The 56,871-nt window shown below is 71.3% G+C and carries 51 protein-coding genes, 1 tRNA gene and 3 pseudogenes (1 of these 55 only partly in view); 28 read left to right on the top strand and 27 right to left on the bottom strand.

The window, feature by feature from the left end:
* Positions 1 to 426, bottom strand: partial view of a flavin reductase family protein gene (locus tag ACFYY6_RS24580; RefSeq protein WP_351525997.1) — the 5' portion only. Its footprint begins 240 nt before the window's first position; 426 of the gene's 666 nt are visible here — the first part of the coding sequence; the start codon lies at positions 424 to 426; its stop codon lies off the left edge, out of view.
* A gap of 190 nt (positions 427 to 616) precedes the next feature.
* Positions 617 to 1,069 carry a VOC family protein gene (locus ACFYY6_RS24575; RefSeq protein WP_351624015.1) on the bottom strand — a complete coding sequence of 151 codons (453 nt, stop codon included), beginning with the start codon at positions 1,067 to 1,069 and terminating at the stop codon, positions 617 to 619.
* 96 nt (positions 1,070 to 1,165) lie between these two features.
* On the opposite strand from ACFYY6_RS24575, the pseudogene ACFYY6_RS24570 reads away from it, so the two are divergent.
* A pseudogene (locus ACFYY6_RS24570) lies at positions 1,166 to 1,320 on the top strand (VOC family protein); the annotation flags it as partial.
* A 446-nt stretch (positions 1,321 to 1,766) separates the two neighbouring features.
* Here the strand turns inward: ACFYY6_RS24570 and ACFYY6_RS24565 are convergent.
* On the bottom strand, positions 1,767 to 2,711 hold the full coding sequence (locus ACFYY6_RS24565) for an N-acetyltransferase (RefSeq protein WP_389195151.1): 945 nt from the start codon (positions 2,709 to 2,711) through the stop codon (positions 1,767 to 1,769).
* 348 nt (positions 2,712 to 3,059) lie between these two features.
* Entirely contained in the window at positions 3,060 to 3,464 is a 405-nt protein-coding gene (locus ACFYY6_RS24560; protein WP_351520661.1) for a prealbumin-like fold domain-containing protein, read from the bottom strand.
* Between the two features lie 279 nt (positions 3,465 to 3,743).
* Between ACFYY6_RS24560 and ACFYY6_RS24555 the strand changes: the two genes are divergently transcribed.
* From ACFYY6_RS24555 to ACFYY6_RS24545, 3 genes are all read left to right on the top strand, one after another.
* Positions 3,744 to 5,114 (top strand): alkaline phosphatase, encoded by a 1,371-nt coding sequence (locus ACFYY6_RS24555; RefSeq protein WP_351520660.1) that lies wholly within the window; start codon positions 3,744 to 3,746, stop codon positions 5,112 to 5,114.
* Between the two features lie 366 nt (positions 5,115 to 5,480).
* Entirely contained in the window at positions 5,481 to 5,981 is a 501-nt protein-coding gene (locus ACFYY6_RS24550) for a BlaI/MecI/CopY family transcriptional regulator (protein ID WP_351520659.1), read from the top strand.
* A 4-nt stretch (positions 5,982 to 5,985) separates the two neighbouring features.
* Positions 5,986 to 6,921, top strand: coding sequence for a M56 family metallopeptidase (locus ACFYY6_RS24545; protein ID WP_351520658.1), 936 nt, complete (start codon positions 5,986 to 5,988; stop codon positions 6,919 to 6,921).
* A gap of 90 nt (positions 6,922 to 7,011) precedes the next feature.
* Here ACFYY6_RS24545 and ACFYY6_RS24540 read toward each other — a convergent pair whose 3' ends face one another.
* Positions 7,012 to 7,278 carry a GlsB/YeaQ/YmgE family stress response membrane protein gene (locus tag ACFYY6_RS24540; protein WP_073787256.1) on the bottom strand — a complete coding sequence of 89 codons (267 nt, stop codon included), beginning with the start codon at positions 7,276 to 7,278 and terminating at the stop codon, positions 7,012 to 7,014.
* A gap of 239 nt (positions 7,279 to 7,517) precedes the next feature.
* Between ACFYY6_RS24540 and ACFYY6_RS24535 the strand changes: the two genes are divergently transcribed.
* From ACFYY6_RS24535 to ACFYY6_RS24525, 3 genes are all read left to right on the top strand, one after another.
* The gene (locus ACFYY6_RS24535; RefSeq protein ID WP_073787052.1) at positions 7,518 to 7,880 is read left to right on the top strand and encodes a metalloregulator ArsR/SmtB family transcription factor; all 363 of its coding nucleotides are present in this window, start codon (positions 7,518 to 7,520) and stop codon (positions 7,878 to 7,880) included.
* On the top strand, positions 7,873 to 10,938 hold the full coding sequence (locus ACFYY6_RS24530; protein WP_389195148.1) for an HAD-IC family P-type ATPase: 3,066 nt from the start codon (positions 7,873 to 7,875) through the stop codon (positions 10,936 to 10,938). Before ACFYY6_RS24535 ends, ACFYY6_RS24530 begins: the two co-directional genes overlap by 8 nt.
* Before the next feature lie 295 nt (positions 10,939 to 11,233).
* Positions 11,234 to 11,971, top strand: coding sequence for a transglycosylase SLT domain-containing protein (locus ACFYY6_RS24525; RefSeq protein WP_351624023.1), 738 nt, complete (start codon positions 11,234 to 11,236; stop codon positions 11,969 to 11,971).
* A 56-nt stretch (positions 11,972 to 12,027) separates the two neighbouring features.
* Here ACFYY6_RS24525 and ACFYY6_RS24520 read toward each other — a convergent pair whose 3' ends face one another.
* Together ACFYY6_RS24520 and ACFYY6_RS24515 are read right to left on the bottom strand one after the other, a co-directional pair.
* Positions 12,028 to 12,264 (bottom strand): hypothetical protein, encoded by a 237-nt coding sequence (locus tag ACFYY6_RS24520; RefSeq protein ID WP_351520655.1) that lies wholly within the window; start codon positions 12,262 to 12,264, stop codon positions 12,028 to 12,030.
* A gap of 48 nt (positions 12,265 to 12,312) precedes the next feature.
* Positions 12,313 to 13,869: a hypothetical protein gene (locus tag ACFYY6_RS24515; protein WP_389195144.1), complete on the bottom strand. Its 1,557-nt coding sequence runs from the start codon at positions 13,867 to 13,869 to the stop codon at positions 12,313 to 12,315.
* Positions 13,870 to 14,276: 407 nt separating this feature from the next.
* Here ACFYY6_RS24515 and ACFYY6_RS24510 point away from each other — a divergent pair, with 407 nt between their 5' ends.
* Complete coding sequence (locus ACFYY6_RS24510; protein WP_389195141.1) at positions 14,277 to 15,008, top strand: hypothetical protein; 732 nt, start codon at positions 14,277 to 14,279, stop codon at positions 15,006 to 15,008.
* Between the two features lie 168 nt (positions 15,009 to 15,176).
* A complete protein-coding gene (locus ACFYY6_RS24505; protein WP_351520650.1) occupies positions 15,177 to 16,106 on the top strand; it encodes a M23 family metallopeptidase in 930 nt (309 codons plus the stop codon).
* Positions 16,107 to 16,289: 183 nt separating this feature from the next.
* Here the strand turns inward: ACFYY6_RS24505 and ACFYY6_RS24500 are convergent, their stop codons facing one another.
* Positions 16,290 to 17,567, bottom strand: coding sequence for a M6 family metalloprotease domain-containing protein (locus ACFYY6_RS24500; protein WP_389195138.1), 1,278 nt, complete (start codon positions 17,565 to 17,567; stop codon positions 16,290 to 16,292).
* 381 nt (positions 17,568 to 17,948) lie between these two features.
* On the opposite strand from ACFYY6_RS24500, the gene ACFYY6_RS24495 reads away from it, so the two are divergent.
* A complete protein-coding gene (locus ACFYY6_RS24495) occupies positions 17,949 to 18,611 on the top strand; it encodes a TetR/AcrR family transcriptional regulator (protein WP_389195135.1) in 663 nt (220 codons plus the stop codon).
* 540 nt (positions 18,612 to 19,151) lie between these two features.
* Positions 19,152 to 20,606: an MFS transporter gene (locus tag ACFYY6_RS24490; RefSeq protein WP_386606977.1), complete on the top strand. Its 1,455-nt coding sequence runs from the start codon at positions 19,152 to 19,154 to the stop codon at positions 20,604 to 20,606.
* 139 nt (positions 20,607 to 20,745) lie between these two features.
* On the opposite strand, the gene ACFYY6_RS24485 is transcribed toward ACFYY6_RS24490, so the two are convergent.
* On the bottom strand, positions 20,746 to 21,258 hold the full coding sequence (locus ACFYY6_RS24485; protein WP_351624037.1) for a MarR family transcriptional regulator: 513 nt from the start codon (positions 21,256 to 21,258) through the stop codon (positions 20,746 to 20,748).
* Between the two features lie 135 nt (positions 21,259 to 21,393).
* Here ACFYY6_RS24485 and ACFYY6_RS24480 point away from each other — a divergent pair, with 135 nt between their 5' ends.
* Positions 21,394 to 22,173 (top strand): dioxygenase, encoded by a 780-nt coding sequence (locus ACFYY6_RS24480; protein WP_389195132.1) that lies wholly within the window; start codon positions 21,394 to 21,396, stop codon positions 22,171 to 22,173.
* A 760-nt stretch (positions 22,174 to 22,933) separates the two neighbouring features.
* Complete coding sequence (locus ACFYY6_RS24475) at positions 22,934 to 23,932, top strand: sigma-70 family RNA polymerase sigma factor (protein ID WP_351520644.1); 999 nt, start codon at positions 22,934 to 22,936, stop codon at positions 23,930 to 23,932.
* A 166-nt stretch (positions 23,933 to 24,098) separates the two neighbouring features.
* Here the strand turns inward: ACFYY6_RS24475 and ACFYY6_RS24470 are convergent, their stop codons facing one another.
* Entirely contained in the window at positions 24,099 to 25,100 is a 1,002-nt protein-coding gene (locus ACFYY6_RS24470; protein WP_351520642.1) for a YafY family protein, read from the bottom strand.
* 104 nt (positions 25,101 to 25,204) lie between these two features.
* On the opposite strand from ACFYY6_RS24470, the gene ACFYY6_RS24465 reads away from it, so the two are divergent.
* Positions 25,205 to 26,935, top strand: coding sequence for an MFS transporter (locus tag ACFYY6_RS24465; protein WP_389195129.1), 1,731 nt, complete (start codon positions 25,205 to 25,207; stop codon positions 26,933 to 26,935).
* Between the two features lie 146 nt (positions 26,936 to 27,081).
* On the opposite strand, the gene ACFYY6_RS24460 is transcribed toward ACFYY6_RS24465, so the two are convergent.
* From ACFYY6_RS24460 to ACFYY6_RS24450, 3 genes are all read right to left on the bottom strand, one after another.
* The gene (locus tag ACFYY6_RS24460; protein ID WP_351520640.1) at positions 27,082 to 27,852 is read right to left on the bottom strand and encodes a DUF6227 family protein; all 771 of its coding nucleotides are present in this window, start codon (positions 27,850 to 27,852) and stop codon (positions 27,082 to 27,084) included.
* 343 nt (positions 27,853 to 28,195) lie between these two features.
* Positions 28,196 to 29,242: a P1 family peptidase gene (locus ACFYY6_RS24455; protein ID WP_386606980.1), complete on the bottom strand. Its 1,047-nt coding sequence runs from the start codon at positions 29,240 to 29,242 to the stop codon at positions 28,196 to 28,198.
* A gap of 303 nt (positions 29,243 to 29,545) precedes the next feature.
* A complete protein-coding gene (locus tag ACFYY6_RS24450; RefSeq protein ID WP_389195126.1) occupies positions 29,546 to 30,748 on the bottom strand; it encodes a low temperature requirement protein A in 1,203 nt (400 codons plus the stop codon).
* A 339-nt stretch (positions 30,749 to 31,087) separates the two neighbouring features.
* On the opposite strand from ACFYY6_RS24450, the gene ACFYY6_RS24445 reads away from it, so the two are divergent.
* From ACFYY6_RS24445 to ACFYY6_RS24435, 3 genes and pseudogenes are all read left to right on the top strand, one after another.
* A complete protein-coding gene (locus ACFYY6_RS24445) occupies positions 31,088 to 31,648 on the top strand; it encodes a hypothetical protein (RefSeq protein ID WP_389195123.1) in 561 nt (186 codons plus the stop codon).
* Positions 31,645 to 32,036: pseudogene (locus ACFYY6_RS24440) on the top strand (hypothetical protein). Before ACFYY6_RS24445 ends, ACFYY6_RS24440 begins: the two are co-directional and overlap by 4 nt.
* Positions 32,037 to 32,057: 21 nt before the next feature.
* On the top strand, positions 32,058 to 32,267 hold the full coding sequence (locus tag ACFYY6_RS24435; RefSeq protein WP_351624041.1) for a hypothetical protein: 210 nt from the start codon (positions 32,058 to 32,060) through the stop codon (positions 32,265 to 32,267).
* A gap of 59 nt (positions 32,268 to 32,326) precedes the next feature.
* Here the strand turns inward: ACFYY6_RS24435 and ACFYY6_RS24430 are convergent, their stop codons facing one another.
* Positions 32,327 to 32,836, bottom strand: a complete 510-nt coding sequence (locus ACFYY6_RS24430; protein WP_389195120.1) for an MscL family protein — start codon at positions 32,834 to 32,836, stop codon at positions 32,327 to 32,329.
* Between the two features lie 123 nt (positions 32,837 to 32,959).
* Positions 32,960 to 33,493, bottom strand: a complete 534-nt coding sequence (locus ACFYY6_RS24425; RefSeq protein ID WP_386606781.1) for an RcpC/CpaB family pilus assembly protein — start codon at positions 33,491 to 33,493, stop codon at positions 32,960 to 32,962.
* 85 nt (positions 33,494 to 33,578) lie between these two features.
* Here ACFYY6_RS24425 and ACFYY6_RS24420 point away from each other — a divergent pair, with 85 nt between their 5' ends.
* Positions 33,579 to 33,875, top strand: a complete 297-nt coding sequence (locus ACFYY6_RS24420) for a hypothetical protein (protein WP_351520632.1) — start codon at positions 33,579 to 33,581, stop codon at positions 33,873 to 33,875.
* A 182-nt stretch (positions 33,876 to 34,057) separates the two neighbouring features.
* Here the strand turns inward: ACFYY6_RS24420 and ACFYY6_RS24415 are convergent, their stop codons facing one another.
* The 4 genes from ACFYY6_RS24415 to ACFYY6_RS24400 all read right to left on the bottom strand — a co-directional run bounded on the left by ACFYY6_RS24415 (position 34,058) and on the right by ACFYY6_RS24400 (position 38,982).
* Positions 34,058 to 34,891 carry an S-methyl-5'-thioadenosine phosphorylase gene (locus ACFYY6_RS24415; RefSeq protein WP_351520630.1) on the bottom strand — a complete coding sequence of 278 codons (834 nt, stop codon included), beginning with the start codon at positions 34,889 to 34,891 and terminating at the stop codon, positions 34,058 to 34,060.
* Between the two features lie 395 nt (positions 34,892 to 35,286).
* Positions 35,287 to 35,640, bottom strand: coding sequence for an FmdB family zinc ribbon protein (locus tag ACFYY6_RS24410; RefSeq protein WP_351520629.1), 354 nt, complete (start codon positions 35,638 to 35,640; stop codon positions 35,287 to 35,289).
* 66 nt (positions 35,641 to 35,706) lie between these two features.
* A complete protein-coding gene (locus ACFYY6_RS24405) occupies positions 35,707 to 36,990 on the bottom strand; it encodes an MFS transporter (RefSeq protein WP_351520628.1) in 1,284 nt (427 codons plus the stop codon).
* Positions 36,991 to 37,446: 456 nt separating this feature from the next.
* On the bottom strand, positions 37,447 to 38,982 hold the full coding sequence (locus ACFYY6_RS24400) for a potassium/proton antiporter (RefSeq protein WP_351520667.1): 1,536 nt from the start codon (positions 38,980 to 38,982) through the stop codon (positions 37,447 to 37,449).
* Between the two features lie 334 nt (positions 38,983 to 39,316).
* Here ACFYY6_RS24400 and ACFYY6_RS24395 point away from each other — a divergent pair, with 334 nt between their 5' ends.
* A complete protein-coding gene (locus ACFYY6_RS24395) occupies positions 39,317 to 42,193 on the top strand; it encodes a penicillin acylase family protein (RefSeq protein WP_389195117.1) in 2,877 nt (958 codons plus the stop codon).
* 223 nt (positions 42,194 to 42,416) lie between these two features.
* Here ACFYY6_RS24395 and ACFYY6_RS24390 read toward each other — a convergent pair whose 3' ends face one another.
* Positions 42,417 to 43,061: a 5-formyltetrahydrofolate cyclo-ligase gene (locus ACFYY6_RS24390; protein WP_388650445.1), complete on the bottom strand. Its 645-nt coding sequence runs from the start codon at positions 43,059 to 43,061 to the stop codon at positions 42,417 to 42,419.
* Between the two features lie 105 nt (positions 43,062 to 43,166).
* Here ACFYY6_RS24390 and galU point away from each other — a divergent pair, with 105 nt between their 5' ends.
* From galU to ACFYY6_RS24350, 8 genes and pseudogenes are all read left to right on the top strand, one after another.
* On the top strand, positions 43,167 to 44,069 hold the full coding sequence (galU, locus tag ACFYY6_RS24385) for a UTP--glucose-1-phosphate uridylyltransferase GalU (protein ID WP_073787005.1): 903 nt from the start codon (positions 43,167 to 43,169) through the stop codon (positions 44,067 to 44,069).
* Positions 44,070 to 44,073: 4 nt separating this feature from the next.
* Complete coding sequence (gene glp / locus ACFYY6_RS24380; RefSeq protein WP_351520625.1) at positions 44,074 to 45,381, top strand: gephyrin-like molybdotransferase Glp; 1,308 nt, start codon at positions 44,074 to 44,076, stop codon at positions 45,379 to 45,381.
* 123 nt (positions 45,382 to 45,504) lie between these two features.
* Positions 45,505 to 46,032 (top strand): cyclic pyranopterin monophosphate synthase MoaC, encoded by a 528-nt coding sequence (moaC, locus tag ACFYY6_RS24375; RefSeq protein WP_351520623.1) that lies wholly within the window; start codon positions 45,505 to 45,507, stop codon positions 46,030 to 46,032.
* On the top strand, positions 46,029 to 46,706 hold the full coding sequence (locus ACFYY6_RS24370; RefSeq protein WP_389195113.1) for a molybdenum cofactor biosynthesis protein B: 678 nt from the start codon (positions 46,029 to 46,031) through the stop codon (positions 46,704 to 46,706). The genes moaC and ACFYY6_RS24370 overlap by 4 nt, the downstream gene beginning before the upstream one ends.
* A 17-nt stretch (positions 46,707 to 46,723) precedes the next feature.
* Positions 46,724 to 47,311: pseudogene (locus ACFYY6_RS24365) on the top strand (GNAT family N-acetyltransferase); the annotation flags it as partial.
* A 318-nt stretch (positions 47,312 to 47,629) separates the two neighbouring features.
* Positions 47,630 to 48,748, top strand: a complete 1,119-nt coding sequence (gene glpR / locus ACFYY6_RS24360; protein WP_351520619.1) for a gephyrin-like molybdotransferase receptor GlpR — start codon at positions 47,630 to 47,632, stop codon at positions 48,746 to 48,748.
* Positions 48,749 to 48,844: 96 nt separating this feature from the next.
* Positions 48,845 to 48,918 (top strand) — tRNA-Ala (locus ACFYY6_RS24355).
* Between the two features lie 633 nt (positions 48,919 to 49,551).
* Positions 49,552 to 50,073 carry a hypothetical protein gene (locus ACFYY6_RS24350; protein ID WP_351520618.1) on the top strand — a complete coding sequence of 174 codons (522 nt, stop codon included), beginning with the start codon at positions 49,552 to 49,554 and terminating at the stop codon, positions 50,071 to 50,073.
* 196 nt (positions 50,074 to 50,269) lie between these two features.
* Here the strand turns inward: ACFYY6_RS24350 and ACFYY6_RS24345 are convergent, their stop codons facing one another.
* The 7 genes from ACFYY6_RS24345 to ACFYY6_RS24315 all read right to left on the bottom strand — a co-directional run bounded on the left by ACFYY6_RS24345 (position 50,270) and on the right by ACFYY6_RS24315 (position 55,937).
* A complete protein-coding gene (locus tag ACFYY6_RS24345; RefSeq protein WP_389195110.1) occupies positions 50,270 to 51,904 on the bottom strand; it encodes a peptide-N4-asparagine amidase in 1,635 nt (544 codons plus the stop codon).
* A 149-nt stretch (positions 51,905 to 52,053) separates the two neighbouring features.
* Complete coding sequence (locus ACFYY6_RS24340) at positions 52,054 to 52,536, bottom strand: GNAT family N-acetyltransferase (RefSeq protein ID WP_351518890.1); 483 nt, start codon at positions 52,534 to 52,536, stop codon at positions 52,054 to 52,056.
* Positions 52,537 to 52,972: 436 nt separating this feature from the next.
* The gene (locus ACFYY6_RS24335; RefSeq protein ID WP_389195107.1) at positions 52,973 to 53,455 is read right to left on the bottom strand and encodes a hypothetical protein; all 483 of its coding nucleotides are present in this window, start codon (positions 53,453 to 53,455) and stop codon (positions 52,973 to 52,975) included.
* A 402-nt stretch (positions 53,456 to 53,857) separates the two neighbouring features.
* On the bottom strand, positions 53,858 to 54,067 hold the full coding sequence (locus tag ACFYY6_RS24330; RefSeq protein ID WP_389195104.1) for a hypothetical protein: 210 nt from the start codon (positions 54,065 to 54,067) through the stop codon (positions 53,858 to 53,860).
* A complete protein-coding gene (locus ACFYY6_RS24325) occupies positions 54,064 to 54,258 on the bottom strand; it encodes a hypothetical protein (RefSeq protein ID WP_389195101.1) in 195 nt (64 codons plus the stop codon). Before ACFYY6_RS24325 ends, ACFYY6_RS24330 begins: the two co-directional genes overlap by 4 nt.
* Positions 54,259 to 54,394: 136 nt before the next feature.
* Positions 54,395 to 54,604, bottom strand: coding sequence for a hypothetical protein (locus ACFYY6_RS24320; protein ID WP_389195098.1), 210 nt, complete (start codon positions 54,602 to 54,604; stop codon positions 54,395 to 54,397).
* 100 nt (positions 54,605 to 54,704) lie between these two features.
* Entirely contained in the window at positions 54,705 to 55,937 is a 1,233-nt protein-coding gene (locus ACFYY6_RS24315; protein ID WP_389195095.1) for a helix-turn-helix domain-containing protein, read from the bottom strand.
* A 113-nt stretch (positions 55,938 to 56,050) separates the two neighbouring features.
* Here ACFYY6_RS24315 and ACFYY6_RS24310 point away from each other — a divergent pair, with 113 nt between their 5' ends.
* Complete coding sequence (locus ACFYY6_RS24310) at positions 56,051 to 56,257, top strand: hypothetical protein (protein WP_389195092.1); 207 nt, start codon at positions 56,051 to 56,053, stop codon at positions 56,255 to 56,257.
* Positions 56,258 to 56,871 lie beyond the last annotated feature (614 nt).

The raw sequence follows: 56,871 nt of genomic DNA, 5'->3' as shown, positions 1-56,871 counted from the left end.
GAGTTCGACGCTGCGCGTGTAGGTACATTCCAACGCGACCGGACTACGAGCGATGCGCGGCGGGCCGACGGCATGCGACGGGATCGTCGCGAGGCCGGCCTCTGCGAGTTCGTCGATGTCCTCGGTGAACTCGATGGCGGTGACGTTCATCGCCTCAAGCAGCTCTTCGCTGACCAGGTTGATCACGAAATCGCCGGTTTCGATGATGTTGCGGGCGGAGTCCTTCGGGCGTCCGGCGCGGTTGCCTATTCCGAGCACCACAACGGGTGGAGTCCCCGACATCATGTTGAAGAGGGAGAAGGGTGCTGCGTTGAGCCGGCCGCGCGCGTCGCTGCTGGTAACCCATGCGATCGGCCGAGGAACGATCAACGAAGCCAACAAGTTGTAGCGAGGTTTGGCGGCCATGGCGGCGATATCGAAGAGCATGGTGATTCTCCTGGTGTATCTGGCTCAGGTAGGGGCTTTCTCCCGACACCTCGGCGCTGACCGTGTCGGGAGACAGCCGACGGATGTGTCACGCGACGCAGCAGTAGTCACCACCGAAGTACAGCAACGGATCTCCGGTATCGGGCTGTTGCACGGTCGATTGCTTGAGCCATGTCCGTCGAGTGATAAGTCAGTTGGAGGAATCGGCCGACGCGGGCCGCTGACTCTTGCGGCACCGGCACAACCCGAGTTGGTGAATTTCCACAAGGTTGTTCGCGGGGTCGCGCAAGAAGAGTTGCTTGAGGTTTGGTGAAGCGACGTTGTCGAGCGTGAAGTACTCCACGCCAAGGCGTTTGAGCTCTTCTTCGGCCTCGATGATGTCGTCGACCGCTAGTGCGATGTGATTTTCCACGGGGTCTTTGCCCGGCCCCTTGCTGTACGGCGACGGTCCGTCGCTGCCCAGCAGGTGAATCTGCACATCGCTGGGTATGTCCAGGAAGTAGCCGTGGATGCCGGGAATGTGCCATCGTCCGGCGTCCTGAGTCAAGTTGAGCACGTCGCGGTAGTAGTCACGCGCTTCATCGGCGGTCGCGGTGCCCATCCCCAGGCCGACATGGTGAAGCTCACGAATTTGAACAGCCATCCTCACTACCTCCGAAGACTATTTAGTACGGTACACGTATCATCTGGCACACGTACCATCCCGTGTGTCGAACGGCGCTGTCAAGGTCACGCCGACGCCGGGTGTGCGGTCGACCAAGCCGCCGAAGTCGAGCGGCCGGTGTCCCTGGGGGTCGACGCATCGACCGGGATCTTTATCCGGACGACGCCGACTTCGTCGTGTTCGCCGATCCTGAAGGCAACCGCTTCTGTGTCATCGACACCGGTCGGTGACGGAGCGGAGCCGCTGTTGCGGATCGTCTGCCGAACGCCTGTGCGACGTAGTCAACGGAGCGAACGTTGCCTGAGGCGGCACAGAGGGCAGCAGGCCAGCGGCTGCATGAGAGCCCTGAATGACGACAGGCCGTGTCATCGATCACGACGACCACCGTGTCGTCGAACTGAAGGAGGGATCGCCACCCGTGTGGTTCCTCCGGTCCACGACGCCGGAGGAACCGCACGCGCGGCAGCCACGTCAGCGGGTGTGCGACCCGTCAGCAGGACGCCCTCGGCCGCGTACGGGCCGGAGGCCGCCACCGGCGCCACCGGCGCCGCCGGGTGCTTCCGCGCTCCGGGGCATGGCGTGGGGCGCTCCGTGGTCGGACATCACCGCACCGGCAGTTGTGGGCGGGCGATCCGACACGGCCGCATCACCCACCCACGTCCCGGTCCTCGCTCGGTCAGGACTTCCGTCGCGGCGCGTCACCGGCCCGGTGCTCCCACCCCCGCGTCATACGGGACAGCACCTGGAAGCCGTACCGGCTCAGCCGCTCGATCTCCTCGGTGTCGTCCGCGCAGGCGCATGCCGTCAGCCGGTCCACCCCGGCCAGCCGCAGCCACTGTGCGACGTGCGCGAGGAGACGTTCCTCCAGTCCCGAATCCTGGTACGGCTCGGGGACATGGAGTTCGGTCAGGTCCGCCAGTCCACCGTTGCGCGCGTGCCGCTCGGGCCGGTCCACGGACGTGTCCACCTCGGCGAACCCGACGACGTCCGCGCTCAGCGCGGCGGAGAACCGGGTCCCGCACTCGCCGAGGGTGCGCTGGACGGCCAGGCCCGGGGCGGCGGCCCCGACAAGCTGCCGCAGGTCGGCCACCGTGGCCATCAGCAGCACTTCCGTGTGTCCGGTCAGTGTGAAGCCGGCCCGTTCGTAGGAGGCACGGACGTGCTGCCACTGTTCCGGGAGACCACAGATGCCGGGTGCGGGGAGCTGCCCGTCGGCGTAGCACCGCGAGACCTCCCAGCGCTTCAACTGCGCGAGACAGGCCGCCATCAGGAGGTCGGCCGCCTGTTCGGAGTCCGGCCAGAAAGAGGCCGGGGGCCGGAAGACGAACCACTCGATCACGCCCGCGTTCCGGTAATCCGCTCCGGTCGCGGCATCGGCGCGGTAGCGCAGCAGGTGAGCGGCGGCGACGACGTACTGCCTCTGCTCGGCCACGAGCGTGACGCGCTCGGCCACCCACGGATCGGTGATGAACTCGTCGGGACGGCGTTGCAACTGGTTGAGGACCGTGTTCACGGACACCGAGAGACCGGGGACGACCGCTGAGACGTGGGCGTTGACCAGCTCCGTCAGCTGGTCGCGGTCGTCGCGGTGAAAGGAGCGCACCTTCAGAGAGGACGGCATGACAAACCTCCGAGTCGAGGGATTCAGGAGGCCGCCAAGAGGTGCGGTATGCCACGAATGTAGCAGAGCGGCGCCCGATACCCGGATCGGATGGTCGCGGGGCTGCCGAGTCGGCACGGTCGGTCTCGACCGCGGTTCCGACGGCGCCGGTCGCCTCGGCCCGGGGTGCCTGTCCGCCCGTGCGGCCCGGGGGCGCCCACGGCCGGTTCACGGGACAGGGGTGCGCCCCGGTCCCGGGTGGGGCCGGGGCGCGGGTGGGTCAGACGTTCTCGCAGGTCTCGCCCCTGCACGGCTCGCCGCGCTGGTTGGGGAGCTCGACGGCCACTCCGGTGGTGCTGTTCTCCTCGGTCACCGCGTAGGGCCGAAGACCGGGTTCGTGGGCAGGACATGGCCCTCGGGGACGGCCGTCTCGCGCAGGCAGTACTCGCCGAGGGGAAGGTCGTCGAAGGTGCAGAGCCCGGCGGGGTCGGTGGCGCAGGCCGGTCCGACCCGGATGTCGGGGTTGATGCCGATGGTCTGCAGGCCGGCGATGCCGTTGGTCTCGCGCCACAGCTCGAACCGGGCGCCCCGCAGCGCCCGTCCGGTCTCGGCGTCGGTCTTCAGGACGCGTACCTCACCGGTGACCGGCGTCGGCCCCGAGCAGTCGGGCAGGTCGCCGTCGAACGGGTAGCCACCGGACCCCGCTTGCTTGTTCTGGTCGAAGTCGTCGAGCACGACCACGCGGCCCTCGGCCTCCGCCGCACGGCCGCGCACCAGGAAGTCGTCACCGACGGAGATGTTGGACGGAGATGTTGATGGCGTTGTCTCGGCCCGCGATCGATCCGCTGTCGATACCGGGGAACGGGCGTGTGTCCGTACTCCGTGTGTTCGCGCGTTGAAATTGGTGCGCATGGGCGGTCGGTGTGACTTGTTCCGGCCGAACAGCGGGCACCTCGATGTCGTCCGCGGTTAACGTCGCGCTGATGGACTCCTCGCTGTCGGGCCGCGTTCCGACCGGTTCCACCCCGTACCGACCTGTGCAAGGAGTCACGCATGCCCGGACCGAGACTGTCCCGCAGCCGTCTGGTGGCCGCGAGTGCCGTCGTGGCGGCCACTGCCGCCGTCGTCGCCGTCACCACGACGGCGGGCGCGTTCGGCCCCAACGAGCAGGCCCAGCGGGCCGTCAAGGGCGGGAAGGCGAAGAATGTCATCCTGCTGATCGGTGACGGCATGGGGGACTCGGAGATCACCCTCGCCCGTGACTACACCGTGGGCGCGGCGGGTCGTCTGAACATGGACAAGTTCCCGCTGACCGGCGCCTACACGACGTACGCCGTGCACGCCGACGGCACCCCGGACTACGTCACCGACTCCGCGGCGAGCGGCACGGGCTGGGCGACCGGTGTGAAGACCGTCAACGGGCGGATCTCCAAGACCCCGGGCAGCAACAAGGCCGTCCCGACCATTCTGGAGCTGGCCCAGAAGGGCGGGTACGCCACCGGTTCGGTGACCACCGCCGAGCTCACCGACGCCACCCCGGCCGTCCTCGCCGCGCACGCTGCCGACCGCTCCTGCCAGGGCCCCGCCGACATGGCCAAGTGCCCCACCGACACCATCGCCAAGGGCGGCCCCGGCTCGATCGCCGAGCAGAGCGTCGATCACAAGGTCGACGTCCTTCTCGGCGGCGGCAAGCAGCGCTTCGACCAGAAGGTGACCGACGGCAGGTACAAGGGCCTGACCGTCACCGAGCAGGCCCGGAAGCTGGGCTACCAGGTCGTCACCGACGACCGGTCCCTGAAGGCGGTCAAGGGCGACAAGCCCGTGCTCGGCCTCTTCGCGCCGGGCAACGTGCCCACCGAGTGGACCGGCAAGGCCGCGGCGGTCGGTGGCACCGACCCGCAGCGCTGCGTCACCAGCAACCCGAACCGGCCCGCCGGCACCCCGAACCTCGCCGACCAGACCACCAAGGCCATCCAGCTCCTGGAGGCGAAGCAGAAGCGGAAGCACAGCCAGAAGGGCTTCTTCCTCCAGGTCGAGGGCGCCTCGATCGACAAGCAGGACCACGCGGCCGACCCGTGCGGCCAGATCGGTGAGACGGCCGCGTTCGACCGTGCCGTGAAGGTGGCCCGCGCCTACGCCGCCAAGCACCCCGACACCCTGGTCGTCACCACCGCCGACCACGGCCACAGCAGCCAGATCGTGCCGCTGGAGGCCCAGCCGCCCGGCCTGTCCTCCACGCTGATCACCGACGAGGGCCAGCAGCTGAAGGTCAACTACTCGACCAACCCGCCCGGTCAGTCGCAGGAGCACACCGGCACCCAGGTCCGGATCGCGGCGCAGGGCCCGCAGGCGTACCGGGTCCTCGGCGTCACCGACCAGACCGAGCTGTTCACGACGCTGCGCGAGGCGCTCCGGCTGCGCTGACCGGCCGCCAGGAGGTGTCACGCGAATCAGCCGTGTCGCAAGAATCAGCCGTGATTCGTGCATCAGCCGTGACCCCTGCATCAGAAATGACGCGTGCGTCACGCAGGGCGCGTGTGCCTCGGGGGCCGCGCGTGTGCCACGTACGCGGCGAGGGCCGTCCGGAACACCGGGCGGCCCCTCGCCGCTGTCGTCGCTGTCGCCGCGTCGGCCGTCCTCGAGCCGGCTGCCTCCGCGCCGACGCAAGCAGCTGTCCCGCCGTCGGCCCGGGCGACGGCGATGCCACGGATCCGGTGGGGCCGCGGATTCGTCTCACTACGATGGGGTGCCCACCCGACGGGGAGGGCGCACGGGCAGGGAGACGACGGCATGACGGATCAGGATCAGGATCGGGACCACGACCTGGGCGGGTCCCGGGACGGGGACCGGGGGCGCGACGAGGACGGCGGCGGGGAGTGGGGTGCGCGCGGTCGCCGTCGTGGGCAGGGCGAACTGGAGGCGCAGGTGCTGTCCGCGCTGCGGGCCGCGCCCGGTCCGGAGACGGCGGCCTGGGTACGGGCGTACCTCGGGGGCACGCTCGCCTACACGACGGTGATGACGATCCTGACCCGGCTGCACGCGAAGCGCGTCGTCACCCGGGAACGGGTGGGCCGCTCGTTCCTGTGGACGGCGGCCGCGGACGAGGCCGGGCTCGCCGCACACCGCATGCGGCGGGTGCTGGACGGTGAGACCGACCGCGAGGCCGTGCTGATGAGCTTCGTGTCGGGCCTGTCCGCACGGGACGAGGAACTGCTCCGCGCGCTCCTCAACGATGCCCACGACGGGGAACCGGGAAGCCGTACCGAGGACCGGGACGGCCGGGAGAACTGAAACCATGGGAGTCTTCGTCTTCCTGCCGCTCGTCCTGCCCCTGACCGCCTGGCCGATCGCCCGCCTGGCGGAACTCCACCTCCACCCCCGGGCCGCCACCAGGCTCCTGTCCGCGGCGAGCGCCGTCCTGGGGCTGTGCAGCACCCTCTGCCTGGTCCTGCTCGCGATCGTCGGCACCGCCCAGCTCCCGGGCAACCCGCTGCCCGACGGCTGGTCCGACCCCGAGGTACGGGCGGCCGTGCCGCGCCACGAACTGGTAGGGAAGGCGGCCATCGGCGCCCTCGCGGTCGTGGCCGCGGCCTGTACGGGGCTCCTGCTGCGCCACTACCGGGTGCGGCGCCATGCCGAACGGGCCCTGCGGGGGCTGCCCGCCACCCGGGTCGCCGTGCTGCCGGACGCCACGCCGTACGCCCACACGCTGCCCGGAAGCGGGGGCGCGGGCCGGATCCTGGTCTCCAGGGGGATGCTGGCCGGCCTGGGCTCGCGGGAGCGCCGCGCCCTGTTCGCTCACGAGCGCGCCCACCTCGACGGGCGTCACCACCGCTTTCTCCTGGTGGCCGGGCTGGCGGCGCGTGCCAACCCGTTCCTGCGGCCGCTCCGTACGTCCGTGGCGTACACCGTGGAGCGCTGGGCGGACGAGGAGGCCGCCCGTGTGGTCGGCGACCGGCGGGTGACGGCCCGCGCGGTGGGCAAGGCCGCGCTGATCTCGCCCCCGCCGCCCGCCTCGACGCTGGCGGCCTTCGCTGCTCCGGGCCCGGTACCGCGCAGGGTGGCGGCGCTGCTCGGCCCGGCGCCGGCGGCCCGCACCTGGCCGCCCACGTTCACCGCGGTCGGCGCTGCGGCCTGGTACGCCGTGGCCGGTGCGGCCCTGTCGGCCATGTCGTCCGCGAACTCCGCGGTCACGATGATCGTGATCCTGCGGGCGGCCACGCCGCTGTAGAGCCGGGTGGGGAGACCTGAGCCCCCCCGGGGCAGCCGCCTGGCGGGGCCTTGGACCCGGGGGTCGGCTCCCGCGCGTTTCCGCGGGCCGTCAGTCCCGCGAGTTCCCGAAGAGGATGCGGTAGCCGATGAGCAGGACGAGGGAGCCGCCGATCGCCGCCCCCCACGTGGCCAGGTCGAAGAAGTCCTTCTCCACGGGCCGGTCGAGGAGGCGTGCCGAGAGCCAGCCGCCGATGAAGGCGCCCGCGATGCCGATGAGAGTGGTGCCGATCAGGCCGCCCGGATCGCGACCGGGCAGCAGGACCTTGGCGATGACTCCGGCGACCAGACCGAGGATGATCCAGCTGATGATGCCCACGTTCTCGTTCCCCTCGTCGGGCCGTACCGGGCGGAGCAAGTCCCGGACGGCGACAGTGCGTTGCTTGGTTGCGCAACTGTACAGACGATGGTGAAGACGCCGCCGGGACGGTGCTGGTTGAGCGGCCCCTCCGGGCCGGTGCCGCGACCGGGCGTCCCCCGCACGGCAGGCGGCACCTTGAAAACACGGCCTAGACTGGGCAGGTTCGCAAGCGACCCCGCGGAAAGGGAGGGACGACGGTGGCGACAGGCACCGACGGCTTCGAGGACCCGCCTGCGGAGGTGCTCGCGGAGGCCGCCGCGGCCTTCGGACTGCTGGCGTCTTCGGCGCGGCTGCACATCGTGTGGGCGCTTGCCCAGGGCGAAAGCGATGTCACCGGACTCGCGGAGCGGGTGGGCGGTGCGCTGCCCGCCGTCAGCCAGCACCTGACGAAGCTGAAGCTCGCGGGGCTCGTGCGCTCCCGTCGTGAGGGCCGGCGCATGGTGTATTTCGTGGACGACCCCGATGTCGTGACCGTCGTACGGCTGATGGTCGGCCAGTTGGCCGCACGGGCCGACGGGGCGTCCGCGCCGGTGCGCGCGCTCCGCAGGACCGGTGCCTGAGACCTCCGAGGCCGAGGAGTCAGGTCGTATCGCACCCGGACCACCGGCCCCTTTGCCGTCGGCCTCCCCGGCGCCGGGCGGAGCCGTCGTCATCGGCGGGGGCCTGCGTGAACTGACCTCGCTCCAGGTGCTGCGCACGCTGGACACCGGCCCCCGCGGGCTGACGGACGGGGATGCCGCCGAGCGCCTGGCCAGGTTCGGCGAGAACACGCTGCCCGCCCGGCGGACCGTGTCCTGGCCCGGGCGCTTCCTGCGCAGTCTGCGTGATCCGTTCACGGCGGTGCTGCTCTGCCTCGGCCTGGTGTCCGCGGCCGTCGCGGCCTGGGGCGCCGCCTGTGTGATCACCGTGCTCGTGGTGGTCAGCTGCGTACTGCGGTCGGCGGGGGAGCACCGCGCCGACCGTTCGATGGCCGGGCTGCGGGACCTGGTGGCGACCACCGCGACGGTCCTGCGCCGCGCGGACGGCGAGGCGGCGCCGGTGGCCCGCGAGATCCCGGTCGACGAGCTGGTGCCGGGGGACGTGGTGCGCCTGGGGCCCGGGGATCTGGTCCCCGCCGACGTACGGCTGCTGCGCGCGAACAACCTGAGCGTGAACCAGGCGGCTCTCACCGGGGAGTCGGCCCCGGTCGTCAAGCACCCCGTCGACGCCCCGAACCGGCCGGGCGACCGGCGGACGGGCGGCGCGCCGGCGGACAACGCGCCTACGGGGCACGGGCACGGGCCTGCCCACGACGGACTGACACGGAACGGGCCGACGGGGAACGGGACCGGGCAGACGGGGCACGGGCCGACGGGGAACGGGAACGGGCCGGCAGGGGGCGGGGCCGGGCGGAAGGGGCACGGGCCGACGGGCGGCGAGGTGCCGGAGAGCGGTCCCTTCGACGCGCCGCAGCTGTGTTTCCAGGGCAGCAGCGTCATGGCGGGCAGCGGCACCGCGGTGGTCGTCGCGACCGGGGCGCACACCCGGTTCGCCGCCGCGCACGACTCCGTGCACCCCCGCGGCCCGAGCGCCTTCGACCGGTCGGTGCACGGGATCTCCTGGATCCTGATCCGGTTCATGCTGCTGACGCCGCCGCTGGTGCTGATGGCGAACGCGGCCCTGCGCGGCCGGGGCCTGGAGACGCTGCCGTTCGCGGTGGCGGTGGCGGTGGGGCTGACCCCGGAGATGCTGCCCGTCATCGTCACCACGTGCCTGGCGCGTGGTGCGTCGCTCCTCGCCCGCGTCCACGGCGTGATCGTCCGAAGGCTGCCCGCGCTGCACGACCTGGGCGCGGTCGACGTGCTGTGCCTGGACAAGACGGGCACGCTGACGCAGGACCGGCCCGTCGTGGTCCGCGCCCTGGACGCCGACGGCCGGGACGACCCCGAGGTGCTGCACTGGGCTGCCGTCAACGCGTGGTGGACGCTTCAGCTCGCCGACCTGCCCGTCCCCGACGCTCTGGACGAGGCGATTCTCGACGCCGACGACTCCCTGGGCGAGGCGCTTCTCGTCGCCCACGATGCCACCGACGTCCGCGACACTGCCGATGCGGCAGATGCGGCAGATGCGGCGGATACGGCCGCCGGGGACGATGCGTCCGGCCATGACGTGCCCGGTCACGACAGGGTCGAGGTACCCGGTCACGGCAGGGGTGCGGCCGTGCCCTTCGACTACGACGGAATCGCGGCGGTGCCCTTCGACCCCGCTCGCCGCCTCTCCACCGCCGTCGTACGCACCCCCGGCCGCCTCGGCCTCCACACCCTCGTCGTCAAGGGCGCCGTCGAGAACGTGCTGGAACGGTGCGCCCTCGACGATGCCGAGCGACAGCGGCTCCTCGCACTCGCCGCCGACCGGGCGGACGACGGCCTGCGACTCCTCGCGGTCGCCACCGCCGAACGTCCCGCGCGGCAGCGCGCGTACACGCCCGCCGACGAACGCGGACTGACGTTCACCGGCTTCGTCGCGCTGCGCGAGGAACTCGTCCCTTCCGCCGCCGACGCCCTGCGCGTCCTCGCCGACCGCGGCGTCACGGTCAAGGTGCTCACCGGTGATCATCCCGGAACCGTGGCCCGGGCCTGCCGCGATCTGGGCCTCGACCCGGGCGAAGTGTGCACGGCGGACGGCATCGACCGGCTCACGGACCGGGAACTGGCCGAACTCGCCGACCGGACCACCGTGTTCGCCCGCTGCACCCCCGAGCACAAGGCCCGGATCGTCAGCACGCTGCGGGCCGCCGGCCACACCACCGGCTTCCTCGGCGACGGCGTCAACGACCTGCCCGCGCTGCACGCCGCCGATGTCGGGATCTGCCCGCGCGACGCCGTCGACGTGGCCCGGGAGAGCGCCGGCGTGGTGCTCGCCGGTCACGGCAAGGATCTGACCGCGATCGACCACGCGATAATGGCGGGCCGGCACAGCAGCGTCACCATCGCGACGTACCTGCGCATCACACTCTCCTCGAACCTCGGCAACGTCATCGCCATGCTCGCCGCCGGTCTCCTGCTGCCGTTCCTGCCGATGCTCCCGGCCCAGGCCCTCGTCCAGAACCTGTGCTTCGACGCGGCCCAGCTCACCTTCTCCTACGACCGGGTCGCCCCGGCCGCGCTCAGGCGCCCGACCATGCTGCGGCCGCGCGACTTCCTCCGCTTCATCACCGCCTTCGGCGCGCTCAACGCCGTCGCCGACCTGGCCACCTTCGCGGTGCTCGCGCTGGCCCTGCGGGGCCCGGGCGGCACGGACGACGAAGCGCTGTTCCATTCCGGCTGGTTCACGGAGAACCTGCTCACCCAGGCTCTGGTGATGGTGCTCCTGCGGACCGGTCGCCGCACCGCCGAGGCCCCTGGCACCTCCGGGGCCCGTGGTGTCTTCGGCGTACGGGGCATCAGTCCGGTCGGCCGTGCCGCCGCCGCGCTCGCCGTCACCGGTCTGCTGCTGCCGCTCTCCCCGCTCGGTCCGCCCCTGGGCATGACGGCCCTGCCGAGCGTCTACTACCTGCTGCTCGTGGTCGTCCTCGGGCTGTACGCCGTCGCCCTCGCGGTCGCCCGCCGCCGCCACGAGAACCGCGGCGCCCGGAAGTAGAAGCGGTGCCCGGGCGTCAGGCATGGTTCCCGGGCGCGGATGTCGTGCTCGGGCCCGGAGGCGATGCCCGGGCGTCAGGCGTGGTCCCGGTGCTTCGGGGAGGCGCGCGGACTTCGGGGAGTCGCCGGGCTTCGGGGAGTTGCCGGGTTCCGGGGAGTTGCCGGGTTCCGGGAAGTCGCTGGGTTCCGGGAAGTCGCCGTACGTCGTTCGGCCCGTGCCGCCGGATCCTGCGGGTGCGGACGCACTCCGTAGGCTTGTGGGCACTCGACGGGTGCACCGGAGGAGGCGGCGGACGATGGCGGATTCCGGGGCGCGTCGACGGTGGGTCGTGGTGCCGGTGCTCGTACTGGTGGCGTGGCTGCTGGTACGGGGCGGTCACGCGCCCGAGTCGGCCGATGGGCCGCGGGCCGCGCCGTCCGGAGCCTCGTCGTCCGCGACCGGGCCCACCGGGCCGGCCTCGGCGAAGCCCACCGAGCGGGCCGGGACCACGCCCGAGCCGTCGGCGCCTCCGGCCACCGGACCGGCCGTGCCGTCGACCGGGGCCTATGATCCGGCGTCCTGTGCCACGCAGGTACGGAAGCACGCGGCCCGGGCCGGAATCGAGCCCCGGCTGCTGATGGCGATCCTCTACAACGAGTCGTACAAGCCGCACGATCCGGAGCTGGAACGGGCCTGGCAGCGGTACAAGCCGGATGCCGCCTTCGGCATCGCGAACATGCACCGTGCCGCCTTCGACGAAACGCGACGGCGGCACGGTCTCGCGGGTCGCCGGTGGGAGGAACTGCCCGACGACCGCGACTTGGCGATCGAGGCCGCCGCCTGGCATCTGCACGACCTGGCGGCGATGTTGCCCGGGCACCGCTCGGCGCCGTACACGACGGGCGAGCTGCTGGCCCTCGGCTACAACACCGGCTCCGGCAACATGCTGGCGTTCGCCCGCGGCGCGCGTCCGGGCAGCCAGGCGCAGTCCTATCTGGACCGGCTGCACGCCAACTGGGACAAGGCAGGGAAGGCCGTCTCCGGTCGGCCATAGGGTCCACGGTCGGCCGGAGGCGGCGGACCTGCCCGCTGCGAGGCGTCGACGGGGTGTCAGGGGCTGGCGCGGTCGAAGCCGTACCTCAGCGGCTCGCTCCGCACCCGGGGGTCGCGGCGGTAGACGTAGAGAGCCTCCACCTGTAGGTCGCCCGGTGGTGCGTCCAGTTGGCACGGGTACGTCACCTGGAGCACCCCGGGGCGGTCGGTGACCCGCATCCGCAGTCCGTCGGCGGGGCCGCCGTCGAGAACCGCGTATTCCCAGTCGGTCATGTCGTTCGTATCCGCTTTCATGATTTAAATATTGCGCAATCCTTTAAGTTTCGGGGAGTGGCCGAGAGGTCACCAGTCGCCGCCTCCGAAGTCGCCCCCGAAGTCGCCCCCGCCTCCGAAGTTGCCTCCGAAGTCGCCCCCGCTCCCGAAGTCGCCCCCGCTCCCGAAGCCGCTTCCTGTGTCGAGGCCGCTTCCCTTGTCGAAACCGCCTCCGAAATCAGCGGAGTCGAAGTCAGCGCCGGTGAACTCGCCGCCCCCGGGCGCGTCGCCGAATGGTGGGGTGTCGGCGAACGCGGCGGGCGCGCCGAGTGCCGAACCCAGCATCGTGCCCACGAGCAGCCCGCCCGCGGCGCCCGCGGCCGCGCCGAAGTAGCCACCGGCCCAGGGGGAGTACGCGGGACCGGCGTTCCAGTAGGGCTGCGGACCCTCCGCGGTCCTGACCTGACGGGCCATCGGCTCCTGACCCGACGCCAGGAGTTCGGCGTCGACACGGCACGCGGGCACGTCGCGGGGCGTGCCGCCCGGCGGGGTCCACGGCACGTCTTCGGCCGAAGGGCCGTGACGGGGGTCGAAGAAGCAGGGGACGCGGCGCTCGGGCAGCGGCGTGCCGTTGCGGCGGGCGGTCAGGGTGGCGAGTGCGAACCGCCCTTCCGTCAGCGTCTCGGTCACGGCCCGGACGTCCCGTGGCGCGGAGGCGGCCGCCATCAGTTCCTTGGCCCGGTCGTACGCGTCCAGGGCGTGGGTGTAGTCCTGCCGCATCGCGTCGTCGGCTCCCGGTTCGGAGGGGCGGAAGTCGAGCCGGTCCAGTTCCTCGCCGAACGCGGTGATGTCCTCGTCGACGACCACGCGCAGGGCGTCCAGTTCGGCGCGCTCGCGCTTCTTCCGGGACCGGCGGTACCAGGCGTAGCCCCCGCCCCCGGCCAGTGCGACCGCGCCGACGGCCAGCAGCGGCCCCGCCCCGCCGCCGCCCTCGTCGGCCCCGGACCGGCCCCAGGTGTCCGGCGCCCGGCCCGCGGCCTGGGCGGTGGCCCGGTCCACGAACGCGGTCAGCATCCCGGCGGGGTCCCCGGAACGGGAGCGCTTGACGGCGCCGGTCAGATTGCCGACCGCGTCGCGCGACATCACGGAGGAGTCCGCTTTCGCGTCGAAGCCGTCGCCCAGACGTACCGCGTACACACCGGCGACGCCGACCAGGGTGCGCAGGTCCCGCATCAGGGTCCGGGGCGGGAACTCGGCCGCTTCGGGCAGTACCGCGACGAACACCGGCCTGTCCGCGTCCTCGATCTTCTTCGCGAGTTCCTCGGCGTCGGCCTCGGAGAGCTTGTCCCGGGCGCGGGGATCGACGTACACGGGACTCTTTTGCAGGGCCTCGGCCACGGCGCCGAGCCCGGTGTCCGCGGCGTGCGCGGTCGCGGGGGTGGTGGCGAGCAGGGCGCAGACCGCCAGAGCCAGGGCCAGGGGGAGAAGCAGGGGCGAAGTCCGTGCCAGGGGCGGATTCAGGGTCGGGCGCAGGGGTAGCGGCAGGGCTCTGGCCGCCAGGACGGTGGGTACGGCCGGGACGGCGTGCACGGTCTCGGCGGTCGGGGTGGAACCGGGCCGTGGTGGCGTACGGCGGGCGACAGGCATGGGAGTTCCTCCTCGTGCGACGGGTCGCGGCTGCGGCGGCTCCCTGCTGCGGCGGCTTCCTCGCCAACGATTGCTCAGTTGCGTAATCTAGCAAGTAAGATGGGGTCGAGGTCGTCGAGTGGCCGGATGGCTCCGGTGGCGGCGGGGAGACGCTTTAGAAATTGCGCAATCCGGGAATCATTGGGGAGGGTCGAGAGGTGCGAGGACGCCTGGACCGAGGCCGAAGCTGCGCGGATCTGTCGGGGCCGCATCACTGTTGATCCGCGGCCGTGGGCGTGGTCTGGGCCGTGCCTTCGGCTCGTGACTTTGGTCCGTGGCCTCGACCTGTGGCCCGTGGCGTGAACTGTGACCCGTCGTGTGACCTGTGCCCCGTGGCCTGTGTGGACTTCACCTATCGAGGAAGACTCGTGGACCATTCGGATTTCCTGCGCGCAGAGGATCTGCCCGCATTCGAACGCATCCTGGACCGTGCGCTGGGCTCGCCCCTGATCCAGGAGGGGCGGCGCCGCAACCCGGGGTCGCCCAACAACGAACAGCTGCGCACCCGGGCACTCGGCGCGCGCACCGCGATCGCGGCTTCGGCCGCCGCCGAGTACCGCGCCTACCGTCAGCTCCTCGACGACTCGGGCGATGTGGCGAAAGCGCGTGGTTCCGCACGGCGTGAGTCCGGCGAGGGTGCGGCCGCCAGGGGAAGTGCGCTGCACGCGGTGGCCGTGCTGGTGCCGGGGCTGTCCGCCACGGCCGCCGTCGTGTTCGGGGTGATCGGCTTCGGTTTCCGGGCCGTCGACAGCCACTCGCACCTCGCGGAGGTGATGCTCGGCGCCGGGGCGGTCGCGGCCGGCGTCGCGGTGGTGACGGTGCTGGCCGGTCTCGTCGGACTGTTCGTGGTGGCGGCGGGCAACCGCTCGACGAAGCCCGACGGGGACGCCGAGGTCGACCGCGCGCGTGAGGCATGGCGGGAGGCTTTGCTCGAACGAGGGATGCTGCCCTTCCTCGTCGACACGATCCGCCCTCCGTCCCCCGAGGCCGTCGACGTCCCGGGGGACGGGGATTCCTCGGGCTCGCCGACCTCGGTGGCGGCCTCGTCTCCTCGTCGGCCCGCCGTGCCCCCTTGCGCGAGGGCCCCTCACGATGCGTAAAGTAATAGTCAACAGAGGGTAAAGTGAGTAAACGGGGTGCGTAGGCGCCGCGCGGGGGCCGGCCATGTCGGCCTGTCGTTCCGTGCGACTGGCCGACGGGAACGGACCGCCCCGCGAACGGACCACGAGCGGGGGCGCGCGTTGTCGAAGGCATCGAAGACGTCGAGGGTGCTGACGAGGCTCTGGACATGGCACGGACCGGTCTTCGGCGCGGGAGCGCTGTGCGTCCTGGTGAACCGTCAGGGCCTTGGTCTCCTCTGGTACATCGGCGTCGCGCTGCTCGTCGTCGGTGGGCTGATGCGCTGGACGCTGGGGCGCAGTCAGCGCCCGCGCCGGGAGCGGCCCGCGGTGTCGGTCGGGGTGCCGGTGGCCGGTCGCTGGATGGTGCTGAACGGGCCCGCCACGAAGGTCCCCAGCCATGTGCACAGCCATGCGCAGACGTATGCCGTCGATCTGAAGCACGATCCGCCCGCCTCGCGGGACGGGGTGGAGGCGCCGTCGCCGCCTGCGTTCAACTGGTTCGTGCCGTTCGGTCGGAGACCCCGGCGCTACCCCTCCTTCGGGGCGCCGGTGCTGGCCGTGGCCGACGGCGTGGTCGTCACGACCGTGAGCGGACGGCGCGACCACCTGTCCCGGACGTCGCTGCCCGGCTTCCTCTACCTCTACCTGGAGGGGTTCGTCCGCACACTGGGCCGGCCCCGCCATCTCCTGGGGAACCACATGGTGTTGGACCTCGGCGGCGTGTACGCGGTCTACGCCCATCTGCGGCGCGGCTCCCTGAGGGTGACGACGGGGGACAGGGTGACGGCCGGTCAGGAGATCGCCGAGTGCGGGAACTCCGGCAACTCCTCCGAGCCGCATCTGCACTTCCAGTTGATGGACGGCCCCGACATCATGACCGCGCACGGCCTGCCGTTCGCATGGCGCTATCTCGACGACGACGGCACGCGACGGACGGGCATACCCGAGGACTTCGCGCATGTCCTCGCGGACCGGGACGAGGCGGGAGCGGACGAGACGGGTACGGGTGAGGCGGGCATGAGTGTGCTCGGGACGGATGAGGCGGGAACGGGGGCGCAGTCGCAGCCCTGCCCGTAGCCGCACACGCGGCCCTGCCCGTAGCCGCACACGCGGCCCTGCCCGTACCGATGCCCGCAAGCGTGCCCGTACCGCGGTCCTGCCCGCACCCCTGCCGGTGCCAGTACCCGTACGCTTGCGCCTACCCGCTCTCGTACCCGTACCAGTTCTCGTAACCCGACGGGCGCCCGTACCCGCAACCGTTCACGGGCGGCTTATCCGGACCCGGTAGCTCCCCTCGTCGTCCTTCTCGACCACGGATATGCGTATGCCGGTCGCCCGGTCGGTGAAGGTCTGGCCGGGTCGGAAGGCGGCGTCGGAGAGTTCGGCGTGGACGTTGGGCACCCGGGTGCAGCCACCGCTCTTCTTGGTGCTGTCCACGACCGACACCGGGCCCTGCCCGGTGTCGACATCGGAGCTCACCCTGTAGATCAGCACACCGGGACGGCAGACCTCCTCGTCGTTGCCCGCCCTGGTGCGTACCTCCACCGCGTAGCCGGACTCGGCGCTCGACGGTACGAACGCCAGTTTCGTGCCGCCCCGGGTGGCCAGCGGTTCGAGCACGTGGTCGCTGGTGCCGGACCCGGCGGCGCAGTCGATCTGGCTGTCGTCCAGCCAGCCGAGCTTCCACTTGTGCCAGCCCAACAGGTCGTTGTCGGCCCCCCAGTCCTCGGACATGATGTCCCAGTGCCCGACCGCCCCGCCGCCCTCCATCGTGTAGAGGTCGGGGAGGCCGAAGACATGGCCGTTCTCGTGCGGCAGGACGCGGAACCCGGTCCGTTTGTACGACCCCGAGCCGTCGTCCTGGCGGCTGTAGATGAAGGACGTGTTGGCGAGCGGGAGGCCGTCCGCGTGCGGGGCGTTGGCATTGCCGGCGAAGGTTACGGACAGGACCGTTTCGAGCGCGGGGGGACCGGCGTTCGGCGTGACCAGGACGTTGACCAGGTCGTACGCGCTGAAGTCCACCTTCGGGTCGGCGGCGGCGACGATGTCCTGGACGAGGTGGCGGTAGCCCGGCTCATACGGTGCTCCCCGGTCTATTCCGTACTCGGCGAACGGCAGCGGCATTCGCAGCCAGGTCTTCACGGGGGCGTCGGGGACGTAGGTGAGCCGCCCGTACGAGGCTGTCCGGAACCAGGCGACGGTCTGCGGGAAGAACTCCGCGAACCGGTCCATCGCCGGTTCGGTGCCCCGTGCGTCAGGAAAGTCGATCATCAGGTTGAGGGCGCGGACCTTGCCCGTGGAACGGGCGTACCCCTCCGGAGTGGGCATGCCTTCCGACATCTGCACCCCCATGGTCGCCGGTATCCGGCACGCGGCTATGCCCTTCGCCCGGGGCTCGGCCACCGGTCCGGCCGAGGCCGGGCTGGGTATCGGAAGGCTGCTGCTGGCCGAGGCGACTGCGGCGATGACCAGGGCCGTTGCCGAGGTGAGCGCGATCGGGCCGCGGTGCCCGCGTATCCGGTGGCGGGGATGTTCCATAGAGGCGCCTCGGGGTCCGCGGCAGTCGGCCGGACCCGACTGCGCTCTTCGATCAGCCTGTGGCGGGAGCCACGGCATCGCTCGCTGAGTGCGCCGATCGGCTGGTTTTCCGGCTGGGAGGTGTGCTTCGGGTCACATCGTGCTGAGGAAATAAGTGGGGGCTGTTTCCCCGTTTGAAGCTGTGCCCCTGCTGAAACGGGGAGATGTTCCCCGGTTTTCAGGTCACCCGGATTCCGGGCGTTCGGTTCCCCCGCTTTCCGGTTCCCCGGCCGTCCGGTTCCCCGGTTGCGAAAGACCGCAGGGCGAGGAAGTCGTGGAGCCAGGAACCACGGGGTCCGGAAAGAAGTATGGGCAAGCACGAGGAAAGGAAGGACAGCCGTCGTGGAGACCGTCGCCTGTGCCGCGAGCGGAGCGGTGCGGCCCCGGACGACCCGTCCGCGGGCCGACGCGTTGCGCAACCGGGAGCGGATCGTGACGGCCGCGCGCGAGATGTTCGTCGAGTTCGGGCCCGATGTGCCGCTCGACGAGGTCGCTCGGCGCGCCGGTGTCGGCAACGCCACGCTCTACCGGAACTTCCCCGATCGGGCCGCGCTCATCCACGAGGTCGTGCTCGCGGTCACCTCCCGTACCACCGACCGTGCGGAGGAGGCGGCGGCCGAGGAGGCCGACCCCTTCGCCGCGTTCAGCCGCTTCGTGCACGCGGCGGCCGATGAACGCATCGGGGCGCTGTGCCCGATGCTCTCGGGCGGCTTCGACAAGGACCACCCGGAACTGCTCGCCGAGCGTCGACGCCTCGAAGAGGCCGTCGAGGGGCTCGTGACGCGCGCCATGTCCGCCGGGCGCCTGCGCACCGACATCGCCGTCGGTGACATTCTGGTCGCCCTCTCCCAGCTCACCCGGCCGTTGCCCGGCACCGGCTGCCCGGCCATCGACCGTTTCGCCCACCGACATCTGCAACTGTTCCTGGACGGCCTGGAGGCCCCGGCCCGAACCCGGCTGCCCGGAACGCCCGCGACCTTGGAGGATCTGAGGCGCCGGGCGTGACGTCCGCGCCGGGTCGCTGAGGGGGCGGGGCGCTGAGCGTGCCGGGCCGCTGAGCGTGCCGGGGGCGCCGGGCGAGGAGCCCGTCAGGCCCCGACAGCCGCAGCCGCACCGTGGGCCGCCCCCATCACCAGCCCCGACCACCACGTTCCTCCCACAACCGTCCCACCCGCCACCCGTCCCGACCGCTCTCCACCCGACCGTTCCCGTCCCACGCCCGTAACCGATTTCGTCGGCGATCCCGTCGACTTCCGTCCCGCTCACCGACCGCTCGGCGGTCTCACGGGGCGACCGCGCGCGCCCGCGTGCGTGTTCACACAGGTTTTCCGTTACGTCACACGCCCTCAGATGGATACACCCATGCCAAAAACAGTGGATACCCCCATGCCGGAAGCGCCGGAAGCGCCGGAAGCGCCGGAAGCATCAGGAGCGCCGGGAGCACCTGACGCCCCTGCAGCACCGAAGACGCCGAAAGCGGCGGGCGGCCGGCTCCCGGACCCCAGTCGCTGGAAGGCGCTGGCCTTCATCGCCCTCGCGCAGCTGATGGTCGTGCTCGATGCCACGATCGTGAACATCGCGCTGCCGCACGCCCAGACGGCCCTGGGGATCTCCGACGCCAACAAGCAGTGGGTCATCACGGCCTACGCACTCGCGTTCGGCGGGCTGCTGCTCTTCGGAGGCCGTATCGCCGACCTCTGGGGTCGCAAGCGGACCTTCGTCGTCGGTCTCATCGGCTTCGCGCTGGCCTCCGCGCTCGGCGGCGCGGCGCAGAACCAGGGCATGCTCTTCGGGTCCCGTGCGCTCCAGGGCGTCTTCGGCGCGTTGCTGGCCCCGGCGGCCCTCTCGCTGCTCGCCGTGATGTTCACGGATGCCCGGGAACGTGCCAGGGCGTTCGGCATCTACGGCGCGATCGCGGGTGGCGGCGGCGCCGTCGGCCTGCTCCTCGGCGGCTTCCTGACCCAGGCGCTGAACTGGCGCTGGACCTTCTACGTCAACATCCCGTTCGCGGTGGTTGCCGCGGCGGGCGCGTACTTCGTGATCCGTGAGCCGTCCGGCGGCCGCAACCGCTCGCCGCTCGACATACCGGGTGTCGTCCTGTCCGCGCTGGGCCTGGTGTCGCTGGTGTACGGATTCACCCGGGCCGAGTCCGCCGGTTGGTCGGACGCGCTGACCATCGGCGCGTTCGTCGCGTCCGGTGTGTTGCTCCTGGCGTTCGCCGTAACCGAGTCCCGGGTCGGATCGCCGCTGCTGCCGCTGCGCGTCGTGCTGGACCGCAACCGCGGCGGCGTCTACCTCTCGCTGGGACTGGCCGTCATCGCGATGTTCGGGTTGTTCCTCTTCCTCACGTACTACCTCCAGGTCGTGAAGGGCTACTCGCCGATCAGGACGGGCTTCGCCTTCCTTCCGATGGTCGCGGGCATGATCACCGGTTCCACGCAGATCGGCGCCCGGCTGATGACCCGGCTCCCCGCGCGGCTGCTCATGGGCCCCGGCTTCCTGACCGCCGCCGTCGGCATGCTGCTGCTGACGCGCCTGGAGATCGGTTCCTCGTACGCCGGGCTCATCCTGCCCGCGCAGCTCCTGCTCGGTCTGGGCATGGGCACGGCGTTCATGCCCGCCATGTCGCTGGCCACGCACGGGGTCCAGCCGAGGGACGCGGGTGTGGCGTCCGCGATGGTCAACACCTCGCAGCAGGTGGGAGGCGCGATCGGCACCGCGCTGCTGAACACCGTCGCCGCGTCGGCCGCGACCGCGTACGCCGCCTCGCACGCCGCGCTCGGCGCCACCGACCCGAAGCTGCTCGAGCTCCAAGCCATGGTGCACGGCTTCACGGGTGCCATCTGGTGGGCGGTCGGCATTCTGGCGGTCGCTTTCGTGATCGCGGTGTCCCTCGTCGACGCCGGTCGCCCCGACCTGAACGCGGCGGGCGGACCGTCCGCTCGGGGTGGCGCCGACAAGGCCCGGGACGAGGCCGGGATCCCGGTCGTCGCCCACTGACGCACGGTCGGCCCACGCTGTGGCTCCGCCCCGGTTCTGCACGGTGGAACCGGGGCGGAGCCGCGCCACGGGCCGGCTGCCCGCCGAACCACTCGGCGACCACTCGACGAACCGGTTGACGAACCGGTCGACGAACCGCTCAACGCAGCCAGGGCAGATCCGCGTCCGTGTCCTCCGGCTGCAGTCCGGTGGCGATGACCTGCATGATCTCGCCGAGCGAGCGCACCTGCTCGGGCGTGAGCCGGTCGAACATCGCCTGCCGTACGGCGCCGACATGGCCCGGCGCGGACCGGGTGAGCATCTCGTACCCCTGGTCGGTGAGAACCGCGTTCTGGCCGCGCTTGTCGGACGGACAGTCCTCGCGGCGCACCCAGCCGCTCTTCTCCAGCCGCGCGACGGCGTGCGAGAGCCGAGAACGGGTGATCTTGGCGTCCTTGGCGAGTTGGGTCATCCGCTTCCGGCGGCGCGGCGCCTGGGAGAGCTGGACGAGCAGGCCGTAATAGATGTGCGGCATGCCGGCGTCCCGCTGCAACTGGCGGTCGAGATGGTCTTCGAGAAGGGTGGTGGCGTGGAGATACGCACGCCACGTTCTCTGCTCTTCGTCCGAGAGCCAGCGCGGTTCGCCGGGGTGTGCCGTGGTCATGGACTCCACTGTAGACCTTTTCTTGAAAGTTTAACTAGATAGAGCTAAGGTCTCAAGGAGTAGGAGCTTGAAGATTAAAGAACTCTTCCTTCTCAAAGAGACTTCTAGAAGACATACCTTGAGCAGCAGCGGATGGGGAGTGCCATGACTGTCACCGCGGAGCGGATGCCCGCCCTCTATCTCTCTCACGGTGCGCCACCGCTGGCCGACGACCCGGTCTGGCCCGGCGAACTGGCCGCCTGGTCCGCCGGGCTGCCCCGGCCCCGCGCGATCCTGATGGCCTCCGCGCATTGGGAGGAGGCGCCGCTCGCCCTCGGCGCGACGGAGACGATCCCGCTCGTCTACGACTTCTGGGGCTTCCCGGAGCACTACTACCGGGTGCGGTACGCCGCTCCGGGCGCGCCGGAGCTGGCGGAGGACGTGCGCAAGCTGTTGCGGCGCGCCGGTACGCCGGTCCAGGACATGCCCGATCGCGGGCTCGACCACGGCGCGTACGTACCGCTGGTGGAGATGTTCCCGGACGCCGACATCCCCGTGCTCCAGATCTCCCTGCCGACGCTGGACCCGCGCAAGCTCATGGACATCGGGCGCAGGCTGGCGCCCCTGCGTGACCAGGGCGTCCTGATCGTCGGCAGCGGCTTCTTCACCCACAACCTCGCCGCTCTGCGTCATGCGGGCGGTGTCCCCGGCTGGTCGGCGGAGTTCGACGACTGGGGAGACCGGGCGCTCAGGGCGCAGGACGTCGATGCGCTGCTGGACTTCGAGCACAAGTCCCCGGCCGGGCAGCTGGCGCACCCGCGCACCGAGCACTTCGCGCCGCTCTTCGTGACGCTCGGCGCCGCGGAGGGCGAGCTCGACCGGGGCCGCAGTGTCATCGACGGGTTCTGGATGGGGCTCGCGAAGCGCTCGGTGCAGTTCGGCTGAGGCCGTGGGGCCCGCGGGGCTCATGGCCCTCATGGCCCCCATAAGGCTCACGGGGCCTGCGGGTCTCGTGGGACTCATAGGGCTCACGGGTCTCGCGGCGCTTGTGGGTGTCATCCGGATCGCCGCATCGGGTGCGTCAGGTGTGTCACGTGCGTCACGTGTCTCAGAGGGCCGGTGGGATCAGTTCGACCGCGCTGAGCGCGGCGCGCAGCGCCGTGGCGTCACCCCGTCCAGCGTGGTGTCGGCGAACTCGATGGCGTGATCGTCCCCGTGCGCCGCCGCCCGCGCGAATACTTCCTCGGCTGACGAGAACGAGGACAGGGGCGAGAACGAGGACAAGGGCGAGGGTGAGGGCGGGGGCGAGAACTCGGGGGAACCGGGTCCGACAATCCGGAATCAGCCGACAATGCGGATATCCCGAGCAACCGGGAGGCGGTGCGGGCCGTCTTTCGAACGGGAACGAAAACGCGACAGCCGCTGTTCGGGTGTGAAGAGGTCCGTAATCGAATGTGACCACGGTCTCACGAGCCTTATGGCCGCAGATGTCCGCGAGTGTCGCCAGATCGCGTTCGATACCCGGTCTGACCTGCACTTCTTTTTGATCGTCGGGCACGCTCGTCCCTTCGCGGCGAGACAGGGTACTGCATGATCACGAAATTGAATGCCGGGCATGGGAATTCTGTCCTGATTCCAGTCGTTGTTTCCATCGGATGCAGGGCACCCGAGAGGGTGTCGCGACCTACTCAGCAAGGGAGCTCGCATGGCAACCCGTGCCGTCGCCCGTCGTTCGTCCTCCACCGGTGGGACCAACCGGGCAAGCAGTGTTCGCGCGGCGGGCGGAGAGATCGCCGATCGCGACCTGGTCGGCATGTACCTGGACGAGATCGCGCGTACGCCGCTGCTCGACGCCGCCAGGGAGGTCGAGCTGTCCCAGGCCGTCGAGGCCGGTGTCTACGCCCGGCAGATACTCGACGGCGAGGTGGAGAGCGAAGCCGGCGGGGCCACGCGCGAGGAGCTGGAGGCGCTGGTCGCCGAGGGCGAGCGTGCCAAGGACGTGTTCATCCGTTCCAACCTCCGCCTGGTGGTCGCTGTCGCCCGTCGTTATCCCCGGGCCGGGCTGCCCCTGCTCGACCTGATCCAGGAAGGGAACGCGGGCCTCGTGCGCGCGGTCGAGAAGTTCGACTACGCCAAGGGCTTCAAGTTCTCCACGTACGCGACGTGGTGGATCCGCCAGGCCATCACCCGTTCCATAGCCGACCAGTCCCGCACGATCCGGCTCCCCGTCCACCTGGTGGAGGAGCTCGGGCGGATCCGCCGCGTGCAGCGCGAGTTCAACCGCGAGCACGGGCGCGAGCCGGAGCACACGGAGATAGCCGCCGAGCTGGACTCCACGCCGGAGCGCGTGAGCGACGTCCTGGACTGGGCCCGCGACCCCGTCAGCCTCAACATGTCCGTGGACGACGAGGGCGAGACGCAGTTCGGTGATCTGCTGGAGGACACCTCCGCGGTGTCGCCCGAGCAGTCGGTCATGACGCTGCTGCGCAGCGAGGAGCTGGACGACCTGATCGGCAAGCTCGACCACCGCACCGCGTCCATCATCCGCATGCGGTACGGCATCGAGGACGGCCGCGAGCGGACTCTCACCGAGGTGGGCAAGCAGCACGGCCTGACCCGCGAGCGGATCCGCCAGATCGAGAAGCACGCGCTGCTCGAACTGAAGCGAATGGCCCGCGACACGGGTTTTGACGCCGCGGCGTGAGGGTTTGTCCAGTAACCTCCGAAACGGGTCGCCTCGCGTGACCCCCGGTCGTCGCCTCGCGCGACGCCCCGGTCTCCGTCTCGCATGAGGTCGTGAGGCCCTGAGCGTCGCTCCGCGCGATGCCCCCGAGCTGAGTCCCGGCGCCCACCCCCCCTGGCGCCGGGGCTCATTCCTTTGCGTCGACCGGCCCGGCGGCGGGCCCTGCCGTGGCGCGCGTGGCGCGGTTCAGCCGGGCGCTCAGGTCGCTCAGGTGCGTTACCAGTGCCGCAGGCTCATGAACGGTGAACTCGCAGTCCACCAGGGCCAGTCGGAGGGCCACCCACTCCAACGAGTCCGTCAGTGTCGCCCGCAGCCGACAGTCGTTCCCGCCGGTCGGTTCCAACGGGCGGAACGAGGACGGCAGCCGGGCCGCCACGAACTCCGCCGGGGCCGCGAAGCTCACCTCGACCGTCAGCTCGGGCTGCCGCCGGGTGATGGAGCCGCTGAGGAACTCCGCCGCGTCCCCCGTCGGCAGCTCGCGCGGGGTGAACCGGGCTCCGGTCGCGAACGGCTCGCTGATTCGGTCGACGCGGAACGTACGCCAGTCCGCGCGCCCCAGGTCGTACGCGACGAGGTACCAGCGCCACCCCGCGCTCACCAGCCGGTACGGCTCGGCCTCGCGCCGCGTCTCGGCTCCGTCGCCCGCGCGGTAGGCGAACCGCAGCCGCTCCCGCCCGGTGACCGCCGACGCCATCACCGTCAGCGTGCGCGGATCGATCGTCGAGCCGTCGCCCCGGGTCAGCGGCACCGTGGCGTTCTGCAGGGTCGAGACCCGGTGCCGCAGCCGCGCCGGCAGCACCTGTTCCAGCTTCGCCAGCGCCCGCACGGACGCCTCGTCGACCCCCTCGATGGCGTGCCCGGCCCCCGCCCGCAGCCCCACCGCTATGGCCACGGCCTCCTCGTCGTCGAGCAGTAGCGGCGGCATGGCGGTGCCCGCGACCAGCCGGTATCCGCCGATCGAACCGCGCGTGGCCTCGACCGGATAGCCGAGCTCGCGAAGGCGGTCGATGTCGCGCCGGATGGTGCGGGGGCTGACGGCGAGCCGCTCGGCGAGTTCGCTGCCCGGCCACTCGCGGGGCGTCTGGAGGAGCGACAGCAGATTCAGCAGTCGTGCCGGAGTGCTGGTCATGGGCTCACTCTCGTGTCGGATTCGGTCCGGTGCGGTCGGTCTCCCGCTCAGAGTGCCCGCACATTGGGTCATGAACTGACCTAATGGACATCTAGCTTCTTCCCATGCCTTCTTCCGCAACACCGCCGACCCCGGCCTCCGGTCCCCCGGGCGCTCCGGCATCCGCGGCCTCGGCCGCTCCGGATTCGCCCAGTGCTCCGGTCGCACCGGCCACGCCGAGTGCCCCGGCCGCGTCGGACCGGCGACGCTGGTTCGCACTCGCCATCGTGATGACCGCGGCCTTCATGGACCTGGTCGACGTCACGATCGTCAACGTCGCCATCCCGAGCATCCGGCAGGACACCGGTGCCTCGTTCAGCTCGATCCAGTGGATCACCGCCGGGTACTCCCTGGCCTTCGCGGCCGGACTGATCACCGGTGGCCGACTGGGCGACATCCACGGCCGCAAGCGGCTGTTCCTGATCGGGGTCGGCGGCTTCACGCTCGCCTCCGCGCTCTGCGGCTTCGCCGTGAGCCCGGAGATGCTGGTCGCCTCGCGCATCCTCCAGGGTGGCACCGCCGCGCTGATGGTCCCGCAGGTGCTGTCGATCGTGCACGCCACCTTCCCGGCACACGAACGCGGCAAGGTCTTCGGTCTCTTCGGCGCGATCGTCGGGCTCGGCGCGATCATGGGGCCGCTGCTGGGCGCGCTGCTCACCCAGTGGAACATCGCCGGCCTCGAATGGCGGCCGATCTTCCTGATCAATCTTCCGGTCGGTGTCGCCGCCCTCGTCCTGGGCAACAGGTTCATCACCGAGTCCAAGGCGCCGAAGGCGCTCCGGCTCGATCTGGTCGGTGTCGCCCTGGTGACCCTGGGGATGCTGATGCTGATCTACCCGCTGACCCGCGGGCGGGAGCTGGGCTGGCCGCTGTGGGGCCATGTGTCGATGGTCGGCAGCCTGCTGGTGTTCCTGGCATTGGTGCTGTTCGAGCGGGCCAAGACGCGCAGGGGCGGTTCGCCGTTGGTGGAGCTCTCGCTGTTCCGGTTCAAGAGCTTCGCGGCCGGAATCGCCGTTCAGCTGACCTTCGGCATCGGGCTCGGCATCTTCTTCCTGGTCTGGACGCTCTACATGCAGATGGGGCTCGGCTGGACCGCGCTGCGGGCGGGCCTGACCGGCGTGCCGTTCTCGGTCGCCGTCTCGTGCGCCGCCGGGGTCTCCGTGCAGAAGCTGGTGCCCCGGTTCGGTCGCAAGGTCCTTCAGGCGGGCGCGCTGCTGATGATCGCCGGTCTGCTTCTCTACATGGCTGAGTCCGAGCGGTACGGGATGGGCATCACGTCCTGGCAGATGGTGCCGCCCCTGGTGGTCATGGGCCTCGGCATGGGCCTGATCGTGGCCCCGCTGACGGATGCGGTGCTGTCCGAGGTGCCGAGGGAGCACTCCGGATCGGCCTCCGGCCTCATCAGCACCGTTCAGCAGATGGGCAACGCGCTCGGGCTCGGGCTGGTCGCGGTCGTCTTCTTCGGCTCGATGGGGGACCGGCTGGCACCGCAGGAGGTGGGACCGGCCTTCGCGGAGGCGTTCCGGCACTCGCTGTGGTGGGTGATCGGAGTGCTCGCGCTGATCGTGCTGGTGATGTTCGCGCTGCCCGCGCGCCCGAAGCAGCACGTGGAGGGCGGTGGTGACGAGGCCGTGAACGGCGACCTCGCGGGCGGGGGAGCCGCAGGTGGCGCGGATGTCGGTGTCGGAACCCACGCCGATGCCGGTACCACTGCCGGTGCCGGGAATCGGACCGATGGCGGCGCCGCACCCGGGGCCGACGCCGCGTCGGACAGGAAGCCCGCGCTGCTGCCGTGAGGTCCTGAAGCCGGGGGACCGGATGGTGCCCGCGCCCTACGGGGTGCGGGCACCATTTCGTGCGCCGTCCATCCGGCCCCGGAGCCTCGGCCGAGGCTCCGGGGCCGGGGCTGGGCGCTGGGCCGGGGCGTCCGTTCCTCGCCCGGTCAGCAGATGCGCGTACGGCTCTCCATGGCGCCGCGCGCGGAGTCCTCGTCGGTGTACACCTCGCACATGTGGCGGCCGTCGGGCGTGGCCGTGTGCTCGACCTCCCACAGGCTCGTCTCGCTGCCGTCCAGGAGGAGGAAGGCGTGCTCGTACAGCGTGAACCCGGCGTTCCGCCCGCCCACTTGGCACTGGCGGCCGAAGACCTGGGTGATGTGGTGGGCGAAGGCGGCACGCAGCTGCCGGGCGGTTTCCTCGCCGGGGCCGTCGTTGTTCTCCGCGCGGCGCAGCACGCGGCGGGCGTGGTCGGCGGAGTTGTCCGGGGCGTACGTCCGGGGCATCGGGGCCGGGGGAGCCGCCATCAGGACCGTGAGCGTGTCCAGATCGGTCTGCGGCCCGTCGTCCCCGAACAGCGGGACGTCCCCGAGACCGCCGGCCAGCCGGGCGGCGGCGACCTGGGCATCGGCCTCGTCGTCGTACAACTCGTGGTGGCGGAACTCGGGTTCTGTCCGGGAGCGCGGGTCCGTCGCACCCCGCGGACCTGTGTGCACCAGCTCCCACAGCGAGAGGGTGGTGCCGTCGGACAGCAGATACGTGTGCCGGTAGGTCTCCCGATGGAGCACGGAACTGTGGTGCGAGGAGTGCAGGGAACTGCTGTGGGCGAGCGCGGTACCGAGTCTTTCGACCGTACTGTCGGGCAGGTCGAAAGAGTTGAGTGCCCGTCGCAGGAGTCGCTCGAGGTGTTGCTCGGTTGTCTCGTACGGATCGCTCAAGGTGCTGTCTCCAGGCCGTTGCCGCGTGTTACTTGATGCGTGCTTAACGTAGTCCCTGGGTCCGACATCGTGACCGGGGTTCAGGAAAACGATTGGCGCGCGGGGATAGTTCCTGGTGGTTCGTCCGAACTTCCCTTCCCCGCAGGGGAGTCGAGGCCGGGCGGGTGTGCGAGGGCGGGCACGCGACGGCGACGGACGCGCAAGGGCGGCGGGCACGTGACGGTGGCAGACACGTGACGGCGCGGGCCAACGACGGCGACGGACCCACAACAGGGCCGACTCATGACGGCGGTCGACTCACTACGGCGGCCGAGCGAGACGGCTGCGGGGCGGTCGTCCGCGCTCATACGGGCGGCCGGGGCTCGCCGTAGAGATCGCTGTACGAGGGATGGCCGGTGCCGAGGTGGCGGCCCATGGTCCCCCGCGCCGCCCGGACAGCCTTCACGACGGCACGGGTCAGACAGTCCGCACCGGCCGCCAGCAGCTCGTTGAGAGCGACCGGGTTCCGCGGGTCGAGCGGCCGGGCACCGGTGGCCAGTGTGAAAACGGTGTCCCCGTCGGTCAGCAGGTGCACGGGACGTATGGCGCGCGCCAGACCGTCGTGCGCGGTACCCGCGAGCTTCTGCGCCTGGGCCCGGGTGAGATCGGCGTCCGTACCGACGACCGCGAGCGTGGTGTTGAGCGGAGGGGCCGCATCGGCCTCCCGGACCTCGGCCAGGCGCCGCAGCGCCGCGCGATGGACCTCGGGCGCAGGGACCGCCGGTGGTTCGGCGGCGCCGTACTCCCCGTAGAGCACGCCCGTACGCGGGTCGACCACCGAACCTGCGGCGTTCACCACGACGAGCGCGCCCACCGTGATCCCGGACGCCAGCCGCACGCTCGCCGTGCCCACCCCGCCCTTGAACTGCCCGGCGACCGCACCCGTACCGGCGCCGACGCACCCCTCGGGGACCGGCGCGCCCGGCTCCGTACCAGCCGCGTCCTCCACCGCCGCGCGTCCGGTCGAGGCATCAGGACGGGCCCGCCAGTCACCTCCCCGTCCCAGGTCGAAGAGGCACGCGGCCGGCACCACCGGCACCACCTGCGCCGGATCGGGGCCGACGCGCACCCCGCGCCCCCGTTCCTCCAGCCAGGCCATCACGCCGGACGCCGCGTCCAGCCCATACGCGCTGCCGCCCGTCAGGACGATGGCATCGACGCGCTGCACCAGATTGCGCGGATCGAGCGCATCCGTCTCCCGGGTGCCGGGACCACCGCCGCGCACGTCGACGGCCGCGGTCGCGCCGCCCTCGGGGGCGAGGACGACCGTGGTGCCGCTCAGCGCGCCCGCGCCCGCCACCCGCGCATGGCCGACGCGCAGCCCGGCGACATCGGTCAGGGCGTCGAGCACCCCGCTGTCGGCCGGACCGCTTCCGGCCGGTCCGTTTCCGAACGGTTCGCTTCCGGATGGTTCGCTTCCGGCCGGTCCGTTTTCCGCGGGGCCGGTTCCGGGCGCGCCGGTGTCGAAGATGCTGCGCTCCGCCGGGCCGGTCGGGGCGGTGCCTGGCCGCTGCGGGCCCCCGGCCGCGGGTTCCCGCCGTTCCTGTGGATCTTCCGCCGTCACCGCACGCTCCCTGTCCTCGGCCCCACCGATGGTCCCCTCATAGTCTTCCGATCGCCCTCACGTGCCCGTCACCGTCCATCCGTCGACCGCTCACTGCGCCGGGGCGGCCCGCCGGGACAGCAGTTCTCCCGCGGCCACGGTCGCCGCCGCCACCAGCCCGGCCGCGAACACCGCCCACGCCCCGGCGAACGTGCAGGCCAGGATCGCCAGCGCGGCCGCGGGTAGCGACAACTGCTCCGCGAGATCCCGCTTGAAGTGACGGGCGTGCAGGGCCCACACCGCCAGGAAGAAGATCGCGGACGGCACCGTGACCGCGCCGGCGGCCACCGTGTCCGAGACATGGGCCTTGCCCACGGCCTCCTCCGCCGCGACCTCGATGCCCGCGCCGATCGCCGCCGCGGAACCGAAGACGAGGTAGTGCCCGTACCCCCAGACGAACGCTTCCCTGCTGCCGTGAAGGTAGTCGTGGATCGGGACGGCGAAGTAGATCCACCAGGCGGAGAAGACGATCAGCAGCCCACCCGCGGTGAGCGGCAGCAGATCATCGAGCGCGTCGTGCTCGGCCATCGCCTCCTGGACCGCGACCGTGGCCGCCGCGATCGTTTCGCCCAGCACGATGATCGTGAACAGGCCGTAGCGCTCGCCGATGTGGTGGGCATGCCAGTCCGTCGCGCGGTCGCGTTCGGCGATCGCCGGGACCGACAGCTCCGCCAGCACGAGCACGACGAACACGGCGGCACGCAGGCCTCCCTTGTTCTCCGTCAGGAACAGCATGCCGATCCAGCCCAGTTGCACCACGGTGATGCCCACCGCGTACCGCAGCGCGACGCGGCGCTCGGCGCCCCGGGTGCTGTGGGCGGCTCGTAGCCACTGGCTGGTCATGGCGAGTCGCATCACGACGTAGCCCGCGACGCCGACCGTCCAGTCGCCCGAGTCGAAGGCGCGCGGCACCCCGGAGGCGAAGACGAGCACACCGGCGATCTGGACGAACGTGACCACGCGGTACAACACGTCGTCGGTGTCGTAGGCCGAGGCGAACCAGGAAAAGTTGACCCAGGCCCACCAGATCGCGAAGAAGACGGCCGCGTAGCTGACGACTCCGGTGACGGCATGACCCTCGGAGACGGCGTGCAGCAGCCGCCTGCCCGCCTGGGCCACGGCGACGACGAAGCAGAGGTCGAAGAGGAGTTCCAGCGGGGTCGACGCGCGATGTATCTCGGTGCGGCTGCGAGCAGTCATCTTGGGCATGGGGAACAGCACACCAGACGGGAGCGGATGGGCTGCGGGCGGCATGCCGGAGGACGGGCCCGCGCCCGGACCGTGAGCCGCGCCCCGGACGGACGAGTGCCTCACCCCGCCGAACCGTGAAACAGGACCAACCATTGCATATGTCCCTACGGTGGCGAGGTGGCCGAGCCACCAGACGACCTCGAGGCGGCAGGACGGCACGCTCCCGGCGCCCGCACGGCTCCCCCGGGGCCGGGGCATCCGGCGGCCCCACGGCCTCCGGCTTTCCGGAGGCCGGTGGAGGACCCGAGGGGGCCAGGTCCGCGGCAGGGGGCACGGCCGGGAGACCCGCGGGGCGGAGGTCCGCCGCGTCCCGGGGTTCCGGGTCCCGCTCCGTCACCGCCCGTGCGACCGCTGCGGGCGTCCTCGTCTCCGCCCTGCTGGTCCTCGCGATCGGGTTCGGCCGCCGGCTTCTGGAGGACTTCGACTCCGCACTCCTCCCGTACGCCGGCCACCGTCTTCCTCGCCTTCGGCGTCGCCCACCGCTACACGGTCTGGATCTCCGCGCCCGGCGCGGTCACCGCAGGCCCGCCGCCCCGCACACTGCCCAAGGTGGTGCTCGTCGAGGAGGACGACGGTGGTATCCGGGCGGTCGGCACGACCCGCTCGGGCGAGAGCGTCGAACAGGGGCTGTGCCGAGTGCTGTCCGCCGACCACCCGGACATCGCTTCTCGTATCGGCTGCCCAGCGGCGAAGGACGGGAGAGCGGAGGCACCCCGGGCCGAGGCGCCCGGAACATCCGAGAACCATGGCGGAGCGGGGGCCGCCTGGAGCGGTGGGACCGCCAGGAGCGGTGGGATTGCCTGGAGCGGTGGAGGTGCGGGCGAGGCCGGGGCACCCGAGGCGTTCGAGATCTTCGGGAAGGGCGCCGGATCCGGGTGGCGGGCATTCGGGCTGCGGACATGAGCAGCGCACAGCATCCCGCGGGCGGCCAGGGGCCTCCCGAGCGCCCGGTATACCACCCCCCGGCAGTGCTCGCCCCGAACTCAACCGCCCTGTCCACCAGCGCTATCCACAGATCCGTGCCACCAGCGGCTACGGCGACCCGCGCGTCCGGCACACCGGCCCCGCTCCGGGTGGGGGAACTGAACAGCAACCCGAACGGTCCTCGAAGCTGACGGCTCGGCTGATCCTGGCGATGACCGTGGTCGTGGGGCAGCTCTGGGGGCTGAACGTGGTCGTCGACGCGTGGATGGAGGACGACACCGGTTCTGCCTGGTGGGGCGCCAGCTTTCTCTGTCTGTCGTTCCTCGTGACGCTCGGGCTGTGGAGGCTCGCACCGGAGGATCGCTGACCGCCGCCGTACCCTGGAGACATGAGCACCGCCCCCGCCCCCGGCCCGCGTGATTCGAAGCCGTCGCAGCCGGATCAGCCGAATCCGAGACCGGCTCTGGTCTTCGACGATCCGTTGGACCAGCAGTCCGCGGACGATACGGACCGAGGGTGGGGCGAGCGGGCCCCGGCCGGTGGTGGCGCCGCCGATCTGGCGCGCTTCCTGGATGAGAAGCCGCCCCACCACATCTGAGCCCCCCGCTCGGGCGTGGGCCGACGACGCTGCCGCCGGTGTTTGTGCCGTGTGCCCCGCTACCGGCCCTGGTTCTCGCCGGAATCCTCCCCATGAGCTCCGCCCGTCGGGCCGCCGCGCTGCGAGACAAGGGCGTCGCGGATCTCCTTCAGGACCTCCAGCTCGCTTACCTCCAGCGTTTCCTGCACGCCCTCCTTCGCCGCCTGCATGGCCGCCCGCCTGGCCAGGTACTTGGCCATGGGCAGCACCATCAAGAAGTAGACGACGGCCGCGGTGATCAAGAAGCTGAGGGTGGCGCTGAGCACCGAACCCCACAGGATCCGGATGCCCTCGACGGCCTCGCCCGTCTTCGGGTCCGTGACGCAGGGGCCCTTGAGGCAGGAGCTGTAGCTCTCCAGGTCCTTGGTGCCGAACGCGCCGACCAGTGGGCTGATGACCCCTTTGACGACCGAGTTCACGATCTGGGTGAACGCGGCACCGATGACGACGGCGACCGCCAGGTCGATCACATTGCCACGCAGTAGGAAGGCTTTGAACCCTTCCAGTACGCCGACCTTCTTCTCGCTCACGGGTGAGCCTTCCTTCGCGTGTGCCGTTGATGGAGCAGACTCCTCCGAAATTTACGACAATATGCACAAGAAACACCCGATTGGCGCCTTTAGTTCGGCCGTGGTGTCGATGGTTCGCGCGAATCAGCACAGGACCACCGCCAGCCTGGTCGAGATTCCGGCACCGGCCAGCGATGCGGCCGTGCTCCGGGGGACGGACAGCACGATCAACGCACCGTCCTCCGCGAGACCTTCGGCGGGTCCTTGTGGCACGTCCGCCACGAGCGCGCCCTTCGCCAGGACCCGGACCCCGTCCAGGCCTTCGCCCCGGCTTCCGTCGCGGTCTTCGTCCCGGGTCCCGTCCCGGTCTTCCGGTCTCCCGACGGCGACGACGTCGACGCGGTCCCCCGGCCGTAACAGGCGCACCGTCCCCGCGTCAGCGATCCGCACCGGGGCGGACACCAACGGGGCCGGCCTGCGGACCCGTTCCGGCGCGACCCCGGCCGTTCCTCCCGCGCCTGCTCCGACGCCCTGCGCGGCGTCGCCGTTCATGCCGCCTCCGCCCAGTCCCGTCGCCGCCAACGCGGCGGCCGTCAAGGCGAGCCCGGCGGCCAGGGCATGACGTCGCCGCCACAACGCCCGCCGCAGTCGACGCGCACCGCCTCCGCCCACCCGCAATGGCTCGAACGCCGGTACGCCGCAGGGCGGCGGAGCGGACGCCGGGGGCCCCGGAGCGGGGACGGCCGGGGAAGCCTGGGAAACCGTGGGCGACCCAGGAGCCGGAGCCGGCGCGGACGGTGCGGACGGCGTCGACGAGGCGGCCGACGTGTGCGGCCCGGGCGACGGCAAGGGAGACACCGACGGCGGCAGGCGCTGGTACGACGGGATATTCCGCGCCGAAGAAAACGACGAGGGAAAAGGGGGCGGAATCGACGAGGGAAAAGGCGAGGGGAACGAGGACGGGAACGGCGAAGGGACTGAGGACGGGAACGGTGAAGGGACTGAGGACGGGAACGGTGAAGGGAACAAGGACGGGCGCATGGCCAACACCACCTACTGAGAGGAGTTCCGGACGAACACCCCTCACGATCCACAGCCAGCGAACTTCTCGCTGAGGCCTGTGGACGGCTGCGGCGTTGTGGACAACGCGGTCACCCACTCGCGCCGCGACCGTCCCCCCACGCCGCTCCCGTTACACCGCGGCCGTCCGCCTGTTCCTCTCCGCCCGCCCGTTTCTCCCCGCTACGGAAGCTCGATCCCCGGGTCGAGACCGTCCAGCGCACGCGAGCACGGGCAGTCGCGATCGGCCTCCGCGGGCAGAGCGCCCACCATGTCGAAGAGCACCGCGCGCAGTCGGTCCACATTGGCCGCGAACACCTTCAGCACCTCGTCGTGCGAGACGCCCTCCCCGGCCTCCGCCCCCGCGTCCAGGTCCGTCACCAGCGTCGTCGTCGTGTAGCAGAGGCCCAGTTCACGGGCCAGGACGGCTTCCGGATGCCCGGTCATCCCGACCACCGACCAGCCCATCGCGGCGTGCCAGCGCGATTCCGCCCGGGTGGAGAAGCGCGGTCCCTCGACGACGACCAGCGTGCCTCCGTCCACGGGTTCCCAGTTCCTGGCGCGAGCCGATGCCAGCGCCGCCCTGCGCCCCGCGGGGCAGTAGGGATCGGCGAAGCCCAGATGGAGGACGTTCGGCACCGTGCCGTCGGCCCGCGGCTCCCCGTCGTAGTACGTCTGCGTCCGGGTCTTGGTGCGGTCCACCAGCTGGTCGGGCACGAGCAGGGTGCCCGGTCCGTACTCCGGACGCAGTCCGCCCACCGCGCACGGGCCGAGCACCTGCCGTGCGCCGACGGAGCGCAGCGCCCACATGTTGGCCCGGTAGTTGATGCGGTGCGGCGGCAGGTGGTGGCCGCGTCCGTGGCGGGGCAGGAAGGCGACCCGGCGACCGCCGACCTCGCCGAGGAAGAGGGAGTCGCTCGGCCGTCCGTACGGGGTGTCCACACGCACCTCCGTGACGTCCTCCAGGAAGGAGTACAGGCCCGAACCGCCGATGACACCGATCTCTGCGTTCACCATGCGATCACACTAGTGCTGCGACCGGAAAGGTATACCGGCTCTCGGCGTCCGGCACGGCACCTCGCCGCGTTGTCGCATCACCCGAGTACGTCGTCCCGTACGAGGACGGTCCTCCGCCTTGCGACGCACCGCACCGGGCGCCGCGAGCTTCCCGGCGAACCTTTCCGGCCACAGCACTGGCGGCGGGCGAAAACGCCGAGGGACCCCATCGAACGGAACGATGGGGTCCCTCGGAAAACTCAGGAAGCGCGGAGAGCCCGGAAAGCCGGGGAACTCACAGACTCGGGGAACTCACAGACTCGGTGAACTCACAGCCTCTGGGAGTTCACTGACTCTTGGGCCGAGGAAGCTCCGGGGGTCCAGGAAGCTCTGGGAGCTCAGAGAATTCTGGAGGCTCAGGCGGCCGACGAACCACTCGTCGAGGACGCCGAGGACGACGACCCGGCGGACGAGGAGGAAGCGGACGACTTCGAGTCAGAACCCGTCGACGAGGAAGACGAGGACGAGGAATCGGACGAAGTGGAACCGGAGCCCTTGGCCGAGGACGACGCCGGAGAGCTGCTCGACGAGGAGCCACGGCTGTCGTTCCGGTAGAAACCGGAGCCCTTGAAGACGATACCGACCGCCGAGAACACCTTCTTGAGGCGTCCGTTGCAGCTCGGGCACACGGTCAGGGCGTCATCGGTGAACTTCTGCACCGCCTCGAGGCCCTCGCCGCATTCGGTGCACTGGTACTGATAGGTCGGCACTTGCTCCTCCTGGCACTCTCACTCAATGAGTGCTAACGACGTTCCATAGTGACGTATTCCGTCGGTTCAGTCCACCGTGACCGACGTCCGGTGACCGACACCACGTGCCACGGTCCGTCCTGCGACGGTGGGTGCCAGCCTCGAACGCAGTGTTACCAGGGTCGCCAGCGCCAGCACGGTCCCCACCAGCGGCACCAGGAAGCCGGCGCTCGCGCCGTGGGCGTCGGCGAGCCGCCCGGCGACCGTCACCGCTGCCGCCTGGCCGAGCGCGACCGAGCCCGTCAGCCAGGTGAACGCCTCGGTCCGGGCGGATCCCGGAACCAGCGTCTCGACCAGCGTGTAGCCGCCGATCAGGGCCGGGGCGATGGAGAGCCCGGCCAGCAGTCCGAGCCCGGCCAGCAGGAACACGGAATGCACCGCCCACAGCCCGGAGGCGGTCAGGGCCAGCGCCGTGTACCCGACGATCAGCCGACGCCGCGGCCCGCTCCGCCAGGCGATGGCGCCGCAGGCGATCCCGGCCAGCATGTTGCCGGCCGCGAAGACGCCGTACAGCAGACCGTTCGCGCCAGGCCGGCCGATCTCCTCGGCGAACGCGGTCAGCGAGACCTGCATGCCGCCAAAGACCGAGCCGATCCCCAGGAACGCCACCGCGAGCACTCGCACACCCGGTACGGACAGGGCGGAGGCGTGCCGCTCGGAGGCGTTGCGAGCGGTGGCGCGCACCGGCGGCTGGGTGCGGTGCTGGGCGGCGAAGAGCAGGCCGCCGATCAGCGTCAGCCCGGCCTCGGCGATCAGCCCGGCCGCCGGGTGCACGCCGGTGCACAGCGCGGTGGCGAGCACCGGCCCGATGACGAAGGTGAACTCGTCCGTCACCGACTCGAAGGCGGCCGCGGTGGACAGGAGAGGAGACGCCTCACGGCCCGGAGCCGCGCCCAGTACGGCCGCCCAGCGGGCCCGTACCATCGGGCCGACCTGCGGAACGGACGCGCCGGTCGGCACGGCCGCGGCGAACAGTGCCCACAGGGGCGCGTCGGCCAGCGCCAGCGCCGTCAGCGCCGACACGGACACCGTGTGCGCCAGGACGCCGGGCAGCAGCACGGCGCGCTGGCCGAAGCGGTCGGCGAGTTTGCCGGTCTGCGGTGCGAACACGGCCATCGACACACCGGTCACGGCGGCGACGGCGCCCGCGCTGCCGTACGAGCCGGTGGTGTGCTGGACCAGCAGCACGATGCCGATCGTCAGCATCGCGAAGGGCTGCCGTGCGGCGAAGCCCGGAAGGAGAAACGTCCACGCACCCGGCGTGCGCAGCAACTGCCCGTAACCGGGGCGTTCGGTGACCGTGGACGCCACGGCCCATGCCTTTCCGCCGCCTGGTGGCCGAGCGTCCGCAGGTCCGGGCCGGCACGGGCGGTGCGGGCTCGGGCGGGCGCAGCCGAGAGCTGTCCTCTTCGCGCGGAACTGCGGTAGATGCCGGGCGCTCAGCAGAGGCGGAGGACGCCACGACCGCCATACGGTCGCGCCAGCTCTGCATCAGGCAGAGTCGGTCGTTCGATGTGGTCAAGCGGGTCCGCGGCCTCGTGGTGAGGCCGGTCGGACTTTCCGCATAATACAACCGGCGTCCTCGCGGCCCTCGCCTGGCGCATCCGTCGCGTACGTCACATGCGTGGGCGTACGCGCACGACGTACATACGTGGGCATAGGCATATACGTACGACGTCACGTCCGTGCATGTGCGCGGCATGCGGGCCCACGGCATGCGGGCCCACGGCATGCGCGCACACGGCATGCGCCGGGTCCGTCGCGAGCTCAGTGGCGGGTCCTCGGGCCGTCCGGCCTCCCCCGCTTCTTCGCGGCCTTCCACGCATGTGCCACTCCGTGTGCCACATCGGCCCCGGCCAGGCTCTCCCCGCCGACGGTGGTTCCGAGCCAGCCCGCGAGCTTGCCCCCCGCGCCGACCGCGTGCAGCCGTTGCTCCGCCGCGTCGCGCACCGGATCGGTGGTGACCACGAGCAGTTCGTCACCGCGCCGCAGCACGGTGGACGGCGCCGGTACGAAGCTCTTGCCGTCGCGCACGACGAGGGTGACCGCGGCCCCGGCGGGCAGGCGCAGTTCCCCGACCTCTACGCCGTGCATCTTCGACCTGCCGGGGATGGCCACCGAGAGCAGGTGGCCGCGCAGTCGCTCCAGCGGCGCCGACTCGATGCCCAGGTCGGTCGCCTCGGACGGGTCCTCGGCGATCTTGAGGGCCTTCGCCATCCAGGGCAGCGTCGGCCCCTGGATGAGGGTGTAGACCACGACGAGCACGAAGACGATGTTGAAGATCCGGGTGGAGCCCTCGACCCCGGACACCATCGGGATGGTCGCCAGGATGATGGGGACGGCGCCGCGCAGCCCCGCCCACGACATGAACACCTTCTCCTGCCAGGGCAGGCGGAACGGCGCCAGCGAGATGAAGACCTCCAGTGGGCGCGCCACCATCGTCAGCACCAGTCCCACGATCACCGCGGGCCAGAAGTCGTCGTACAGGTCGTGCGGCGTGACCAGCAGCCCGAGCAGCACGAACATGCCGATCTGGGCCAGCCAGCCGAGCCCGTCCGCGAAGCCGCGGGTGGCCGGCCAGTGCGGCAGCTTGGCGTTGCCGAGGATCATCGCGGCCAGGTAGACGGCCAGGAAGCCGCTGCCGTGGGCCAGCGCGCCCGCCGCGTACGCGGACACGGCGATCGCCATCACGGCGATCGGGTACAGGCCGGACGCGGGCAGTGCGACATGGCGCAGTCCGAACGCGCCGATCCAGCCGACGGCCAGTCCTACGGCCGCGCCGATCGCGAGCTCCAGGGCTATCTCTCCGACCAGGACGTACCAGGTCTCCACCGGCCCGGCGGCGGAGAAGGCCACCACCAGGATCACCACGGGGGCGTCGTTGAAGCCGGACTCGGCCTCCAGAACGCCCGTGAGCCGGGCGGGCAGCGGCACCTTGCGCAGCACCGAGAAGACCGCGGCGGCGTCCGTGGACGAGACGACCGCACCGATGATCAGCGACTGTCGCCAGTCCAGCCCGACCAGATAGTGCGCCCCGGCCGCGGTGATGCCGACGCTCACGGCGACACCGGCTATCGAGAGCATCGCGGCGGCCGGCAGCGCGGGTCTGATCTCTTTCCACTTCGTGCCCAGACCGCCTTCGGCGAGGATCACGACCAGTGCGGCATACCCGATGACCTGGGTCAGTTCCGCATTGTTGAACTTCACATCGAAGAAGCCGTCCTGCCCCATGGCCATCCCGATGCCCAGATAAAGGAGCAGGCTGGGGAGCCCGCTGCGGGACGAGACGCGCACCGCCGCCACCGCGACGAGCAGCACGAGCGAGCAGACGAGCAGGAGTTCGTTGAGCGTGTGGACAGTCAGTGGCCGTTCCTTCCCTGCGTGCGCCTGCCGAATCAACCGGTTCGAGCGGTTCTGCGGGCTCGTCCGTATCGCTCCTCGGCATCGGCCGTCGGCGGTCGGTACTTCGTTACCTTACCTAATCTTTAACGCTTTCTTGACGCGTCCGCTCGTTCGTACGACCATCGACGACCGCTGTGGAACTGGAACCATTCCGATACCGCGTCAGAGCGGCCCGGCCTCTGCGCCTAAGGTTGCTCCTGCACTCCCAGGACCACCTGCCCCTCGAAGGACAGCGATGCCCGCCAATACAACCGCCTCTTCCGGCCCTTCCGGTACGGCCGGTTCCGCCGCCGGGAAGGCCGCCGGGAAGCCCGGCAGGAAGAAGGGGCGACGCGCCCGCCTGATCGTGATCGTTCTGGTGCTGGCGCTCGTCGCGGGTATCGGATACGGCGCCTTCTGGTCCGTGTCGACCGTGCGGGCCTCGTACCCGCAGACCACCGGGACGATCAAGCTCGACGGCCTCGACGGGGACGTCGAGGTCAAGCGCGACGCCTACGGGATCCCGCAGCTGTACGCGGACTCCGACGCCGACCTCTTCCGCGCCCAGGGCTTCGTCCACGCGCAGGACCGCTTCTGGGAGATGGACGTCCGCCGTCACATGACGGCCGGCCGGCTCTCCGAGATGTTCGGCTCCGGGCAGGTCGACACCGACGCGTTCCTGCGCACCCTGGGCTGGCGCAAGGTGGCCCAGCGGGAGTACGACGAGGTCCTGTCCGAGGAGACGAAGAAGAACCTCCAGGCGTACGCGGACGGCGTGAACGCCTACCTCAAGGGCCGTGACGGCAAGGACATCTCCGTCGAGTACGCCGCCCTCGGCTTCACCAACGACTACAAGCCGGGCGAGTGGACCCCGGTCGACTCGGTGGCCTGGCTCAAGGCGATGGCCTGGGACCTGCGCGGCAACATGCAGGACGAGATCGACCGCTCGCTGATGACCAGCAGGCTCGACGAGAAGCAGATCGCGCAGCTGTACCCGGACTACCCGTACAAGACGCACAAGCCGATCGTCGAGAAGGGCGCGGTCTCGTCGGTGACCGGGAAGTTCGATCCGGAGGCGACCCCGTCCTCGTCCGGCGCCGGCTCGGACACCGCGCAGGGCGCCACCGGGCAGGGCACCGGCACGCAGGGCACGACCGGTCAAGGGACCGGTACGCAGGGCGCCATCGGACAGGGCACCGGCACGCAGGGGGCCACCGCGCAGGGCGCCGCCGAGGGCGTGAGCACCCAGCTCGCCTCGCTCTCCGACACCCTCGACGAGATCCCGGCGCTGCTCGGCCCGAACGGCAACGGCATCGGGTCCAACTCCTGGGTGGTCTCCGGGGATTACACGACGACCGGGAAGCCGCTGCTGGCCAACGACCCGCACCTGGCGCCGCAGCTGCCCTCGCTCTGGTACCAGATGGGGCTGCACTGCCGTGAGACCAGCGCGAAGTGCCAGTACGACGTGGCCGGTTACACCTTCTCCGGCATGCCCGGCGTGATCATCGGCCACAACCAGGACATCGCCTGGGGCTTCACCAACCTGGGCGCGGACGTCACGGACCTCTTCCTGGAGAAGGTCTCGGGCGAGGGCTACCTGTACGACGGCAAGGTCAAGCCGTTCACCGTCCGCGACGAGACGATCAAGGTCGCGGGCGGCAAGAGCCGGACGATCACCATCCGCGAGACGAACAACGGTCCGGTGGTCTCCGACCGCAGTGGCGAACTGGAGAAGGTCGGCCAGAAGGCCCCCGTCGAGGGCGTCGCCCCGGACCGGTCCGACGGCTACGCGGTCGCCCTCAGGTGGACCGCGCTGGACCCGGGCCGTTCCATGGACGCCGTCTTCGAGCTCAACCGGGCCAAGGACTTTCCGTCCTTCCGCAAGGCGGCCGAGCACTTCGAGGTTCCCGCGCAGAACCTGATCTACGCCGACACCGAGGGGCATATCGGCTACCAGGCGCCCGGGAAGATCCCGGTCCGCAAGAAGGGCGACGGCACGATGCCCAGCCCCGGCTGGTCCTCGGAGTACGGCTGGGAGAAGAAACCCATCCCGTTCGAAGCGCTGCCCTACGAGTACGACCCGAAGCGCGGCTACATCGTCACCGCCAACCAGCCCGTGGTCGACGACAAGTACGCCCACCTGCTCACCAAGGACTGGGGCTACGGCTCCCGCAGCCAGCGGATCAACGACCTCATCAAGGCGAAGATCGAGGACGGCGGGAAGATCTCGACCGAAGACATGCAGAAGATGCAGATGGACAACCACAGCGAGATCGCCCCGCTGCTGGTGCCCGAGCTGTTGAAGATCAACATCTCGGACAAGAGCGTCCGCGAGGCGCAGAAGCTGCTGGAGGGCTGGGACTACGCCCAGGAGCCCGACTCGGCCGCGGCCGCGTACTTCAACGCGGTCTGGCGCAACATCCTCAAGCTGGCCTTCGGGAACAAGCTGCCCAAGGAGCTGCGGGTCGAGGGCGAATGCCTCAACGTGCGCCGGGCCGACAACTCGGGCCCGGTCGACGAGCGGCACAAGCTGGTGCGCGAGTGCGGGCAGCGCGCGGCGGACTCCGCCCAGCCGGACGGCGGTGACCGCTGGTACCGGGTGGTCGAGGGGCTGATGGACGACCCGAAGAGCGACTGGTGGAAGTCGCCGGAGAGCGGCCGGGACGAGGCGACCGAGACCCGTGACGAACTCTTCGCGCGCGCCATGGAGGACGCCCGCTGGGAGCTGACCGCCAAGCTCGGCAAGGACATCAGCAGCTGGAGCTGGGGCCGGCTGCACCAGCTGACCCTGAAGAACCAGACCCTCGGCACCGAGGGCCCCGGTCTGCTCCAGCGGCTCCTCAACCGCGGCCCGTGGAACCTCGGCGGCGGCGAGGCCGCGGTGAACGCCACCGGCTGGAACGCGGCGGGCGGCTACGAGGTCGTCTGGGTGCCGTCGATGCGGATGGTGGTCAACGTGGGCGACTGGGACAAGTCCCGCTGGATCAACCTGACCGGTGCCTCCGGGCACGCGTACGCGGCGCACTACACCGATCAGACCGACAAGTGGGTCAAGGGCGAACTGCTCGACTGGTCCTTCGGGACCAACGCGGTGAGCAAGTCGACGACCGACACCCTGACCCTCAAGCCATGACCCGGCCCTCGGACTGTGGCCCGACCGCCGGGCCGTGACAGGGGGCGCGCCGTAGGAGGCCGGGATCTCTCACCGTGAGAGGTCCCGGCCTTCGGCTTTCGGGTCCGCGCGGGCCCCGCCCGAGTCCGGAACGGTCCGTCCCGGACCCGGAGCGGTCCGTCCCGGACCCGGAGCGGTCCGTCCCGGACCCGGAGCGGTCCGTCCCGGGTCCGGAACGGTTCGTTCAGCGCTCCGTCCCGGGCTCCATGCGGCCCGTCCCGGGCTCCGCGCCGCCCTCCCCGGGTGCTGTGCGCCCCGTCCTGCGGGTCGCGGCCGGAGTCACCACCACGTCCACGGGGTGGTCGTGCGGTTCCACCGGAACCCGGGCGACCACCTCGTCGTCGTACAGCAGGACGATCAGCGCCGGGTGCGCCCCCGCCGCCGTGAGCCGGGCCAGCACCCGGTCGTAGCTGCCGCCGCCGCGCCCCAGCCGCATCCCCCGCGCGTCCACCGCGAGCCCCGGCAGGAGCACGGCGTCGGCCTCCAGGACGGCGTCCCGGCCCAGCCGCTCCCCGTCCGGCTCCAGCAGTCCGCGCCCGGCCCGCACCAGGCGGTCGGCCCCCTCGTACGCCGACCAGTCCAGGTCGTTGTCCGGCAGGAGCACCGGCAGCAGCACCCGTACGCCCCGCGCGCGCAGCGCGTCCAGCAGCACGCGGGTGCCCGGCTCGCTCCCGACCGAGACATAGGCGGCGACGGTACGGGCCCCGGCGAGCTCCGGCAGATGCAATGCGCTCCGGGACAGAACCGTCGCGGCGTTTTCCGCGTCTTCCCCGGTCAGAAGGCGTCGAGCGGCAAGCAGTTCACGCCTGAGACGGGCCTTTTCGGACATCTCGCTGTTCAACGGATACCCTGAACCTCTCGTATGCGTATATAGGCGTACAAAGTTAACCGGACCCTCACCTTCCGCCCACGCGTGCCGGTTATCGTTCTGCGCATGACTATGTCGCACCGCAGGATCAGCAAGGCCGTCATCCCGGCCGCAGGACTCGGTACCCGCTTTCTGCCGGCCACCAAGGCCACTCCCAAGGAGATGCTGCCTGTCGTCGACAAGCCCGCGATCCAGTACGTCGTCGAGGAAGCGGTGGCCGCCGGGCTCTCCGACGTCCTGATGATCACCGGCCGGAACAAGCGTCCGCTGGAGGACCATTTCGACCGCAACTACGAACTGGAGTCCGCGCTCACCCGCAAGGGGGATGCCGACCGGCTCCGGAAGGTCCAGGAGTCGAGCGACCTGGCGACCATGCACTACGTGCGGCAGGGCGACCCGCGCGGTCTCGGCCACGCGGTGCTGTGCGCGGCGCCGCACGTCGGGGACCAGCCGTTCGCGGTCCTCCTCGGCGACGACCTGATCGACCCGCGCGACCCGCTGCTGTCCCGCATGGTCGAGGTCCAGGAGCGCGAGGGCGGCAGCGTCGTCGCGCTGATGGAGGTCGCGCCGGAACAGATCCACATGTACGGCTGCGCGGCCGTGGAACCCGGCCCCGACGGCGACGTGGTGCGCGTCACGGGCCTGGTCGAGAAGCCGGAGCCGGGGGAGGCGCCCAGCAACCTCGCCATCATCGGCCGCTACGTCCTCGATCCCGCCGTCTTCGGGATACTGCGCCGGACCGAGCCGGGCCGCGGCGGTGAGATCCAGCTGACCGACGCCCTCCAGCTCCTCGCCGAGGACGAGAAGGTCGGCGGCCCGGTGCACGGCGTCGTCTTCAAGGGCCGCCGCTATGACACCGGCGACCGTAGCGACTACCTCCGTGCCATTGTCAGGCTCGCGTGCGAACGTGAGGACCTGGGCCCGGACTTCAGGGCCTGGCTCCGCAGTTACGTCACCGAGGAGATGTAGCACCTTGAGCAGCACGATGTGGTCGGTGGACGAGCACCTGGACGACATTCTCGGCGCGGTGCGCCCGCTCGAACCCATCGAGTTGCAACTGCACGACGCGCAGGGCTGCGTCCTCGTCGAGGACGTCTTCGTGGAGATCGCCCTGCCCCCCTTCGACAACAGCTCGATGGACGGGTACGCGGTCCGCGTCGCCGATGTCGAGGGTGCCGACGAGGAGTTCCCCGCGGTGCTCACCGTCATCGGTGACGTCGCTGCGGGCAGCGGCGGGCTGCCCGGCGGCCGGAGCGTCGGCCCCGGCGAGGCCGCCCGCGTCATGACCGGCGCCCCGCTGCCGGCCGGTGCCGAGGCGGTGGTTCCGGTCGAGTGGACCGACGGGGGTACGGGCGGCGGCCCCGCCGACGCCATGCGCGCCCACGGCGACGCCCCGGAGGGCGCGGGCGGCGAGGTCCGCGTGCACCGCTCCGTCGAGGCCCGCGCCCATGTCAGGGACCGCGGCAGCGACGTGAAGCCGGGCGAACTGGCCCTGCCCGCCGGTTCGGTGATCGGCCCGCCGCAGATCGGGCTGCTCGCCGCGATCGGCCGCTCGACGGTGAAGGTGCGGCCCCGGCCGCGCGTCGTCGTCATCTCGACCGGCGCCGAACTCGCCCAGCCCGGCGAGGAACTGACCGCCGGTCGGATCTACGACTCCAACAGCTTCGCCCTGACGGCCGCCGCCCGGGACGCGGGGGCGATCGCCTATCGCGTCGGCGCCGTCACGGACGACCCCGACACGCTCCGCGCCACGATCGAGGACCAGTTGATCCGCGCGGACATCGTCGTCACGACAGGAGGCGTCAGCGTCGGCGCGTACGACGTCGTCAAGGAGGCCCTGTCGTCGGTGGGGGACGCGGACGGGCCCGGCGGCGTCGACTTCCGCAGGATCGCCATGCAGCCGGGCAAGCCGCAGGGCTTCGGCTCGATCGGCCCCGACCACACACCGCTGCTGGCGCTGCCGGGCAACCCCGTCTCGGCGTATGTCTCCTTCGAGCTGTTCGTACGGCCCGCGATCCGCGCCCTGATGGGCCTCGCGGACCTGCGCCGGCCCACGGTCCGGGCCACGTTGAAGGCCGACGAGGCGCTCTCCTCGCCGGCCGGGCGCCGCCAGTTCCTGCGCGGTACGTACGATGCGGAGGCCGGGACGGTCAGCCCTGTCGGCGGCGCCGGATCGCATCTGGTCGCGGCCCTCGCCCGGGCGGACGCGCTGATCGTGCTGCCCGAGGACGTCACGTCCGCCGAGCCCGGCACCGACACCGAGGTGGTCCTGCTCCGCTGATCCCCGGGCGGTGGCGGTACGGTATCTGCCGCTGTGCCTTCCCGGGGACGATCCCGGGCCCCGGGCCCGCACCCCGGTGCGGGCCGAGCGGGCAACCGGCGCGCTACCGCGAGGCGGAGTGAGTTGAGTACGCAGAACAGGCTGACGCACATCGACGACACGGGTGCGGCCCGCATGGTCGACGTCTCCGGGAAGGACGTCACCGCGCGGGTGGCCCGCGCCGGCGGTCGGGTCCTCGTCTCGCCGCGCGTCGTCGAACTGCTCCGCGGCGAGGGCCTCCCCAAGGGCGATGCCCTGGCCACCGCCCGGATCGCGGGGATCATGGCCGCCAAGCGCACCCCGGACCTGATCCCGCTCTGCCACCCGCTGGCCCTCTCCGGCGTCGAGGTGGACCTGGCGGTCGCCGACGACGCGGTGGAGATCACCGCCACTGTGCGGACGACCGACCGCACGGGTGTCGAGATGGAGGCCCTGACCGCGGTCTCCGTCGCCGCGCTCACGGTGATCGACATGGTCAAGGCCGTCGACAAGGCGGCGGTCGTCACGGACGTACGGGTGGAGGAGAAGTCGGGCGGCGCGTCGGGCGACTACCGCCGCACCGACACCTGTGACGGCCCCCGGTCCAGCGATGCGGGCGGAGCGGACGCATGACCGCTGCCGCGACCGGCCCCGTAGCCGACGGGGATCCGACGCCCCCCGGCACCGCACCCGGCGGACCGGACGGGAGGACCGAGGCGCCCGGGAGGCCGGACCCGAGGAACGGGGCATCCGACAAGGGCGAACCGTCCGCGACGGCGCGGTCCGGGTCCTCGCCCGGCCACGCGCCGACCGCCCCGTACACGGCCCTCGTCGTCACCGCCTCCAACCGCGCTTCCGCCGGTGTCTACGCCGACAAGGGGGGCCCGCTCATCGTCGAGGCACTCACCCGGCTCGGCTTCGCCGCCGACGGCCCGCAGGTCGTGCCCGACGGCGACCCGGTGGAACGGGCGCTCCACGACGGCGTGTCCGCCGGATACGACGTGATCGTCACCACCGGCGGCACGGGCATCTCGCCCACCGACCGCACGCCCGAAGCCACCCGCCGCGTCCTCGACCACGAGATCCCCGGCATCGCCGAGGCGATCCGTGCCGAGGGCCGCGACAAGGTGCCCACCGCCGCGCTCTCCCGGGGGCTGGCCGGTGTCGCGGGCGGCACGCTGATCGTGAACCTGCCCGGCTCCACCGGCGGGGTGCGCGACGGCCTCGCCGTCCTCGAACGCCTCCTGGTGCACGCCGTCGACCAGTTGCGCGGCGGCGATCACCCCCGACCCGGGAGCCCCAACTGAACGTTCCGACCTGGCCGGTGGTCCTCACCGACGGCGAGATCACCCTGCGCCCGGTGAGGATGCGTGACCAGCGCATGTGGCGCGAGGTCAACCAGCGCAACCGCGACTGGCTGCGGCCCTGGGAGGCGACCGTGCCGCCGCCCGCCCCGGGCGCGCCGGTGGCCCAGCGCCCCACGTACCGTCAGATGGTGCGCCACCTGCGCGCCGAGGCCAACGCGGGCCGGATGCTGCCCTTCGCCATCGAGTACCGGGGCCGGCTGGTCGGTCAGCTCACGGTCGCCGGGATCACCTGGGGGTCGATGTGCTCGGGCCACATCGGCTACTGGGTCGACCGGGAGGTGGCCGGCCGCGGCGTGATGCCGACCGCGGTCGCCCTCGCCGTCGACCACTGCTTCGGCCGGGTCGGACTGCACCGCGTCGAGGTGTGCATCCGTCCGGAGAACGGGCCCAGCAGAAGGGTCGTCGAGAAACTGGGATTCCGGGAGGAGGGGCTGCGCCCCCGCTACCTCCATATCGACGGCGCCTGGCGGGACCACCTGATCTACGCACTCACCGCCGAGGAGATCCCCGGCGGCCTGCTCAGGCGCTGGCACCGTACGAGGTCCGGGGCATCGGGAGCCCCGGGCGCGTCCGGGACGGCCGCGGCGCCCGAGGAACCGGCCGGGACGACCGACGGAACCGAGGAACCGCGCGGGCCCGAGGGACCCGGACAGCAGGGTGGGCCCGATACGTCCGAGGGGCCTGGGGCACCTGAAAAATGAAATAGGTGTTCGATATCGATCGACATGAGTCACAAACGAACACCCAAACGTCCACGTTCGATCGGAACAATCACAAAAAAAGCACTTGATATCAGCGGGATTGCGCGACACACCGGTCCAATTGGCCGATGCGTCCCTGCAAACCCCTCTACGGTGTGAGACGTGAGCAGCAGCGGCCTCATCTACGCAGTCATCGTCGGGGCCTGGGCCGCCTACTTGGTGCCGATGTGGCTCCGCAGGCAGGACGAACTCAACGAGGCTCGTCCGACGGAACGCTTCAGCACGGCCATCCGGCTGCTGTCCGGCCGGGCGGCCATGGAGCGCCGGTACGCCAAGGACCTGCGGGAGCGCACCGGCGAGGAGGCCGACCCCGACGCCGACCCGGATGTCGTCACGGACCGAATGGATTCCGTGGACGTCCGGGCCTTCGCCGCGCCCGAGGCGCATACCGCAGCCGGGTTGCACGACCCGGCGCGAGCGCCGGAGCGTACGGACCGGCAGCGTCCCGAACCGGCGCGGCGCGCACGCCCGCGCTCCGGCCGTACGGATGCCGAGCGCGCCCGCCGGGCCCAGCGCCTCCAGGTCCTCGCGCGCCGTCGGCGCACCACCGTCGTCCTGTTCCTCGCCTTCACCCTGGGGGCGATCGTCGCGGCGGTCGGCGGCCTCGCCTTCCTCTGGGCACCCGCGGTTCCGGCGGTGCTGCTGAGCACGTACATCGTGCATCTGCGCGCCCAGGAGCGGCGTCGGTTCGCCTTCACCATGGACCGGCGCCGGGCCGAGGCGGCGGCGCGGCAGCTGCGCGAGAACCGTCCCCGCAGGCAGCAGCCGGCCGAGGCCGTCGCCGCCGAGCCCGACGAGGAGCCCGAGGCGCGCCGCCCCGAGCCCGAGCCCGCCCACGCGCTCTCCCCGCAGGAGGCGGACCGCCGCGCCCTCGTCGAGCAGACGGACCACGCGGAGTGGGTCGACCAGCAGCGCCAGCGCGGCCCGGCCCAGGGCGACAGCTGGGAACCCGTCCCGGTCCCGCTGCCCACGTACGTCACCGCCCCGGTCGCTCCGCGCGCCACGGGCGGCGTCGAGGTGGGCGACCCGGAGACCTGGAGCGCGGCTCGCTCCAGCGCCGCCGAACCCACCCGGACGGGCACCTCGCACCCCGCGGCGTCCCCCGTCGACCCGGCGCCCCGTCGGCGCGTCGGCGCGCCCCGGCGCAACCGTGACCGCGGCCGGACCCCGCTGTTCGACCAGTACGAGGACGGCGACCGTCCCCGTGCCGCCAACGAGTGAGCCCCGCGGTCCTCGCCGCGAGGCCGCCTCGGCTGACCAGCGAGGAACGGATTTCCGGGCACCCGCGCGGGGATGCTAGAGTTTCACTCGTTGCAAGGGCCTGTGGCGCAGTCTGGTAGCGCACCTCGTTCGCATCGAGGGGGTCAGGGGTTCAAATCCCCTCAGGTCCACCGCACAACTGTTCTTGAGTCAGATCAAGAGCGGTGACGAGAATCCCGTCCGATCGCAAGATCGGGCGGGATCTCTGCTTTTCCGGCTTCCCTGCTTCTTCGGCTTTCCGGGGAGCGCATTCCTGCGGTCGGCGGCGAAGGTGACCACGCTTCGCGCTGCGGCCGGAGTTCCGGCGCCCGACAGCCGGACGGCGGACGGGACATGACGCCATGAAGGCGCGGGCCCGCCCGGTCACGCACGTGCCCGTGGCGCGCATCCGCTCGCTGCTGCGGCGGCCACCTACGCGTCCGTCCCGGGGACGGGGCAGGCCGCAGGCGAGGAGCCGGCGTCCGGGGGCGAGGTGCTGGTGTTCGGTGGCCTGACCGTCGACACCGCCGGCGCACCCGCGAGATCGTGCTGCCGCGGGCGATCGGGGCATCGCGCCGCCAAGTCTCCCGCTCGGTCCTCTGGAGGTCCTCCTGGCCGGCCTCTTCGCATCGGCGGCCGGTATCCTGCCCGGCCTCGGGATCGCCTCGGCACTGCCCCACGTGCTGGGCGCCGACGGACACGCTGCCCCACGGCCCCCTGGTGATCGGCCCGCGCTCCGTCGTGGCGGTGCTCGTCGTGGGCGTGGGCGTCACCGTGCTCGCCGCGTGGCCGCCGTCCCGCAGGGCGGCGAGGGGCGCGCCGGTCGAGGCGATGCGCACGGCCAGTGGCCGCCCACCGCCGGGCGGCCACGCATCCGCGCCGCGGTGGGCCTGGTCCCTCTCGTCATCGGCGCCGGATGGCTGGTCCCGCACACGGGGGCGAAGGCCGCCTGGGAGGAGAATCTCCGGAACGCGATGCTCGGCCGCGCCCCCTTCGTGGCCGCCCTGATCGTGCCGGCGTCGTTGCTCGCCGTCCCGGTGATCCGGCGGCTCACCGGACGGCTGACCGGCCGCTTCGGAACCGCCGGACGGCTCGCCCGGCGGAACGCGCTGCGCGACCCGCGGCGCACCGCGGAAACCGCCGTCATCCTGGTGATCGGCACCGCTCCGGTCGCGGGGTTCGCCATCATCGGAAGCTCCACCGCATGGGCGCTCGACCGCCGGGCCGCGGCCGGACTCGGCACCGACTGCGTGATCAGCACCCGCAGCCTCCTGAACGGCATCGACCGGCCGCCGTGCGGCGAGTGAGCGACACCCCCGGGGCGCGGACTGCGGCCGCCGTACCGGGCCGCCGCCCTCAGTCCGCTGGAGGCCGTCGCGGAGGCATGGTCACCGCTCCGAACGGCCGCCTGCCGCGCGGCGCCCGGTGCGGATCGCACGCACCGGACGCCGCGCGGCGCGGCCCGCGGCCGAACGGCGGCAGTCCGAAGACAGGACCGCTGGGTCAGCAGACCCGGCGGTCCTGCGTCAGCGTTCCCTGCTCGGTCCGGATCGTGCGGTCGTAGCAGCCCTCGGAGCCGATGAGCCGGTAGTGCTCGCCGGACGTGCCCACTGCGTGGCGTTGGTCGCGCGGGACGTTCAGCGTCCAGGCGGCATCGCCGGTGTAGGTGTCGTCGAGCCGGGACCAGGAGACGCGCTTGCCGGCCCGGGTGGTCGAGGTCCTCGCGTGGTCGCCGAGCGCGATGACGGTGCGCAGCCGGCCGGCGGAGTCGACCGTGATCTCGCCGTCCACGGTGTAGGCGCGGTTCGTGCGCGTGACGCGGGCCGGGCCGCGGCCGTCCACGGTCACCGTCTCGTCGTCGCTCCAGCGGGCCTTGAGGCCGTCTGTGTTCTCGTCCACCGTCCAGTGGTGGGTGGAGGTGTTGGCGACGGTTCGGTCGACGGTGGTGACGACACGACCGTGGGAGGTGTTCAGGTAGCCGGAGACGGTGAGCCGGTGGCCGCCCTCGGTGTCCTGGCGGTGGAGCGGACCGGGCGTGTGCGTCGTCGTGTTGGACGGGTCGCTCTCCTCGTGGCGGGTGAGCGCCCCGGTGACGGTCCTGCTGTTCTCGTCCTGCCAGACGAGTACGTTGGCGGGCGTGCTCCAGCCGCTCTGTCCCTCGGGCACGCCCGCCACCGACACCTCGACGCGGTGTTCACGTCCGTCGTTGAGGATGCCCGCGAACGGCGTCAGGTCGTACTCCAGGGGCTTCACGTCGAAGGCGCGCGGTGCCGGAACGACGTACCAGAGGAAGGGATTGGACCAGCCGCCGGTCCACACGTTCGGGAACGGCGAGGCGATTCCGGCGAGTTGTCCGTCGACCTTGACCCGCACCTCGCGGTAGGGGCCCTTGTCGGCCTTGCACGAGTACGGTTCGTCGTCCGGCACGGTCAGGTACCAGAACTCCTCGCAGCCGCCGCCGGATCCGGTGGCGTACACCTCGGCGACGATCTTCTCGGAGTTGCGCGGGGTGGTGAGCCGGGCGTCCTTCAGCGGAAGCACCGTGTCGGGTGCGTCGGCGGGCTTCGTGCGGCCCTGCGCGGCGTAGAAGGTCAGCGTGACCTCGACGTCGATGACGCCGGTGTACGTGTCGTCGACGACGTTGCCGATGAGCATCTCGACGGACCGGCCGCGGCGGAAGGTGTCGCTGTAGTGGGTGACGTCCTTCTCCACGGACCACTCGATGCCCTCGGGCGAGGGTTCGGGCGTGGAGGTGCGCAACACCTCGACGCCGCCGACCTCCAGGCGGCCGAGGCGGTCGTACTGACGGCCCTTCACCTTGCCGTCGAGGCGCAGCACCACCTTGCTCCAGCGGTCGCCGCAGCCCTTGGGCGGGGTGTAACTCCCGGTGTACGGCGTGAAGTCGCGGAACTCGGTGTCCACGAGAGTCACTTCGCAGGAGCGGGTGGCGGGCTTGTCGACGGGCGGTGCCGCGGTCAGCGGGTCGTGCCAGTCGTTGCCGAACTCCGTGGGTATCGGCTCGGCCGCCGACGCCGGGTTCGCGCCGAGCGCCGTACCCGCGGCCATGACCAGCCCCGTGAGCAGGGACGTGATCCGTCTCTTCGTGGCCTGTCTCTTCTTCGTGGTCCGTCTCTTCATGGGACATGAGTGAAGCGCGCGGGCACGTGGGTGCGCCAGAGGTGATGGTCGACGTTGTTGTGTTCTGTGCTCTTGTGTTGCGACCTCACCCGCGTTCCGGCCGACGTGTCGCCGACGCGCGGGGTGGGCACGGACGGCCCCCTCCGCCGCTACCGCAGCGGCTTGGCCATGCAGAGGCTGCTGTCGTGCATGCGGTAGTAGCCGAACTTCTCGCACGGGGTGTAGCCGCTCGACGCGTACAGCGCTATGGCTTCGGGCTGCTTGTCCCCGGTCTCCAGCACCATGCGGATCCGGCCGGCGGCCCGTGCGTCGGCCTCCAGGGCGGCCAGCATGCGGCGGGCGAGGCCCTGGCCGCGGCCCTCGGGAATCACGAACATCCGCTTCAGCTCGGCGTCGCCGTCCGCGTAGCCCTCGTCGTTCCGCTCCTGGGAACGCCAGCCGCCGGTGGCGACGGGACGGCCCCGCTCGTCGTAGGCGAGCAGATACAGGCCGTGCGGGGGCTCGAACATCGACGGGTCGAGGGGTGTGACATCGCCCTCACCGTCGCCGTACCGCTCGGCGTATTCACGCTGGACCTGGTCGTTGAGCTTGACGGCGTCGGCGTGATCGAAGGGCCGAGGCTGGATAATCATGCGAAGCATGGTACAGGTATGCGACTCTGTCTCCGGGTGAGTGTCGGTATCGTGCCGTAATGCTCACTGTGACCACAAACACTGTGTGTAAAGCATTGCGCCGTTGAGCTGTGAAGGAACGAACGGCCCCGCAGGTTGAACCAACGGCGTCGGTTGAACCTGCGGGGCCGCCAACTCTACTGCGCGGGCTGCCCGCTTCCGGGGCAGGTTTCCGTGCCGCTCCCGCCGCCCTGGTGGATCGTGGTGGGCTCACCGGGCGCGGAACCCACGCCCGCGCCGCAGACGGGGCACGATCCTGCGCACTGGCCAGGGTCGAAGCGGTGGTTCGTGTCGCACATATCAGTTCCTCCTTGGTGGGGGTGGTGCTGATAGGTGGTGCACTTGCGCCCTGCCCGGCCGGGCGGCCGGGCGGCCGGGCGCCCGCCCGGGCAGGGAGTCAGAAGGAGCTTTGCAGCTCGAATTCCCGGCCACCCTTGCCCTGGCCGGGGCGGGCCGTGTGCGCGAACAGCGTGAAGATCCGGGACCCGCTGTGGAATTCCAGCCCCAAACCAGGGTGGTTGTTCGGCGCGTCCGCCCGGTCGCCCGTCGTGTACGTGTAGACCCTCTTGATCTCGGCGTTCCCGGAGTTGCTGAGCGTCGCAGCCAGGTACTGTTCGGCCCGCGCCGGGGTGATCTTGCCGTCCTCGTACAGGTCGGGTACCGGTACCTCGGCCGGCGGCACGTCGTGCACAGGAACCTCGGGCCGGTCGTAGTCGTCGGAGAGCGCGGCAGCCGTGATGGCGGCCCACAGCTGCGCCCCGCCGCTGAAAGTGACGTGGATGCCGTACGGGCGCCCCTCCTGCCACGGCTCGGCGGTCTCCACGTCGGGGGCCTTGAGCAGGGTTTCAACGGCGAACTCTTGGAACCTTTGGGGGCGCATTTATGATCATTTCCCTTCCGTGGCGGCCGGGTCAGTCTAGGCGGAGTGCTGCCTGTGGCCCTTCTGGCTGTGGCAGCCTCCTCGCCATCGGCGACATCAGGGGCGTCGGTGGCCCCGACCGGCACACGGGGGCGGGCGCTCGGCCGGGGCCACCTGTCGCGCAGAGCCTCACCGCGACCGCTGCGGCACCCGTGAGGGGAGAGCCGAGGGCCCATAGGACCTCCCCGCGGGGCGGACAGGGTCACTCAGGGTGTCCCTGTCGGGGATGCGCGCCCCGCCGCGCGCAGGCGGCGGGGGTGGTGCCGTCCTCCCCCGCGCGGTGACGGGCAGCGCGGGGGAGGACGGGATTGGGCCCGCTCCGGTGATGAGCCCCCACCGGGCACCGGAGCGGGAGTCTTGGGTCTACGGGGCCTGCGCCACCAGGTCGGCGCAACACGGCCCGGTCCACACCTCGACGTCGAGGACGTGGGTGCCGAGCCGGTCGGGGATGACGCCGACGCGGACCGTCCCGGTGGTCAGGGGCGTCTTGCACCAGATGCAGGCCCGGCCGGCGGCCTGGTCCCACGTCAGCGACCCCGGGTCCGGGAGCGGTCGGGCGGTCGGCGCGGTCACGGCTTCTCGTCGTACGGGCGGAGGCCGCGCTGTTCCCGACACGGGTTGCACGCGTACAACTGCCGACCCGGGCCCGAGCCCTGCTCGATGATGTCGACCAGGACCGCGGTGCCGGACGGGCCCTTGTGCCAGTCGCACCAGCCAGCACGCTCCGGCACCGGGCGGCCGGTCACCGCTGCCTGCCCGTGCACCGGTTGCACCGACAGGCCGGGAACTCATGCTTCATGGGAAGTTCCTCGACCGGGGACACCTTGGCCTTCGGGCGGACGATGCGCGTTGTCCGGCCGCGCCGATCGACCTCGTACACCTTGAGCGTCATGGCCGACATCACGCCACCACGAGGGTGGGGCCGCCAAGGAGCGCGGTGAGGGAGTCGCGCAGCTCCTCGGCCTCGGTTCGGGACAGGACGAGCGACACCTCGGCCTGCACTTCGTCGAGGTGGTACAGCGCCACCGGCACGCGTACCTCGCCTGTGCCCGGATCGCTGTGCGGTACGGCGGCGCGCTGCGGTGAGGCGTGCCAGGACGTGACGGACATGCAGAAGCCCCCTACGGTCGGCCGGTTGGCGGGCGATTACAGTAGGGGGCCCTCGGTGCAGGCAGGGGGACAAACTGTCCCCCTGTCCCAGGTCGCCCTCTTACCCGGTGGCAACACCGACGGCGGCGGCCAAGCGGCTGGCCTCGCCGCGGAGGGCCCGCGGGGCTGTACGCCACAGGTCCGCGGCGACCGTGCGGGCGGACGGGGTGAAGGAGACGGTCTCGGCCCCGATCTCGTGGGCGATCTTCATGACGTGCAGGGCAGCTGTGCGGTCCCCACGCTGGAGGTGCCCGCGGGCGACCTCCACCCACAGGCGGGCCCGGCGCTCGCGGGACGGCATGGTGTCCGGGTCGAGGTTGTCGGCAGCACCCAGCGCCTTCCCCGCTTTCCGTAGGTCGATGTCGACGCTGACGGCGTGGAAGTCGACGTTCGCTCGGCCGAAGACCGTGCTGGGGTGGACGTACGCGGCGGGCAGGGACTTGGCAATTTGGTCGCCTCGCCCCCAGTACCGCCACGCATCACCCTCGCGGCCCTCGCGCGCCGCCGTCACCGCGGCATGGAGCTGGAGCGCACCGTAGATGCCCCGCCAGTCGTCCGGCGCTCCATCGAGGTGGGGGCGGATCAGGTCGGCAGCCTCATCGACGACGCGTAGCGCCTCCTCCGGGTAGCTCGTCTCCCGGAGGATGTTGCCCATGCTCCAGGCGCTCGCCGCTATGGCGGCGGGCTCGTCTGCGTCCTGTGCGGCCGACAGTGCGCGGTCGGCGACAACCCACGCCAGCTCGGCCGGGGCGATGTACGCGGTGGCCTGCCCGGTCAGGCGGTAGATGTCGGACAGGGCGACGAGGGCGGCGCGGCGCTGGTCACCGTCGAGCGTGCGCGCAGCGGTTTCGCCGTCGCGGATCAGCGCCGGAAGCAGGGCCCCGACTTCGCTGCGGTTCCGGGCTGAGGTGTGCCACAGCCGCCATGTCTGGTCTGCGCGCCCCTGAAGAACAGCCGGGGAGACCAGCCCGGCAGGAGGGGCCGCGAGGGTGCGCGTCATGACTGCGGACCAGATGTCCGGCATGACCGGGTGCGAGAGTCGGCCGAGCGGTACCGGCTGCGTGGGACCGGTCTCGGCGCCGGTGATGACCGACAGGTCGGACACTTGAAGCGCGGCGGCGAGCTTGAGCAGCAGGGTGTGGCTCCGGAGTTCCCGTTCGCCGGTCTCGATCTTCTTCAGCCAGTCCGGGCCCCGGCCGCACAGCTCCGCCAGGACAGGCCGGGTCATGCCTCGTGACTCACGTAGGACCCGGACTCGCTCGCCAACACTCAGGTCTGATGCGGGGTGGTTCATGGTGCCCCTCCGTCTGCCGTCGCGGTTCCGTCAGCGTACGGGCGGGCGACGCATTGAGGGGAGGCCGCGCGGCTTCCGGAAGGCCGTCCCGCATGGTTCGTACGATGCGGGCTGTGGCAATCGAACTGAGTGACGAGCTGATCGAGCTGGAGCGCGCGGCCTGGGCCGAGCAGCAGGAAAACCGGCTGACCGTGGAGACCGCGGCCCGAGTACAGGAAGCGATCACTGCGTACGCCGCGGCGACCGGGCAGTCCCGGTACGAGGTCGAGGCCGCGCTGAAGCGGCTCGTCCGGCACCCGGCCGACAGCGACGACGGCTGATCCCGGACGCACGAAGCCGCCCCCTCCCGCGCGTGTTGCGGAGGAGGCGGCGGCGCGAGCGGAAGCCCCGCATGCGCGAGGACCAGGCGCCCAGGACGGAATGGAGGATGCTGCCGACGGGACCACCCCCGCGCACGCGGGGACCAGCCTGCTGTCAGCCAGCGGGACAAGTTGGGCTCCGGACCACCCCCGCGCACGCGGGGACCAGGCTTCCTGACCTGGGACTCTACCCAGCCAGGCGCCGGTTTTCCTTCACTTCCCTGGATCTGGCACGACGAAGCGTCCCGCCGCCCGGTGCGGCCGACGGTCACGACGGCTGATCCCGGACACACGAAACCGCCCCGCCCCGGCTGCAACCGGAAGCAGGGGCGGGGCGGTTCAGGAACGGTGGCGCTCCGGCGGGGACCCGCCCCTCCCGGAGAAAGGGGGCGGAGTGCCGTCCAGTACGAGGGCGATCCTCCGCCTTGCGATGCACCGCACCGGACGCCGCGAGCCTCCCGGCAAACCTTTCCGGCCACAGCACTACTGAACTTGAATTCGTGATGTCGGTCAGTCGTCCATAATCAGGTCGGTGCTGGCGAGGCATCCGTCGACCAGGTCCGGGCGGTACTGGA

The sequence above is a fragment of the Streptomyces sp. NPDC001750 genome (assembly GCF_042892615.1).
Taxonomy (GTDB): domain Bacteria; phylum Actinomycetota; class Actinomycetes; order Streptomycetales; family Streptomycetaceae; genus Streptomyces.
This window is presented reverse-complemented; position numbering and strand designations above follow the sequence as displayed.

Coding starts and splice junctions, on each gene's coding strand:
- ACFYY6_RS24565 (WP_389195151.1), bottom strand. CDS start 2,711: ATGCCGTCCTCTCTGAAGGTGCGCTCCTTTCACCGCGACGACCGCGAC.
- ACFYY6_RS24515 (WP_389195144.1), bottom strand. CDS start 13,869: ATGCCTGTCGCCCGCCGTACGCCACCACGGCCCGGTTCCACCCCGACC.
- ACFYY6_RS24520 (WP_351520655.1), bottom strand. CDS start 12,264: ATGAAAGCGGATACGAACGACATGACCGACTGGGAATACGCGGTTCTC.
- ACFYY6_RS24340 (WP_351518890.1), bottom strand. CDS start 52,536: ATGATTATCCAGCCTCGGCCCTTCGATCACGCCGACGCCGTCAAGCTC.
- ACFYY6_RS24315 (WP_389195095.1), bottom strand. CDS start 55,937: ATGAACCACCCCGCATCAGACCTGAGTGTTGGCGAGCGAGTCCGGGTC.
- ACFYY6_RS24435 (WP_351624041.1), top strand. CDS start 32,058: ATGAGCACCGCCCCCGCCCCCGGCCCGCGTGATTCGAAGCCGTCGCAG.
- ACFYY6_RS24415 (WP_351520630.1), bottom strand. CDS start 34,891: ATGGTGAACGCAGAGATCGGTGTCATCGGCGGTTCGGGCCTGTACTCC.
- galU (WP_073787005.1), top strand. CDS start 43,167: ATGACTATGTCGCACCGCAGGATCAGCAAGGCCGTCATCCCGGCCGCA.
- ACFYY6_RS24480 (WP_389195132.1), top strand. CDS start 21,394: ATGACTGTCACCGCGGAGCGGATGCCCGCCCTCTATCTCTCTCACGGT.
- ACFYY6_RS24475 (WP_351520644.1), top strand. CDS start 22,934: ATGGCAACCCGTGCCGTCGCCCGTCGTTCGTCCTCCACCGGTGGGACC.
- ACFYY6_RS24545 (WP_351520658.1), top strand. CDS start 5,986: ATGGGAGTCTTCGTCTTCCTGCCGCTCGTCCTGCCCCTGACCGCCTGG.
- ACFYY6_RS24345 (WP_389195110.1), bottom strand. CDS start 51,904: ATGAAGAGACGGACCACGAAGAAGAGACAGGCCACGAAGAGACGGATC.
- ACFYY6_RS24470 (WP_351520642.1), bottom strand. CDS start 25,100: ATGACCAGCACTCCGGCACGACTGCTGAATCTGCTGTCGCTCCTCCAG.
- ACFYY6_RS24370 (WP_389195113.1), top strand. CDS start 46,029: ATGACCGCTGCCGCGACCGGCCCCGTAGCCGACGGGGATCCGACGCCC.
- ACFYY6_RS24550 (WP_351520659.1), top strand. CDS start 5,481: ATGACGGATCAGGATCAGGATCGGGACCACGACCTGGGCGGGTCCCGG.
- ACFYY6_RS24500 (WP_389195138.1), bottom strand. CDS start 17,567: ATGGAACATCCCCGCCACCGGATACGCGGGCACCGCGGCCCGATCGCG.
- ACFYY6_RS24555 (WP_351520660.1), top strand. CDS start 3,744: ATGCCCGGACCGAGACTGTCCCGCAGCCGTCTGGTGGCCGCGAGTGCC.
- ACFYY6_RS24490 (WP_386606977.1), top strand. CDS start 19,152: ATGGTCGTGCTCGATGCCACGATCGTGAACATCGCGCTGCCGCACGCC.
- ACFYY6_RS24525 (WP_351624023.1), top strand. CDS start 11,234: ATGGCGGATTCCGGGGCGCGTCGACGGTGGGTCGTGGTGCCGGTGCTC.
- ACFYY6_RS24465 (WP_389195129.1), top strand. CDS start 25,205: ATGCCTTCTTCCGCAACACCGCCGACCCCGGCCTCCGGTCCCCCGGGC.
- ACFYY6_RS24575 (WP_351624015.1), bottom strand. CDS start 1,069: ATGGCTGTTCAAATTCGTGAGCTTCACCATGTCGGCCTGGGGATGGGC.
- ACFYY6_RS24395 (WP_389195117.1), top strand. CDS start 39,317: ATGCCCGCCAATACAACCGCCTCTTCCGGCCCTTCCGGTACGGCCGGT.
- ACFYY6_RS24390 (WP_388650445.1), bottom strand. CDS start 43,061: ATGTCCGAAAAGGCCCGTCTCAGGCGTGAACTGCTTGCCGCTCGACGC.
- ACFYY6_RS24320 (WP_389195098.1), bottom strand. CDS start 54,604: ATGTCCGTCACGTCCTGGCACGCCTCACCGCAGCGCGCCGCCGTACCG.
- ACFYY6_RS24335 (WP_389195107.1), bottom strand. CDS start 53,455: ATGCGCCCCCAAAGGTTCCAAGAGTTCGCCGTTGAAACCCTGCTCAAG.
- ACFYY6_RS24450 (WP_389195126.1), bottom strand. CDS start 30,748: ATGCCGCCCGCAGCCCATCCGCTCCCGTCTGGTGTGCTGTTCCCCATG.